Source organism: Streptomyces subrutilus, assembly GCF_008704535.1.
Lineage (GTDB): Bacteria > Actinomycetota > Actinomycetes > Streptomycetales > Streptomycetaceae > Streptomyces > Streptomyces subrutilus.
Map to the genome: position 1 here is coordinate 4,630,001 of NZ_CP023701.1, position 57,671 is coordinate 4,687,671.

General features: G+C 73.6%; 41 protein-coding genes, 2 rRNA genes and 1 other RNA gene (2 of these 44 running past the window's edge). 26 read left to right on the forward strand and 18 right to left on the reverse strand.

All coding sequences use genetic code 11. From position 1 onward, the window contains the following. Positions 1 to 1,657 (forward strand): 23S ribosomal RNA (locus CP968_RS20345) (it extends 1,468 nt beyond the left edge of the window). A 76-nt stretch (positions 1,658 to 1,733) separates the two neighbouring features. After that, positions 1,734 to 1,850 (forward strand): 5S ribosomal RNA (gene rrf / locus CP968_RS20350). A gap of 110 nt (positions 1,851 to 1,960) precedes the next feature. On the opposite strand, the gene CP968_RS20355 is transcribed toward rrf, so the two are convergent. The 5 genes from CP968_RS20355 to CP968_RS20375 all read right to left on the reverse strand — a co-directional run bounded on the left by CP968_RS20355 (position 1,961) and on the right by CP968_RS20375 (position 7,619). Continuing rightward, positions 1,961 to 3,271, reverse strand: a complete 1,311-nt coding sequence (locus CP968_RS20355) for a DUF58 domain-containing protein (protein ID WP_150519364.1) — start codon at positions 3,269 to 3,271, stop codon at positions 1,961 to 1,963. Next, positions 3,271 to 4,257: an AAA family ATPase gene (locus CP968_RS20360; RefSeq protein WP_150519365.1), complete on the reverse strand. Its 987-nt coding sequence runs from the start codon at positions 4,255 to 4,257 to the stop codon at positions 3,271 to 3,273. Before CP968_RS20360 ends, CP968_RS20355 begins: the two co-directional genes overlap by 1 nt. After that, positions 4,254 to 5,429, reverse strand: a complete 1,176-nt coding sequence (locus CP968_RS20365) for a DUF4350 domain-containing protein (protein ID WP_150519366.1) — start codon at positions 5,427 to 5,429, stop codon at positions 4,254 to 4,256. Before CP968_RS20365 ends, CP968_RS20360 begins: the two co-directional genes overlap by 4 nt. Positions 5,430 to 5,635: 206 nt before the next feature. Continuing rightward, on the reverse strand, positions 5,636 to 6,316 hold the full coding sequence (locus CP968_RS20370; protein WP_150519367.1) for a DUF4129 domain-containing protein: 681 nt from the start codon (positions 6,314 to 6,316) through the stop codon (positions 5,636 to 5,638). A 7-nt stretch (positions 6,317 to 6,323) separates the two neighbouring features. Further along, positions 6,324 to 7,619 (reverse strand): DUF7847 domain-containing protein, encoded by a 1,296-nt coding sequence (locus CP968_RS20375; RefSeq protein WP_150519368.1) that lies wholly within the window; start codon positions 7,617 to 7,619, stop codon positions 6,324 to 6,326. Between the two features lie 234 nt (positions 7,620 to 7,853). Between CP968_RS20375 and mtrA the strand changes: the two genes are divergently transcribed. The 6 genes from mtrA to CP968_RS20405 all read left to right on the forward strand — a co-directional run bounded on the left by mtrA (position 7,854) and on the right by CP968_RS20405 (position 15,266). Beyond that, the gene (mtrA, locus tag CP968_RS20380) at positions 7,854 to 8,543 is read left to right on the forward strand and encodes a two-component system response regulator MtrA (protein WP_189828951.1); all 690 of its coding nucleotides are present in this window, start codon (positions 7,854 to 7,856) and stop codon (positions 8,541 to 8,543) included. An 88-nt stretch (positions 8,544 to 8,631) separates the two neighbouring features. Next, positions 8,632 to 10,488, forward strand: coding sequence for an MtrAB system histidine kinase MtrB (mtrB, locus tag CP968_RS20385; RefSeq protein WP_150522023.1), 1,857 nt, complete (start codon positions 8,632 to 8,634; stop codon positions 10,486 to 10,488). Further along, positions 10,478 to 12,424 (forward strand): LpqB family beta-propeller domain-containing protein, encoded by a 1,947-nt coding sequence (locus CP968_RS20390; protein WP_150519369.1) that lies wholly within the window; start codon positions 10,478 to 10,480, stop codon positions 12,422 to 12,424. The genes mtrB and CP968_RS20390 overlap by 11 nt, the downstream gene beginning before the upstream one ends. A gap of 121 nt (positions 12,425 to 12,545) precedes the next feature. Further along, positions 12,546 to 13,292, forward strand: coding sequence for a ComF family protein (locus CP968_RS20395; RefSeq protein WP_150519370.1), 747 nt, complete (start codon positions 12,546 to 12,548; stop codon positions 13,290 to 13,292). Between the two features lie 345 nt (positions 13,293 to 13,637). Then, on the forward strand, positions 13,638 to 14,333 hold the full coding sequence (hpf, locus tag CP968_RS20400) for a ribosome hibernation-promoting factor, HPF/YfiA family (RefSeq protein ID WP_373304085.1): 696 nt from the start codon (positions 13,638 to 13,640) through the stop codon (positions 14,331 to 14,333). Positions 14,334 to 14,525: 192 nt separating this feature from the next. Continuing rightward, complete coding sequence (locus CP968_RS20405; RefSeq protein ID WP_150519372.1) at positions 14,526 to 15,266, forward strand: response regulator; 741 nt, start codon at positions 14,526 to 14,528, stop codon at positions 15,264 to 15,266. Between the two features lie 53 nt (positions 15,267 to 15,319). Here the strand turns inward: CP968_RS20405 and CP968_RS20410 are convergent, their stop codons facing one another. Further along, positions 15,320 to 16,501: a winged helix-turn-helix domain-containing protein gene (locus CP968_RS20410; RefSeq protein WP_150519373.1), complete on the reverse strand. Its 1,182-nt coding sequence runs from the start codon at positions 16,499 to 16,501 to the stop codon at positions 15,320 to 15,322. 48 nt (positions 16,502 to 16,549) lie between these two features. Further along, positions 16,550 to 17,128 (reverse strand): GNAT family N-acetyltransferase, encoded by a 579-nt coding sequence (locus tag CP968_RS20415; protein WP_150519374.1) that lies wholly within the window; start codon positions 17,126 to 17,128, stop codon positions 16,550 to 16,552. 227 nt (positions 17,129 to 17,355) lie between these two features. Here CP968_RS20415 and secA point away from each other — a divergent pair, with 227 nt between their 5' ends. Further along, the gene (gene secA / locus CP968_RS20420) at positions 17,356 to 20,154 is read left to right on the forward strand and encodes a preprotein translocase subunit SecA (RefSeq protein ID WP_150519375.1); all 2,799 of its coding nucleotides are present in this window, start codon (positions 17,356 to 17,358) and stop codon (positions 20,152 to 20,154) included. A 71-nt stretch (positions 20,155 to 20,225) separates the two neighbouring features. Here secA and CP968_RS20425 read toward each other — a convergent pair whose 3' ends face one another. After that, positions 20,226 to 20,681 carry an Rv3235 family protein gene (locus CP968_RS20425; RefSeq protein WP_150519376.1) on the reverse strand — a complete coding sequence of 152 codons (456 nt, stop codon included), beginning with the start codon at positions 20,679 to 20,681 and terminating at the stop codon, positions 20,226 to 20,228. 369 nt (positions 20,682 to 21,050) lie between these two features. Here CP968_RS20425 and CP968_RS20430 point away from each other — a divergent pair, with 369 nt between their 5' ends. The 3 genes from CP968_RS20430 to CP968_RS20440 all read left to right on the forward strand — a co-directional run bounded on the left by CP968_RS20430 (position 21,051) and on the right by CP968_RS20440 (position 27,612). Beyond that, positions 21,051 to 21,551 carry a DUF6912 family protein gene (locus CP968_RS20430; protein WP_150519377.1) on the forward strand — a complete coding sequence of 167 codons (501 nt, stop codon included), beginning with the start codon at positions 21,051 to 21,053 and terminating at the stop codon, positions 21,549 to 21,551. A 68-nt stretch (positions 21,552 to 21,619) separates the two neighbouring features. Further along, positions 21,620 to 22,288, forward strand: coding sequence for an HAD family hydrolase (locus CP968_RS20435; RefSeq protein ID WP_150522024.1), 669 nt, complete (start codon positions 21,620 to 21,622; stop codon positions 22,286 to 22,288). A 362-nt stretch (positions 22,289 to 22,650) separates the two neighbouring features. Further along, positions 22,651 to 27,612: an NAD-glutamate dehydrogenase gene (locus CP968_RS20440; protein WP_150519378.1), complete on the forward strand. Its 4,962-nt coding sequence runs from the start codon at positions 22,651 to 22,653 to the stop codon at positions 27,610 to 27,612. 100 nt (positions 27,613 to 27,712) lie between these two features. On the opposite strand, the gene CP968_RS20445 is transcribed toward CP968_RS20440, so the two are convergent. Together CP968_RS20445 and CP968_RS20450 are read right to left on the reverse strand one after the other, a co-directional pair. Continuing rightward, on the reverse strand, positions 27,713 to 28,525 hold the full coding sequence (locus CP968_RS20445) for an ABC transporter ATP-binding protein (RefSeq protein ID WP_150519379.1): 813 nt from the start codon (positions 28,523 to 28,525) through the stop codon (positions 27,713 to 27,715). Further along, a complete protein-coding gene (locus tag CP968_RS20450; RefSeq protein ID WP_150519380.1) occupies positions 28,518 to 29,441 on the reverse strand; it encodes an ABC transporter permease in 924 nt (307 codons plus the stop codon). The genes CP968_RS20445 and CP968_RS20450 overlap by 8 nt, the downstream gene beginning before the upstream one ends. A gap of 137 nt (positions 29,442 to 29,578) precedes the next feature. Between CP968_RS20450 and CP968_RS20455 the strand changes: the two genes are divergently transcribed. Next, on the forward strand, positions 29,579 to 30,193 hold the full coding sequence (locus CP968_RS20455) for a TetR/AcrR family transcriptional regulator (RefSeq protein ID WP_150519381.1): 615 nt from the start codon (positions 29,579 to 29,581) through the stop codon (positions 30,191 to 30,193). Between the two features lie 11 nt (positions 30,194 to 30,204). Here the strand turns inward: CP968_RS20455 and CP968_RS20460 are convergent, their stop codons facing one another. From CP968_RS20460 to CP968_RS20480, 5 genes are all read right to left on the reverse strand, one after another. Further along, positions 30,205 to 32,475: a bifunctional glycosyltransferase/CDP-glycerol:glycerophosphate glycerophosphotransferase gene (locus tag CP968_RS20460; RefSeq protein ID WP_150519382.1), complete on the reverse strand. Its 2,271-nt coding sequence runs from the start codon at positions 32,473 to 32,475 to the stop codon at positions 30,205 to 30,207. A 154-nt stretch (positions 32,476 to 32,629) separates the two neighbouring features. Further along, a complete protein-coding gene (locus CP968_RS20465; protein WP_229886598.1) occupies positions 32,630 to 33,475 on the reverse strand; it encodes a carbohydrate ABC transporter permease in 846 nt (281 codons plus the stop codon). Between the two features lie 284 nt (positions 33,476 to 33,759). Next, on the reverse strand, positions 33,760 to 35,025 hold the full coding sequence (locus CP968_RS20470) for a carbohydrate ABC transporter permease (RefSeq protein WP_229886608.1): 1,266 nt from the start codon (positions 35,023 to 35,025) through the stop codon (positions 33,760 to 33,762). A gap of 73 nt (positions 35,026 to 35,098) precedes the next feature. Beyond that, entirely contained in the window at positions 35,099 to 36,460 is a 1,362-nt protein-coding gene (locus tag CP968_RS20475; protein ID WP_150519384.1) for an ABC transporter substrate-binding protein, read from the reverse strand. Positions 36,461 to 36,557: 97 nt separating this feature from the next. Then, the gene (locus tag CP968_RS20480; protein ID WP_150519385.1) at positions 36,558 to 39,761 is read right to left on the reverse strand and encodes an FHA domain-containing protein; all 3,204 of its coding nucleotides are present in this window, start codon (positions 39,759 to 39,761) and stop codon (positions 36,558 to 36,560) included. A 446-nt stretch (positions 39,762 to 40,207) separates the two neighbouring features. Here CP968_RS20480 and CP968_RS20485 point away from each other — a divergent pair, with 446 nt between their 5' ends. Continuing rightward, positions 40,208 to 41,992 (forward strand): serine/threonine-protein kinase, encoded by a 1,785-nt coding sequence (locus CP968_RS20485; protein WP_150519386.1) that lies wholly within the window; start codon positions 40,208 to 40,210, stop codon positions 41,990 to 41,992. A 160-nt stretch (positions 41,993 to 42,152) separates the two neighbouring features. Continuing rightward, on the forward strand, positions 42,153 to 43,406 hold the full coding sequence (locus CP968_RS20490) for a serine/threonine-protein kinase (protein ID WP_150519387.1): 1,254 nt from the start codon (positions 42,153 to 42,155) through the stop codon (positions 43,404 to 43,406). A 19-nt stretch (positions 43,407 to 43,425) separates the two neighbouring features. Here the strand turns inward: CP968_RS20490 and CP968_RS20495 are convergent, their stop codons facing one another. Then, positions 43,426 to 44,427: an isopenicillin N synthase family dioxygenase gene (locus CP968_RS20495; RefSeq protein ID WP_150519388.1), complete on the reverse strand. Its 1,002-nt coding sequence runs from the start codon at positions 44,425 to 44,427 to the stop codon at positions 43,426 to 43,428. Between the two features lie 317 nt (positions 44,428 to 44,744). On the opposite strand from CP968_RS20495, the gene prfB reads away from it, so the two are divergent. Continuing rightward, the gene (gene prfB, locus CP968_RS20500) at positions 44,745 to 45,854 is read left to right on the forward strand and encodes a peptide chain release factor 2 (protein ID WP_150519389.1); all 1,110 of its coding nucleotides are present in this window, start codon (positions 44,745 to 44,747) and stop codon (positions 45,852 to 45,854) included. A 92-nt stretch (positions 45,855 to 45,946) separates the two neighbouring features. Here prfB and CP968_RS20505 read toward each other — a convergent pair whose 3' ends face one another. Further along, positions 45,947 to 46,138, reverse strand: coding sequence for a hypothetical protein (locus CP968_RS20505; protein ID WP_150519390.1), 192 nt, complete (start codon positions 46,136 to 46,138; stop codon positions 45,947 to 45,949). Between the two features lie 223 nt (positions 46,139 to 46,361). On the opposite strand from CP968_RS20505, the gene ftsE reads away from it, so the two are divergent. From ftsE to ssrA, 5 genes are all read left to right on the forward strand, one after another. Further along, entirely contained in the window at positions 46,362 to 47,051 is a 690-nt protein-coding gene (ftsE, locus tag CP968_RS20510; RefSeq protein ID WP_150519391.1) for a cell division ATP-binding protein FtsE, read from the forward strand. 9 nt (positions 47,052 to 47,060) lie between these two features. Beyond that, positions 47,061 to 48,029 carry a permease-like cell division protein FtsX gene (ftsX, locus tag CP968_RS20515; protein WP_150519392.1) on the forward strand — a complete coding sequence of 323 codons (969 nt, stop codon included), beginning with the start codon at positions 47,061 to 47,063 and terminating at the stop codon, positions 48,027 to 48,029. Between the two features lie 67 nt (positions 48,030 to 48,096). Beyond that, entirely contained in the window at positions 48,097 to 49,284 is a 1,188-nt protein-coding gene (locus CP968_RS20520) for a S41 family peptidase (RefSeq protein ID WP_150519393.1), read from the forward strand. Positions 49,285 to 49,302: 18 nt separating this feature from the next. Continuing rightward, positions 49,303 to 49,788, forward strand: coding sequence for an SsrA-binding protein SmpB (gene smpB / locus CP968_RS20525; RefSeq protein WP_150519394.1), 486 nt, complete (start codon positions 49,303 to 49,305; stop codon positions 49,786 to 49,788). Between the two features lie 105 nt (positions 49,789 to 49,893). Then, positions 49,894 to 50,282, forward strand: a transfer-messenger RNA (tmRNA) gene (gene ssrA, locus CP968_RS20530). Positions 50,283 to 50,329: 47 nt separating this feature from the next. Here ssrA and CP968_RS20535 read toward each other — a convergent pair. Then, a complete protein-coding gene (locus CP968_RS20535) occupies positions 50,330 to 51,625 on the reverse strand; it encodes an MFS transporter (protein WP_373304084.1) in 1,296 nt (431 codons plus the stop codon). An 87-nt stretch (positions 51,626 to 51,712) separates the two neighbouring features. Between CP968_RS20535 and CP968_RS20540 the strand changes: the two genes are divergently transcribed. From CP968_RS20540 to CP968_RS20560, 5 genes are all read left to right on the forward strand, one after another. After that, positions 51,713 to 52,744, forward strand: coding sequence for a LysR family transcriptional regulator (locus tag CP968_RS20540; RefSeq protein ID WP_150519395.1), 1,032 nt, complete (start codon positions 51,713 to 51,715; stop codon positions 52,742 to 52,744). Positions 52,745 to 53,026: 282 nt separating this feature from the next. Further along, the gene (locus CP968_RS20545; RefSeq protein ID WP_150519396.1) at positions 53,027 to 54,208 is read left to right on the forward strand and encodes a uroporphyrinogen-III synthase; all 1,182 of its coding nucleotides are present in this window, start codon (positions 53,027 to 53,029) and stop codon (positions 54,206 to 54,208) included. 9 nt (positions 54,209 to 54,217) lie between these two features. Continuing rightward, the gene (locus CP968_RS20550) at positions 54,218 to 54,772 is read left to right on the forward strand and encodes a GNAT family N-acetyltransferase (RefSeq protein WP_150519397.1); all 555 of its coding nucleotides are present in this window, start codon (positions 54,218 to 54,220) and stop codon (positions 54,770 to 54,772) included. A 94-nt stretch (positions 54,773 to 54,866) separates the two neighbouring features. After that, the gene (locus CP968_RS20555) at positions 54,867 to 55,427 is read left to right on the forward strand and encodes a CGNR zinc finger domain-containing protein (protein WP_150519398.1); all 561 of its coding nucleotides are present in this window, start codon (positions 54,867 to 54,869) and stop codon (positions 55,425 to 55,427) included. 114 nt (positions 55,428 to 55,541) lie between these two features. Next, positions 55,542 to 57,671, forward strand: the 5' portion of a protein-coding gene (locus CP968_RS20560; RefSeq protein ID WP_150519399.1) for a HelD family protein. The gene runs 189 nt beyond the window's last position; the window shows 2,130 of its 2,319 coding nt (coding positions 1–2,130); its start codon is at positions 55,542 to 55,544; its stop codon lies off the right edge, out of view.

The window sequence follows — 57,671 nt, forward strand, 5'->3', positions numbered from 1 at the left end:
TAAGGCGAGGCCGACAGGCGTAGTCGATGGACAACCGGTTGATATTCCGGTACCCGCTTTGAAACGCCCAATATCGAATCCTCTGATGCTAAGGCCGTGAAGCCGTTCCGGACCCTTCGGGGAAAGGAAAGTGGTGGAGCCGCCGATCCAAGGTGGTAGTAGGTAAGCGATGGGGTGACGCAGGAAGGTAGTCCAGCCCGGGCGGTGGTAGTCCCGGGGTAAGGGTGTAGGCCGAGGGGTAGGCAAATCCGTCCCTCATATAAGGCTGAGACCTGATGCCGAGCCGATTGTGGTGAAGTGGATGATCCTATGCTGTCGAGAAAAGCCTCTAGCGAGTTTCATGGCGGCCCGTACCCTAAACCGACTCAGGTGGTCAGGTAGAGAATACCGAGGCGTTCGGGTGAACTATGGTTAAGGAACTCGGCAAAATGCCCCCGTAACTTCGGGAGAAGGGGGGCCATCACTGGTGAGAGGACTTGCTCCTTGAGCTGGGGGTGGCCGCAGAGACCAGCGAGAAGCGACTGTTTACTAAAAACACAGGTCCGTGCGAAGCCGTAAGGCGATGTATACGGACTGACGCCTGCCCGGTGCTGGAACGTTAAGGGGACCGGTTAGTACACTTTCGGGTGTGCGAAGCTGAGAACTTAAGCGCCAGTAAACGGCGGTGGTAACTATAACCATCCTAAGGTAGCGAAATTCCTTGTCGGGTAAGTTCCGACCTGCACGAATGGCGTAACGACTTCTCGACTGTCTCAACCATAGGCCCGGTGAAATTGCACTACGAGTAAAGATGCTCGTTTCGCGCAGCAGGACGGAAAGACCCCGGGACCTTTACTATAGTTTGATATTGGTGTTCGGTTCGGCTTGTGTAGGATAGGTGGGAGACTTTGAAGCAGCCACGCCAGTGGTTGTGGAGTCGCCGTTGAAATACCACTCTGGTCGTGCTGGATGTCTAACCTCGGTCCGTGATCCGGATCAGGGACAGTGTCTGATGGGTAGTTTAACTGGGGCGGTTGCCTCCTAAAGAGTAACGGAGGCGCCCAAAGGTTCCCTCAGCCTGGTTGGCAATCAGGTGTTGAGTGTAAGTGCACAAGGGAGCTTGACTGTGAGACCGACGGGTCGAGCAGGGACGAAAGTCGGGACTAGTGATCCGGCGGTGGCTTGTGGAAGCGCCGTCGCTCAACGGATAAAAGGTACCCCGGGGATAACAGGCTGATCTTCCCCAAGAGTCCATATCGACGGGATGGTTTGGCACCTCGATGTCGGCTCGTCGCATCCTGGGGCTGGAGTCGGTCCCAAGGGTTGGGCTGTTCGCCCATTAAAGCGGTACGCGAGCTGGGTTTAGAACGTCGTGAGACAGTTCGGTCCCTATCCGCTGTGCGCGTAGGAATATTGAGAAGGGCTGTCCCTAGTACGAGAGGACCGGGACGGACGAACCTCTGGTGTGCCAGTTGTCCTGCCAAGGGCATGGCTGGTTGGCTACGTTCGGGAGGGATAACCGCTGAAAGCATCTAAGCGGGAAGCCTGCTTCAAGATGAGTATTCCCACCTCCTTGAGAGGGTAAGGCTCCCAGTAGACGACTGGGTTGATAGGCCAGATGTGGAAGCCCGGTAACGGGTGAAGCTGACTGGTACTAATAGGCCGAGGGCTTGTCCTCAGTTGCTCGCGTCCACTGTGTTAGTTCTGAAATAACGAACGGCTGTGAAAATACCAGCGTTCAAATTTCATAGTGTTTCGGTGGTCATAGCGTTAGGGAAACGCCCGGTTACATTCCGAACCCGGAAGCTAAGCCTTTCAGCGCCGATGGTACTGCAGGGGGGACCCTGTGGGAGAGTAGGACGCCGCCGAACAATCATTGTGGGAAAGCCCCGCACCTTATGGTGCGGGGCTTTTCTGCGTTCCAGGACAGTTTTTCGGGGCCCCGATCGATCGGGGCCCCTTTCGCGCGTTCAGAGGGCGTTCAGAGCCGGCCGGCGGCCTTCAGGGCGAGGTAGACGTCGGCCAGGGCGGGGGCGAGGGTGTCCGGGGTCGCGTCGACGACGTGGACGCCGTACCGGCCGAGCTGGTCGGCCGTGCGGCGGCGCTGGGACCGGGACTGGGTGCCGGCCGCGGCTGCGTAGACCGCGTCCACGTCACCGCGGGAGGCCGTCATCTCCGCGACCTGCGGGTCGGCCACCGAGGCCAGCAGGACCGTGTGGCGCTGTGTGAGGCGCGGGAGCAGCGGGAGCAGGCCCTCTTCGATCGGGGCCGCGTCCAGGCTCGTCAGGAGGACCACCAGGGAGCGGCGCGGGGCACTGCGCAGGACGGTGGAGACGAGACTGCGGGAGTCCGTCTCGACCAGTTCCGGTTCCAGGTCGGCCATCGCGCTCACGAAGGACGGCAGGGTGTCGGCGGCGGACCGGCCCTGGACCCGGGCGCGTATCCGGCGGTCGTGGGCCAGGAGGTCGACGCGGTCGCCGGCCCGCGTGGCCAGGGCGGCCAGGAGGAGGGCCGCGTCCATGGCGGAGTCGAGCCGGGGGGCGTCGCCGACGCGGCCCGCCGAGGTGCGGCCGGTGTCCAGGCAGATCAGGATGTGCCGGTCGCGTTCGGGCCGCCAGGTGCGCACGGCCACCCTGTTCTGGCGGGCCGTGGCCCGCCAGTCGATGGAGCGGGTGTCGTCTCCGGGGACGTAGTCGCGCAGGCTGTCGAACTCGGTGCCCTCGCCGCGGGTGAGCACGCTCGTACGGCCGTCGAGTTCGCGCAGGCGCGCGAGACGGGAGGGGAGGTGCTTGCGGCTGGTGAACGGGGGGAGGACCCGTACCGTCCAGGGGACCGTGTGGGTGCCCTGGCGGGCGAGCAGGCCGAGCGGCCCGTACGAGCGGATCGTGACGCGGTCCGCACGGCGGTCGCCGCGCCGGGTGGGGAGCAGGCGGGTGGTCAGCCGGCGGCGTTCGCCGGGCGGGACCACCACGTCGTGGCGTGAGGCGGCCGGTTCCGTGCCCGGGAGCCAGCTGCTCGGGGGCCAGGCGTCGCGGACGCGGGCGCGCAGCGGGCGGCCGCTCGGGTTGGTGAGGGTGAGGTGGACCTCGGCCGGTTCGCCGAGGCGTACCGAGGTGTCTCCGGACCGGGTCAGCCCGAGGGCGCGGACCGGCGCCGCGAGGGCGCAGTCCACGGCGCAGGCCAGCGCGAGCGTGCCGTTGACGGCGAGCAGCCCCGTCCAGCCCGGTTCGAGGATGCCGACGGGGAGGCTGCCGAGGGCCGCGAGCAGGGCGGCGCGTCCGGTGAGGGCCATCAGCGCGGGACGGGGACGTGGGAGAGGATCGCCGTGATGACGGCGTCGGCCGTGACCCCCTCCATCTCCGCTTCGGGGCGCAGCTGGACGCGGTGGCGCAGGGTCGGCAGGGCGAGGGCCTTCACGTCGTCGGGGGTGACGTAGTCGCGGCCGGTGAGCCAGGCCCAGGCGCGGGCGGTGGCCAGCAGGGCGGTCGCTCCGCGCGGGGAGACGCCGAGGGTCAGGGACGGCGACTCGCGGGTGGCGCGGCAGACGTCGACGACGTACGCGGCGATCTCCGGGGTGACGGTGACGCGCGTGACGGCCTCGCGGGCGGCGTCCAGCTCCTTCGGGCCGGCGACGCGGCGGATGCCGGCGGCGGCCAGGTCGCGGGGGTCGAAGCCGGCCGCGTGCCGGGTCAGGACGCCGATCTCGTCCTCGCGGGAGGGCAGCGGGACGGTCAGTTTGAGGAGGAAGCGGTCCAGTTGGGCTTCGGGGAGGGGGTACGTGCCCTCGTACTCGACCGGGTTCATGGTGGCGGCGACGAGGAACGGCTCCGGGAGCGGGCGCGGGGTGCCGTCGACGGTGACCTGGCGCTCCTCCATCGCCTCCAGGAGGGAGGACTGGGTCTTGGGGGGCGTCCGGTTGATCTCGTCCGCGAGGAGGAGGTGGGTGAAGACCGGGCCGTTCTGGAAGGAGAACTCGGCGGTGCGCGCGTCGTAGACGAGGGAGCCGGTGACGTCGCTCGGCATCAGGTCGGGGGTGAACTGGACGCGCTTGGTGTCGAGTTCGAGGGAGGCGGCGAGGGCCCGGACCAGGAGGGTCTTCGCGACGCCGGGTACGCCTTCGAGGAGGACGTGGCCGCGGCACAGGAGCGCGACGACGAGACCGGTGACGGCGGAGTCCTGGCCGACCACGGCCTTGCCGATCTCGGTGCGGAGCGCTTCGAGGGAAGCGCGGGCGCTGTCCGCGGTCGTGGTCGCGGGCTCGGTGGCCGGGTACGTCATGACGTACGGACCTCTCTTTCGAGGGCGTCGAGGTGGTCGGCGAGCGCGACGAGGGCCGCGTCGTCGGAGGGGGTGGTGCCGAAGAGGAGGGCGTTCACGTCGCGCGGTCGCGGCTCTGGCCGCTGCTGCGGCTCGGGCGCGGGGGTGAGGCGGGCGGAGACGGCCGGGACCAGGGTCGCGGGGTCGTGGGCCCGGGTGGGCGGGACGCCGAGGAGTGCGGCCAGGCGTTCGCGGGTGGCGGCGCGCAGTACGGTCGCGGCCCGGTCGCGGGCGCCGGCCTTGCGGTAGAGGCGGGCGCGGCCCTCGGTGGCCTCGGAGGCGCGGACGACGACGGGCAGGCGTTCGGTGACGAGGGGGCCGAGGCGCCGGGCGCGCCAGAGGGCGGCGAGGACGCCGGCGACGAGGAGTTGGAGGAGGGCCCAGGACCAGCCGGCCGGGAGCAGCTCGAAGAAGCTCTGCTCCTCGCCGTCGGCGGCGGTCTCCGGGTCGCTGTCGGCGAGGGAGGGCAGGTACCAGACCAGTTCAGGGCGGGAGCCGAGGAGTTGGAGGGCGAGGGAGGCGTTGCCCTGCTCGGCGAGGTGCTCGTTGAGGAGGAACGCCTCGGAGCCGAGGAGGACGGTCTCGCCGGTGCTGCCGGCGCCGGTGGTGCCCGGGGGGAGGACGAGGAGGGTGGGGTGGCCGCCGGCCGGGTAGCAGGCGGTGGCTCCGGGGAGGGTGGCGTAGCTCAGGCCCGAGCCGGTGGCGGCGCGGCCTGCGGAGAGGGCGGCGGGCAGCGCGCAGTCCGGGGCGAGCACGTCGGGACGGGCCTCGCCGGAGGTCCGTACGCCGGGGGCCAGCACGGGCAGGCTCGGGCCGGAGGGGGCCAGGAGGACGGTGCGGCCGCCCGCGAGGTCCGTGGCGGAGCGGAGGGCGCTGAGCCGGCCGGCCCCGAGCCGGTCCGGTGCGGTGACCAGGAGGGTGGTGCCGGGGCCGGCCGCGGCGGCGGCCTCGCGGGCGGTGGTGACGACGCGGGTCGTCACGCCCCGGTCCTGGAGCAGTTCGGCGAGGGCTCGGCTGCCGGAGGGGTCGGCGGAGCGGGGGTCGAGGTAGCCGTGGCGGGTGCCGGCGGTGAGGGCGGCGGTGACGATGCCGCCGGCGAGGAGCACGGCGAGGACGGCGAGGAACTTCCGCACGCGACGGTTCCGCTCCGCGGGGCTGCGGCGGGGGGCGGCGGTGGCCGCCGGTGCTGCTGCGGTCGCCGGCGGAGCGCCGGGAGTCGGGGCCGAGGGGGGTACGGGGGTCCCCCACCGGGGCGGCGTGGCCGGGGTCGGGTTCAGGTTCGGGGGCGTGGGGGTACCCGGGTCCGGGGCGTCGGGGGTTGCGTCCGGGGTGGGGGCCGTCACGGGGTGGGGCCCGTCAGGAGCGGTGTGGTGCGGGTCAGGGTGTGGTCCAGGGCGCTCAGGCGGGCGTAGGCGTCGGCGTCGGCGGTGCGGCCGCCGTAGGTGACGTCGTCGAAGGTGCGGGCGGCGGCGCGCAGGTCCGCGGCGTGCCGGGGGAGGGCGGCGGACGCCTCGGTCGCGGCCTCGTCGGCGGTGCGGCCGGGGCGGGGGTCGAGCAGGGCGCGTTCCTCCAGGGAGCGGACGACCGCGCGCATCCGCTCCTGGACGGCCTCGGTCCAGCGGCCGGCGGCGGCGTGGGCCCCGGCGGCCGTGCGGTGGTCCGCGGCGCTGCGGACGCCGTCGTGGAAGAGGGTGCCGGCGCCCGCGGGGGCCCGGCGGGGGGAGCCGAGCCGCCACCACAGGGCGGCCCCGGCCAGGACGACGACCACGAGGATGACGACGAGGCCGAGCGCGCCGCCGGGGGAGGCCCCGGCGGCCGCGGAGAACAGGTCGTCGAGCCACTCCAGTGCCTTGCGCAGGGCACGGGTCAGCAGGCCCGGGTCGTTCTCGTGGTACATCGGCTTGGCCAGTTCGCGCTCGGCCGCCTCGCGGGCGGCGTCGCGCGGTGTCGTCACCGGTGGTGCGTCCGCGCCCGGCCGGAGCGCCGCGGCGCGCGTGATGAGGCCCCCCGTGCTCACCATCGGCGGATCAGCCTCCGGCCGTGCCGTTGCCGTAGTTCTCGACGCCGGCCGCCCGGGCGAGTTCCAGGTCGAGGGCCTCGCGCCGGATGCGCTGGTCCACGTAGAGCAGGACGGTGACGCCCGACTGCATCGGCATGGTGATCGACTGCGCGACGACCAGGCCGACGGCGGAGAGGATGAGCGCGCCCCAGGTGACGGCGGCGGTGCCGTCCTCCAGACCGGACATGCCGCCGCCGAAGGCGAAGACGCCGATGAGCGTGAGCGGCCAGACGATGATCATCGAGACCATGCCGGTGATCAGCACGGTGAGCGCCGAGATGCCGAAGACGCGCCACCAGGAGCCCTTCACGAGCTTCCAGGAGCGGCCGAAGGCCTTGAAGATGCCGCCCTTCTCCAGCATGAGGGCCGGGGAGGCGAGGCTGAAGGAGGTCCAGAGCCAGACGGCCACCACGATCCACAGGAGCATGCCGATCAGGGCCACGCCGATGCTCTGCGAGAGGATCGCGGGCACCACCATGACGGCCGCGAGCAGCGCGAGGCCGATGCCCAGCAGCACGGTCAGGCCGATCAGGCGCAGCAGCTGGGGGCGGGCGTCGCGCCAGGCCTCCGCGACGGAGGAGCCGTGGCCGAGGATGGCCCGACTGAAGATCATCGTGAGCATGGCGGTGACCACGACCGTCGCGAGGAACTCGACGAACTTGGTCGCCACCGTCACCGACAGCCCGCTGCCGATGCTGTTGATCAGCTCCTCCGCGTCGGGCGTCCGGTTCGGGTCGAACGTCGCCAGGTCCGCCAGCAGCAGTTTCTGTACGAGCACGCTGATCATCTGGACGACCGTGGCCACGACCAGGGTGATCGGGAGGACCGAGCGCCAGTGGGTGCGCATGGTGGAGACCGCGCCGTCGAGGATCTCGCCGAGGCCGAGCGGGCGCAGCGGGATCACGCCGGGCTTGGCGGCCGGGGGCTTGCCCCACTGGCCGGGGCCGCCCGGGTAGCCGTACTGGCCGGCGTAGGGGGCGCCCTGCTGAGCCGGGTACGGGGCGCCCTGGGGTGCGCCCGGCCGGTCGCCCTGGTCGTACGATCCCCAGCCCTGGCCCTGCTCCCGGCCCGGCTGCGGGGCTCCGGGGGGCTGCTGCGGGGCGGGGGCGGGTGCGCCGTCGGCCGGGTTCGACCACTGGCCGGGCGGGGGCTGCTGCGCGGACCACTTCGGGTCGGCGGCGGCCGGCCGGTCGGCGGGTGCCCCCTGCGGCTCGCCGTCGGACGGGGAGGGTCCGGGCGTAGCCCAGCCCGGAGAGTCGTTCATCGTCGCTCCTTCACGTGCACCTGCTGGGGCGGGGGCGCTGGTCGCTGCCATCGTGCCACGTGGGATCACCGAACGGACCGGCCGTCCCCCTTGATCTCCGGCAGCCCGTACCTTCAATTGTCACCCGGATCCGGGGCAGACTGGTCGACCTGATCACCACGCAGGTCCGAGGGGCGATTTCCAGCCCTTTTGGCTGTGGGACAGCTCACCGCCAGGTAACGATTAGCTAATGGGATGATGTCAACCATGAAGGGACGCGTCCTTGTCGTCGACGACGACACCGCGCTGGCCGAGATGCTCGGCATTGTGCTGCGTGGAGAAGGTTTTGAGCCGTCGTTCGTAGCGGACGGTGACAAGGCACTTGCTGCCTTCCGGGAGGCGAAGCCGGACCTGGTGCTGCTGGACCTCATGCTGCCCGGACGGGACGGCATAGAGGTGTGCCGGCTCATCCGGGCCGAGTCCGGCGTGCCGATCGTCATGCTCACCGCCAAGAGCGACACCGTGGACGTGGTCGTGGGCCTGGAGTCCGGGGCCGACGACTACATCGTGAAGCCGTTCAAGCCGAAGGAGCTGGTGGCCCGCATCCGGGCCCGCCTGCGCCGGTCGGAGGAGCCCGCGCCCGAGCAGCTGGCCATCGGTGACCTGGTCATCGACGTGGCCGGGCACTCGGTCAAGCGGGAGGGCGCCTCGATCGCCCTGACCCCGCTGGAGTTCGACCTGCTGGTCGCGCTCGCCCGCAAGCCCTGGCAGGTGTTCACCCGCGAGGTGTTGCTGGAGCAGGTCTGGGGCTACCGGCACGCGGCGGACACCCGGCTGGTCAACGTGCACGTCCAGCGGCTGCGCTCGAAGGTCGAGAAGGACCCCGAGCGCCCCGAGATCGTCGTGACGGTCCGCGGTGTCGGATACAAGGCCGGACCGAGCTGACGTGCAGCCCGGCACGGACCGGGGCGCCTCCCGCCCGGGGCGCCTGCGGGGCGGCCGGCTGCTCCGGGACGGAGCGCCCGGCGGAGCCCTGCTGCGGCTGTGCGTACGCCTCGTACGCCGGCCGCTGCTCCCGGCTGTGCGGCTGTGGCGGCGCAACATCCAGCTGCGGGTGGTCGCGGCCACCCTGCTGATGTCACTGGCCGTGGTCCTCGCGCTCGGGTTCGTCGTCATCGCCCAGGTGAGCAAGGGCCTCCTCGACGCCAAGGAGGAGGCCGCGCAGAGCCAGGCCGCGGGAGGCTTCGCGGTCGCACAGGAGAAGGCCAACGCCCCGGCGGCGGTGGACGGGCCCGACGCCACCGACAACAAGGTCGGCCTCGACGCCAGCACCTGGATGAACTCCCTGGTCAAGCAGCTGGCCAGCGGCGGCCAGACCGCCTTCGAGGTGGTCGCCCTCGGCGCGGGCACCGGGGACCCGGCGCCGCCCGGCGGCGCCCAGGGCGTCCGCGGCGCCCGCGCCTCGGGCAACGTGGACCCGACCGCGAGCGTGCCGCTGGAGCTGCGCCGGGCCGTCAACCACGCCACGGGCACCTTCAAGACCTTCTCCGAGATCCGGTACACCGCCGGGGCCGGCGACAAGGCGCCCGAGCCCGCGCTGGTCGTGGGCAAGCGGCTCACCGACATCAAGGGCGATCCGTACGACCTGTACTACCTCTTCCCGCTCACCCAGGAGGAGGAGTCCCTCAACCTGGTCAAGAGCACCATCGCCACCGCCGGCCTGTTCGTCGTGGTGCTGCTCAGCGCCATCGCCTGGCTCGTCGTGCGGCAGATCGTGACCCCCGTCCGGATGGCCGCCGGGATCGCCGAGCGGCTCTCCGCGGGACGGCTCCAGGAGCGGATGAAGGTCACCGGCGAGGACGACATCGCCCGGCTGGGCGAGGCCTTCAACAAGATGGCCCAGAACCTCCAGAACAAGATCCAGCAGCTGGAGGAGCTCTCCCGGATGCAGCGCCGGTTCGTCTCGGACGTCTCGCACGAGCTGCGGACCCCGCTGACGACCGTGCGGATGGCCGCCGACGTCATCCACGACGCCCGCGTCGACTTCGACCCGGTCACCGCGCGCTCCGCCGAACTCCTCGCCGGACAGCTCGACCGTTTCGAGTCGCTCCTCGCCGACCTGCTGGAGATCAGCCGCTTCGACGCCGGGGCCGCCGCCCTGGAGGCCGAGCCCATCGACCTGCGGGACGTCGTGCGCCGCGTCATCGACGGGGCCGAGCCGCTCGCCGAGCACAAGGGCAGCCGCATCCGCGTCCTCGGCGACACCCAGCCCGTGATCGCCGAGGCCGACGCCCGTCGGGTGGAGCGGGTGCTGCGCAACCTCGTCGTCAACGCCGTCGAGCACGGCGAGGGCCGCGACGTGGTGGTCCGGCTCGCCTCGGCGGGCGGGGCCGTGTCCGTGGCCGTACGGGACTACGGGGTCGGGCTCAAGCCCGGCGAGGCCACCCGCGTCTTCAACCGCTTCTGGCGGGCCGACCCGGCCCGGGCGCGCACCACCGGCGGTACGGGCCTGGGCCTGTCCATCGCCGTCGAGGACGCCCGGCTGCACGGCGGCTGGCTCCAGGCCTGGGGCGAGCCGGGCGGCGGATCTCAGTTCCGCCTGACCCTGCCGCGCACCGCCGACGAGCCGCTGCGGGGCTCGCCGATCCCGCTGGAGCCGGAGGACTCGCGGGCCAACCGGGCCCGGGCCGCCGCCGACGCCGCCGCGGCCGGTGCGGACGGGCGGCAGCAGGCCGAGGGGCCCGACCGGTCGCCGATACCGCCGCGGTCGCCGGTCGCCGGCGCGCAGAACGTACCGGCCGACCCGACGGCCCTGCCGGGCAACGGGTCCCGGGTGGTGGCCCGGCCCGCCGAGCAGGCAGCACAGGAGGATCGAACCGATGGACGCTGAGCCGGGGCCCGGGCCGGGGCACGAGGGGCCGCGGGCCGGAGCCGGGGTGCGGGCCGGCGCGGGGGGTGCGCCGGAGCGCGCGGCCGCCGCAGGCGCCCCCGGGCGCCGGCGTACGCGGACGCGGGCGCTGCGCGCGTGCGCGCTGGGCGCGGCCGGGCTGCTGCTGGCCGGGTGCGCCTCGATGCCCGACCACGGCGAGATCCGCGCGGTGCGCGGCTCGCAGGGCGTCGACTCGCAGGTCCGGGTGTTCGGCGTGCCGCCCGCGGACAAGGCCAGCCCGGCCGACATCGTCGACGGCTTCCTGGAGGCACTGACCGGCGACGACCCGCAGCTGGAGACGGCCCGCAAGTACCTCACCGAGGACGCGGCCAAGAGCTGGAAACCGGGCTCGGCGGTCACCGTGCTCTCCGCGGGCCTCGACCGCTTCCCCGTGCAGGGCGAGAAGAACTCGGACCAGGCCCGCTGGAAGGTGGCCGGCAAGAAGCTCGCGACGGTCGACGAGCGCAGCGCGTACCAGCCGGAGACCGGCGGGGCGCAGTACGAGGAGTTCCTCCAGCTCGTCCAGGTCGACAAGCAGTGGCGGATCGCGACGCCGCCGCGCAGCCTGGTGCTCAGCGACTCCGACTTCCAGCGCATGTACATGCCCGTCAGCAAGTACTACTTCGCGGGCGGCACCCTGGTGGCCGACCCGGTCTACGTGCGTCAGCGCAGCGACCCCGACTCGCGGATGGACCCGACCACCCAGACCGTGCAGTCGCTGCTCGCCGGCCCGTCCAAGTGGCTCGGACCGGTCGTGGAGTCCAGCTTCCCGACCGGCACCGAGCTGCGCGAGGGCACCAAGTCCCTTTCCTACGACGGTCAGAACACGCTGCGCGTGCCGCTCAACGCCAAGGCCGACAACGTCGCCCAGCCGCAGTGCCAGAAGATGGCCACCCAACTCCTCTACACCGTCAAGGACCTGACGGCGTCCCGGCCCGAACGGGTCGAACTGCTGCGCTCCGACGGCAAGACCTCGATGTGCGCGGTCAGCGAGGTCGCCGCGGCCGACCTCGCCAACCGGCCCCCGACGCCGGGTTTCCAGTACTACGTGGACGCCGAGAGCCGGCTCGTGCGGATGAAGCTCGACGTCACCAACGACGAACAGCAGTACCGGCCGGAGGCGGTGCCGGGGCCGCTGGCCACGGCGCCCGGCTTCAAGGTCGGCTCCGCGGCCGTCTCGCACGGCGAGCGGCGCGCCGCCGTCGTCTCGGAGGACGGCCACGGGCTGTACGTGGTGCCGCTGACCGGGTCCGGTGCGATGCCGCCGCCGGTGCTGGTGGGCCGGGGTGCCAAGCCGAACCTGCTGACGACGCCCAGCTGGGACGCGGCCGGTGACCTGTGGGTCGCCGACCAGGACCCGGCCAACGCGGGGCTGTGGCGGGTGCCCGGGGGGACCGGGGCGCCGCAGAGGGTGGAGGTGTCCGGGCTCGACGGGCGGCGGATCACCTCGCTGAAGATCTCCCCGGACGGGGTGCGGATCGCGCTGCTCCTCCTGGAGCCCGGCGGCCGCAAGAACCTGTGGGTCGGCCGGGTCGAGCGGCCGGCCGGCAAGGGCGACGCCTCGGCGGTGTCCGTGCGCGAGCTGCGCCCGGCCGCCCCGCAGATGGCGGACGTGACGGCGATGAGCTGGGCGCCGCGGGGCCGGCTGCTGGTGGTGGGCCGCGAGAGCGGCGGCGTCGACCAGGCCCGCTACATGCTGGCGGACGGCTCGATGGTGGCCGCGAGCCTGCCCGGGGCCACCGAGCTGGTGGCGGTGGCGGTCGCGGTCTCGGAGGACGAGGACAAGCCGAAGCCGGTGCTCGCGTACTCGCAGGAGGACGGGATCGTCTGGCTGCCGCCGGGGGCGCAGTGGCGCACGGCGGCGGCGGGCGGCCGCGGACCGGCCTACCCGGGCTGAGCGGCGGCCGCGCCGCCGACGGGCCGGCCCCGCGCGGGGCCGGGCCGGGCTCCGGTGCGGCCCGTTCCGGGGTTGTCCACAGGGGTGGCGGGTGCGGGGCGGGCTCCGGCAGGGTGGGGTGATGCGGGAGTGGTGGCGTGAGCTCGCCGGGTTGGTCCTGCCGGTCGACTGCGCGGGCTGCGGGGCCGCGCGGACGCTGCTGTGCGGCCGGTGCCTGGAGGCGCTGAGCGGGGCCGCGGCGGGGCCGGTACGGCCCTGGCCGCGCCCGGCGGGGCTGCCGGTGGTGCACGCCGCCGCCGGGTACGAGGGGGGCGTACGGGAGGTGCTGCTGGCGCACAAGGAGCGCGGGGCGCTGCCGCTGGCGGGGGCGCTCGGGGCGGCGCTGGCGGCGGCGGTCCGGGCGGGCGGGCGCGGGGCGCGGGACGGGCCGGGGGAGCTGGCCCTGGTGCCGGTCCCGTCGGCGCGGCGGCAGGTCCGGGCGCGCGGGCACGACCCGGCGCGCAGGATCGCCCTGGCGGCCGCGGCGCGGCTGCGGCGGGCCGGGGTGCCGGCGCGCGTGGCGCCCGTACTGGCGCTGCGGCGCGCGGTGGCGGACCAGGCGGCCCTGGGGGCCCGGGAGCGCCGGGAGAACCTCGCCGGGGCCCTCGCGGTGTGCCGGGACGGGCCGCGCCTGACGGCCGGGGCCTCGATCGTGCTCGTGGACGACCTGATCACCACGGGGGCCACGCTGGCGGAGGCGGCGCGGGCGGTACGGGCCGCGGGGCTGGTGGAGGGGGTCGGCTTGAGGGCGGCGGTGGTGGCCGCACCGGCCGGTTCCTTCGATCGCAACCGGTCGGCGACTCGTACAGACCAAAAATCTTGCGAATAGATTTGGAACTGCGGGGGAAGGCGCATCGTTGCAGGTAGTAAGAGTGAACAGTCACCTGAACGGAGGTACGTTCCGGTAGCGGGTGCCGACAACCGTCATAGAGAGATATGTTCGGTTGTGAGGAAATGGCGAGCCTTGGGCCCCACGCATCGGATCGCACGTTTCGGAATGCTTCGTGTCAGGAGGCTGTCTCTCGACTCCGAAGTCGGTGGGGTGTAGATCTTGCCGATGGGGGAGGAGGAGGTGAAAGTCGCCAAGTCCGAGGCTCCGGTGTTCACCGGAGTCTGGTGCGAAAGGGAGACGCTTCGCCCCGTGGGGCGGAGTCATCCGGGAACGGAGTTCTGCGTGGACATCGTCGTCAAGGGCCGCAAGACCGAGGTGCCCGACCGGTTCCGCAAGCACGTGGCCGAGAAGCTGAATCCGGAGCGGATCCAGAGGCTCGACGCCAAGGTGATCAGCTTGGACGTCGAGGTGTCCAAGGAGCACAACCCGCGGCAGGCCGACCGTTCCGACCGCGTGGAGATCACTCTGCACTCGCGGGGCCCGGTGATCCGTGCCGAGGCCGCGGCAGCCGACCCGTACGCGGCGCTGGACCTCGCTCAGGACAAGCTGGAGGCCCGGCTGCGCAAGCAGCACGACAAGCGCAACACCCGCCGCGGCAGCGGGCGCATTTCGGCCGCGGAGGTCGCCGACGTGGTGCCGGACGCCGCCACCCTGAACGGCAACGGCGAGCCCGTCGGCGAGGAACGGACGGACGGGGTTCCGACCACCCGGATCGGATCGCTGGAAGTGCAGGGCGAAGGCCCGCTGATCGTCCGCGAGAAGACCCACTCGGCGTCGCCGATGTCGCTGGACCAGGCTCTCTACGAGATGGAGCTGGTCGGCCACGACTTCTACCTGTTCGTCGACTCCGACTCCAAGATGCCGAGCGTCGTCTACCGGCGTCACGCCTACGACTACGGCATCATCCACCTGAACCCCGACGGTGCTTCGAGCTCGGACGAGCCGGGTGCGGGCGCCGGCGGTGCGCTGGGCGGCTGAGCCCACTCCTTCGTCTGCCCCCGCGGGCCGCTCACGGCGGCCGGCGGGGGCAGACGTATGACGGGTATGCGCCACCCGGCCACCGTTGGCTCACCGCGGCGCGGTGCGGGCATGGAATCATGGCGGGCAGCCAACCGGCGTCGGACCGCACCGGGTTGGCCCAGCAGCTCGGCACATGCAGGGGGAGGAACGATGGCGGACAGCTTCGGGCCGGGGCGCGGCGACGACGGCGCGGGCTGCCGTGGGTCGGACGAGGCCGCCGAGCCGGCCCGCGAACCCATCCGGGTGCTGGTCGTCGACGACCACGCCCTCTTCCGGCGCGGGCTGGAGATCGTCCTCGCGCAGGAGGAGGACATCCAGGTCGTCGGCGAGGCCGGGGACGGGGCCGAGGCCGTGGACAAGGCGGCCGACCTGCTGCCGGACATCGTGCTGATGGACGTGCGGATGCCCCGGCGCGGCGGGATCGAGGCGTGCACCTCCATCAAGGAGGTGGCTCCCTCCGCGAAGATCATCATGCTGACGATCAGCGACGAGGAGGCCGACCTCTACGACGCGATCAAGGCGGGCGCGACGGGCTACCTCCTGAAGGAGATCTCGACGGACGAGGTGGCCACCGCCATCCGCGCGGTCGCGGACGGACAGTCGCAGATCAGCCCGTCGATGGCGTCGAAGCTGCTGACCGAGTTCAAGTCGATGATCCAGCGCACCGACGAGCGCCGGCTGGTGCCGGCGCCGCGGCTGACGGACCGGGAGCTGGAGGTCCTCAAGCTGGTGGCCACCGGTATGAACAACCGGGACATCGCCAAGGAGTTGTTCATCTCCGAGAACACGGTGAAGAACCACGTCCGCAACATCCTGGAGAAGCTGCAGCTGCACTCCAGGATGGAGGCCGTGGTCTACGCGATGCGCGAGAAGATCCTCGAAATCCGCTAGCCCCGGGCCTCAGCCCTCAGCCCTCAGGCCCCGGCGTCCGGGACCGCCGCGTGCTAGGGGCGGCGCGCGGCGAGTTCGGCCGTGACGGCCGCCGCCTGCGCCGGGGAGGCGGCGCGCTCGACGCGCACGTCCTCGCACCCCACCCACCGCGCGGCCTCCCACAGGGCCTCGGCCATGGCGCCGGCCGCCGCGGGGCTCTCCAGCGAGAGCTGCCGGGCGACCAGGGTGGCGCCCTCGCGGCCCGGGTCGACGCGGCCCCGCAGCAGCCCGCCGGCGAGCAGCGGCATCGCGAAGTACCCGTGGATCCGCTTGGGCTTGGGGACGTACGCCTCCAGCCGGTGCGTGAAGCCGAAGACCCGCTCGGTGCGCGGGCGGTCCCAGACCAGGGAGTCGAACGGGGAGAGCAGCGTGGTGCGGTGGCGGCCGCGGGGGACCGTCGCGAGCGCCGCCGGGTCGGCCCAGGCGGGCTTCGCCCAGCCCTCGACCTCGACCGGGACCAGCCCGGAGTCCGCGATCACCGCGTCCACCTGGTCGCCCCTGAGCCGGTGGTAGTCCGCGAGGTCCGCGCGGGTGCCGACGCCCAGCGACCGCCCGGCCAGGGCCACCAGCCGGCGCGTGCACTCCCGGTCGTCGAGGTCGTCGTGGAGCAGGGCGTCGGGGACGGCCCGCTCGGGCAGGTCGTAGACCCTCTTCCAGCCGCGCCGCCGGCCGCACACCACCTCGCCGGTGTCGAGCAGCCACTCCACCGCGATCTTGGTCTCGGACCACTCGAACCACTCGCCGCCGTTCTTGGCGCCGCCCAGCTCCGTCGAGGTCAACGGGCCGTCGGCGCGCAGCCGGTCCAGGACCGCCCGGGTGGAGCGCTCCTTGTCCCGGAGGATGTGCCAGCGGTGTCCGCGGGCCCGCCGGGCACGGCGCCGGAAGGCGAAATGCGGCCATTCCTCGATCGGCAGGATGCAGGCCGCGTGCGACCAGTACTCGAAGGCGTGCCGGTCGCTCCAGTACGCCTCCTCCACCGCGGAGCGGCCCACCGCGCCCAGCCGGGCGTACGGGACCAGCTCGTGCGAGCGGGCCAGGACGGAGATGGTGTCCAGCTGTACGGCGCCCAGGTGCCGCAGCACCCCGCGGACCCCGCCGCGCCGGTCGGGCGCCCCGAGGAACCCCTGGGCGCGCAGGGCGATCCTGCGGGCCTCGGCTGCGGACAGGGACTCGGTCGGCGGCGGCAGGCTCGTCATGGTCCGCAGCCTAGGGCGCCCCGCCGACAGCACGGGACCCGGTCCGGGTCACGCGTCGGCCGGCCGGGGCAGGTAGGGCAGGGCGGAGGGCAGGCCGAGGTCCTCGGGCAGCAGGCCGCCGATCCAGCAGTCGCGGGCCGTGCCCTTGACGAGCAGGGCCGCCCGCAGGGTGCCCTCGAAGCGGAAGCCGGCCTTGGCGGCGACGGCGCGGGAGCCCTCGTTGCCGACCTCGGCGCGCCACTCCAGCCGTGCGGCGTGCAGCGCGGTGAAGGCCCAGCGGGCCACCGCCTCCACCGCCTCGGTCATGTAGCCGAAGCCGCGGTGCTCCCGGACCGTCCAGTAGCCGATCTCGTAGCCGCCCGCGCCGCGGACGTGCACGCTGACGGCAGCGACCAGCGGGCCGACCGGGCCGAGCCGGACACCGAAGCCGTAGCCGGTGTCCTCGCGCCAGCCCTCGGGGACCAGCTCGGCCACGAAGCTCCGCGCGTGCTCGCGCTCGTACGGGGAGGGGACCATCGTCCAGCGCTGGATGTCGGGGTCCTGCGCGGCCGCGTACACCTCGTCCTCGTCGGCCGGGCCGAAGGGTCGCAGGGCGAGGCGGTCGGTGGTCAGTGTGGTGGGCTCCATGGGGGGATTCTCACGGCCCCGGGCCACCGGAACGAAACGGATTTCGCACGGGGCGGCACCTTGGGGCCGCCTCGTACGTTGTCATTCCGGGCACCCGTGCCCTGCGGATACGGCGGACCTCCCGGCGCGACCACGTCCTCGCTTACGATGGCCGTTGCGGTGGGGCCCACCTGCCGTGCCCGTGCATGTACAGTGCCCAGGCCCGACCGGCAAGGAGACAAACCTCGGTGTCCGTCTTCAACAAGCTCATGCGTGCAGGCGAAGGCAAGATCCTGCGCAAACTGCACCGCATCGCGGACCAGGTCAACTCCATCGAAGAGGACTTCGTCAACCTCTCCGACGCCGAGTTGCGTGCTCTCACCGACGAGTACAAGCAGCGCTTCCAGGACGGCGAGAGCCTGGACGACCTGCTCCCCGAGGCCTTCGCGACCGTACGCGAGGCCGGCAAGCGGGTCCTCGGCCAGCGCCACTACGACGTCCAGATCATGGGCGGCGCCGCGCTGCACCTCGGCTACGTCGCCGAGATGAAGACCGGTGAGGGCAAGACCCTCGTCGGCACGCTGCCCGCGTACCTGAACGCGCTGTCGGGCAAGGGCGTCCACCTGATCACGGTGAACGACTACCTCGCCGAGCGCGACTCCGAGCTGATGGGCCGGGTGCACAAGTTCCTCGGCCTGGAGGTCGGCTGCATCCTGGCGAACATGTCGCCCGCGCAGCGCCGCGCCCAGTACGGCTGCGACATCACCTACGGCACGAACAACGAGTTCGGCTTCGACTACCTGCGCGACAACATGGCGTGGTCCCAGGAGGAGCTGGTCCAGCGCGGCCACAACTTCGCCGTGGTCGACGAGGTCGACTCCATCCTCGTCGACGAGGCCCGCACCCCGCTGATCATCTCGGGCCCGGCCGACCAGGCCACGAAGTGGTACGGCGACTTCGCGAAGCTGGTGACGCGCCTGACCAAGGGCGAGCCCGGCCAGCCGCTGAAGGGCATCGAGGAGACCGGCGACTACGAGGTCGACGAGAAGAAGCGCACCGTCGCCATCCACGAGACCGGCGTCGCCAAGGTCGAGGACTGGCTCGGCATCGAGAACCTCTACGAGTCGGTGAACACCCCGCTCGTCGGCTACCTCAACAACGCCATCAAGGCGAAGGAACTGTTCAAGAAGGACAAGGACTACGTCGTCATCGACGGCGAAGTCATGATCGTCGACGAGCACACGGGCCGCATCCTGGCCGGCCGCCGCTACAACGAGGGCATGCACCAGGCGATCGAGGCGAAGGAGGGGGTGGACATCAAGGACGAGAACCAGACCCTCGCCACGATCACCCTGCAGAACTTCTTCCGCCTCTACTCGAAGCTGTCGGGCATGACCGGTACGGCCATGACCGAGGCCGCCGAGTTCCACCAGATCTACAAGCTCGGCGTGGTCCCGATCCCGACCAACCGCGACATGGTCCGCAAGGACCAGCCGGACCTGATCTACCGGACCGAGGTCGCGAAGTTCGCCGCCGTCGTCGACGACATCGCGGAGAAGCACGAGAAGGGCCAGCCGATCCTCGTCGGTACGACGTCGGTCGAGAAGTCCGAGTACCTCTCCCAGCAGCTGTCCAAGCGCGGCATCCCGCACGAGGTGCTCAACGCCAAGCAGCACGACCGGGAGGCGACGATCGTCGCCCAGGCCGGCCGCCGCGGCGCCGTCACCGTCGCCACGAACATGGCCGGCCGCGGTACCGACATCAAGCTCGGCGGCAACCCGGACGACCTGGCCGAGGCCGAGCTGCGCCAGCAGGGCCTGGACCCGGAGGAGCACATCGAGGAGTGGGCGCAGGCCCTGCCCTCCGCGCTCACCCGGGCCGAAGCGGCCGTGAAGGCGGAGTTCGAGGAGGTCAAGGACCTCGGCGGGCTGTACGTGCTGGGGACCGAGCGCCACGAGTCGCGCCGCATCGACAACCAGCTGCGCGGCCGCTCCGGCCGTCAGGGCGACCCGGGCGAGTCCCGTTTCTACCTGTCGCTCGGCGACGACCTGATGCGGCTGTTCAAGGCGCAGATGGTCGAGCGCGTCATGGCCATGGCCAACGTGCCGGACGACGTGCCGATCGAGAACAAGATGGTGACGCGCGCCATCGCGTCGGCCCAGTCGCAGGTCGAGACCCAGAACTTCGAGACGCGCAAGAACGTCCTGAAGTACGACGAGGTGCTCAGCCGGCAGCGCGAGGTCATCTACAGCGAGCGCCGCCGCGTCCTGGAGGGCGAGGACCTGCAGGAGCAGGTGCGCCACATGATGGACGACACGATCGACGCCTACATCGCGGCCGAGACGGTCGAGGGCTTCGCCGAGGAGTGGGACCTCGACCGGCTGTGGGGCGCCTTCAAGCAGCTCTACCCGATCAAGGTCACCGTGGACGAGCTGGAGGAGGCCGCGGGCGACCGCGCGGGCATCACCGCCGAGTTCATCGCGGAGTCCGTCAAGGACGACATCCACGAGCAGTACGAGGCCCGCGAGGCCACGCTCGGCTCCGACATCATGCGCGAGCTGGAGCGGCGCGTGGTGCTGTCGGTGCTGGACCGCAAGTGGCGCGAGCACCTGTACGAGATGGACTACCTGCAGGAGGGCATCGGCCTGCGGGCGATGGCCCAGAAGGACCCGCTGGTCGAATACCAGCGCGAGGGCTTCGACATGTTCAACGCCATGCAGGACGGCATCAAGGAGGAGTCCGTCGGCTACCTGTTCAACCTGGAGGTCCAGGTCGAGCAGCAGGTCGAGGAGGTCCCGGTGCAGGACGCGGGGCCGTCGCTGACGAAGGAGCCGGGCGCCGCGCGCCCGGAGATCCGGGCGAAGGGGCTGGACGCCCCGCAGCGGCCGGACCGGCTGCACTTCTCGGCGCCGACCGTGGACGGCGAGGGCGGCGTGATCGAGGGCGACTTCGAGAACGAGGGCGCCTCCGTCGACGGGGACGGCCTGACCCGGGCCGAGCGGCGCAAGGCGCAGAAGACGTCGGGCGGCCGCCGCCGCAAGAAGTAGCCCCGTAGCGGGGGTTGAGCGCCGGCCGGGGCCGGGCACCGTACGCGGTGTCCGGCCCCGGCCGCGTCGGTTCACGGCCGGGGGCCGCGGATCTCGACGGCCGCGCAGCGCCAGCGCAGGTCCGGGCCCTGTTCGAGGCGGAAGGCCATCGCGGTCAGCCGGTCGCCGGTGGCGATGCGGGCGAAGGCCTCGATGACGCCCGGCCCCGGGGTGAAGCGGCCGCACTGGCGGACGACCGGGCTGGGCCGGCCGGCCGCCGGGTCGGTGGGCGCGAGGCCGACGAGCTGCTGGTAGGCCGGGCCGACGGTGTGGCCGAGCAGCGAGTGGACCGGGCGGCGGCCGCTGACCACGGCCAGCAGGCGTTCGGCGAACCAGTGGTGGGGGCCCTGGCGCGGGGTCCGCGGCGGTGCGCCGCCGGGCCGGCGCGGGTCGCGGCGGCCCGCGGGGCGGGTGCGGGACGGGCCGGCGGGCCGGCGGCGGCCGCCGTCGTTGCCGGTCGTGCCGTCGCGCGTCGTGGTGGTGTCCATCGCGATCTGCCCCCGTACGGGCCGGGCCCGGAGCGTACCGAGCGGTAACGTGATGGTGATCTTCTACGGCCGCCGGACACGCTCCGCAACCGCGCCCGGCCCCCGCCCCGGCCCCCGGCCCGGTTCACCTATCCGAGTGCGCGGCCCCCGGGCGGGCGCCGACCCGCCGCCGACCCCGCGGCGGACCGCGGAGCGGGGTGGACGGCCCCCGGGTCCGCGGCGCCGCCCCGAAGGGGGACCGGGCCGTCACCCGGGCGGACCGGCGGCGGAGCTGAGCCCGCCGCCCGGGCGGACCGGTACGGGGGCGGGCGCCGGCCGGGGCTCCGGTCGTATCCTGGGGGCGTTTCCGACTACCGAAAGCAGCCGGCCATGCGCGTGTACGTCCCCCTCACCCTCCCCGGGCTCGCCGAGGCGCACAAGGCGGGCGAGCTGGGCCCCGCCCCGCTGCGCGCGTACGCCGTCACCCCCGGGCTCCGCGAGTGGTACGTGTCGGACGACATCGAGGAGCTGGAGTACGCGGCCCTCGGCCGGGCCGCCGCCGCCTCGCTGCGGCTGCTCGCCGCCGACCCGGACGCGCCCCGCCGCCGCGTCGTCCTCGCCCTCGACGTCGCGGACGAAGCGGCCACCGCCACCCCCGGCATCGACGAGGCCACCCTCGGCCAGGTCGCCCTCGCCGACGCCGTACGGCTCGCCGTGGCCGCCGCGGTGCACGTCGACGCCGACGACGCCCGCGAGGACGTCGAGGCGGCCGCGGCGGCCCTCGCCGCGGCCGATGCCGGGGACGACGACGCCCGCTTCACCGTGGACGGCGCCGAGGACCACGAGCTGCTGTGGTTCGGGGTGCAGGAGATCGAGGGGCTGCTGAAGTGACGGCCGCGACCCCGGACACCGCGAGCATCCCGGACGCCGCAGAGGCCGCAGACGCCGCGGCCCCCGCCGTGTCCTCCCGTCCGACGCACCTCGTGTGGGACTGGAACGGCACGCTGCTGCACGACATCGACGCCGTCATGGCCGCCACGAACGCCTCCTTCGCCGAGCTCGGCTTCCCGCCGATCACCCTGGCCACCTACCGCGACACCTACGTCGTGCCCGTGCCCCGCTTCTACGAGCGGCTCATGGGCCGGATGCCCACCGAGGCGGAGTGGCTCGTCATGGACGACGCCTTCCACCGGCACTACTGGGCCGCCGCCGAGGGCGCCGGACTCGCCGAAGGGGCCGCGGAGCTGCTCCAGGACTGGGTGCGGGCCGGGCTGACGCAGTCCCTGCTGTCCCTCGCGCCGCACGAGAAGCTCGTCCCGCTGGTGCGGTCGCACGGGATCGACCGGCACTTCCTGCGCGTGGACGGGCGGATCGGTCCCTCGCACACCAGCAAGGCCGTACATCTCGTACGCCACCTGGCCGCCCTGGACGGGACGGGCGTCACCGCCGCGCGTACGGTCCTCATCGGTGACGCCGTGGACGACGCCCTCGCGGCCGCCCACGTGGGCGCCCGGGCCGTGCTCTACACGGGCGGTTCGCACAGCCGCAGCAGTCTGGAATCAGCCGGTGTCCCCGTCGTGGACACGCTGGCGGACGCCGTACGGACAGCTCGCGAGCTGGCCGGATAGCGACGGGCACGCGCAGCGCGCCACGTCGCTGTCCAGAGTGTCAAAGTTCCACCCCCGGATTTGTACACATACAGCTCATGACGGGTCGGGGGTGGGTGGGGATAGCCTTGTACCCGTGATCAGCGCGATAGTCCGCGGGGGCGCCGAAGCCCCCGGACCCAGCCCGGCGCACTACGGTGCCCGGGCCATCGCTGGTCCCCGCCGCCGGGATTCGGCGATCATGGCTGAAACCATCCCGGTCGGCTCTCTCGACGACATAGCGTCGATCTCGTTTACGGACGGACATCCCGCCCCATCGCGGCGCTGTGTCATTCCTTCCTTCACCTACGTCACGCAATGGCGCGCGACAGGAGCCAGAGGACATGCAGACCAAGCTGGACGAAGCAAAGGCCGAGCTGCTCACGAGGGCGGCCCGGGTAGCTGAGAACAGCCCGGCCGGGGGGCTACTTCCGACTGGGTCCGAGCAGGGAGCGGACCGGGACACCGTTCTCGCCTACCTCCAGCGCTACTACCTGCACACCGCCCCCGAGGACCTCTTGGACCGGGATCCGGTCGACGTGTTCGGGGCCGCGCTCTCGCACTACCGGCTCGCCGAGAACCGGCCGCAGGGCACCGCCAACGTGCGCGTGCACACCCCCACGGTCGAGGAGAACGGCTGGACCTCCAGCCACTCGGTCGTCGAGGTGGTCACCGACGACATGCCGTTCCTCGTCGACTCGGTGACCAACGAGCTGTCCCGCCAGAGCCGCGGCATCCACGTCGTGATCCACCCGCAGGTCGTCGTCCGCCGCGACGTCACCGGCCGGCTCATCGAGATCCTCGGCCCCGACTGCGACGCCCACGGCCCCCGCACCGCGCGCCCCCACGACTCGCTCGTCGAGTCCTGGATCCACGTCGAGATCGACCGCGAGACCGACCGCGCCGACCTCAAGCAGATCACCGGCGACCTGCTGCGCGTCCTGTCCGACGTGCGCGAGTCCGTCGAGGACTGGGAGAAGATGCGCGACGCCGCGCTGCGCATCGCCGAAGAGCTCCCGAACGAGCCCACCGCGCCCGACCTGCGCGAGTTCGAGCTCGAAGAGGCCCGCGAGCTGCTGCGCTGGCTCGCCGACGACCACTTCACCTTCCTCGGCTACCGCGAGTACGACCTGGTCGACGCCGACTCCCTGACCGCCGTGCCCGGCACCGGTCTCGGCATCCTGCGCTCCGACCCGCTGCACAGCGACAAGGAGGACGGCCACCCCGTCTCGCCCTCCTTCAACCGGCTGCCGGCCGACGCCCGCGCCAAGGCCCGCGAGCACCGCCTGCTGGTGCTGACCAAGGCCAACAGCCGCTCGACCGTGCACCGCCCGTCCTACCTCGACTACGTCGGCGTCAAGAAGTTCGACGCCGACGGCAACGTGGTGGGCGAGCGCCGCTTCCTCGGCCTGTTCTCCTCCGCCGCGTACACCGAGTCCGTGCGCCGCGTCCCGGTCATCCGCCGCAAGGTGGTCGAGGTCCTCGACGGCGCCGGCTTCGCCCCGAGCAGCCACGACGGCCGCGACCTGCTCCAGATCCTGGAGACCTACCCGCGCGACGAGCTGTTCCAGACCCCCGTCGACCAGCTCCAGGCCATCGTCACCTCCGTCCTGTACCTCCAGGAGCGCCGCCGGCTGCGGCTGTACCTGCGCCAGGACGAGTACGGCCGCTACTACTCGGCCCTCGTCTACCTGCCGCGCGACCGCTACACCACCGGCGTCCGGCTGCGCCTGATCGACATCCTCAAGGAGGAACTCGACGGCAACAGCGTCGACTTCACCGCCTGGAACACCGAGTCGATCCTCTCCCGCATCCACTTCGTCGTCCGCGTCCCGCAGGGCAAGGACCTGCCCGTGCTCACCGACGCCGACGTCGAGCGCATCGAGGGCCGCCTGGTCGACGCCGCCCGCTCCTGGGCCGACGGCTTCGCCGAGGCCCTGGTCGCCGAGCTGGGCGAGGAGCGCGCCGCCGAGCTGCTGCGCCGCTACGGCACCTCCTTCCCCGAGGGCTACAAGGCCGACCACTCGCCGCGTGCGGCCGTCGCCGACCTCTGCCACCTGGAGCGGCTCTCCGCCAGCGACCGCGAGTTCGCGCTCTCGCTGTACGAGCCGGTCGGCGCGGGCCCCGGCGAACGCCGGTTCAAGATCTACCGCACCGGCGAGCAGGTCTCGCTCTCCGCGGTCCTGCCGGTGCTCCAGCGCCTGGGCGTCGAGGTCACCGACGAGCGCCCGTACGAGCTGCGCCGCTCCGACCGGGTCAGCGCCTGGATCTACGACTTCGGCCTGCGGATGCCCCTGTCCGCCCAGAACGGCGACGCCTACCTCGGCGACGACGCCCGCGAGCGGTTCCAGGACGCCTTCGCCGCGGTCTGGCAGGGCGACGCGGAGAACGACAACTTCAACACTCTGGTGCTCGGCGCCGGGCTGACCTGGCGGCAGGCCGTCGTCCTGCGCGCGTACGCCAAGTACCTGCGCCAGGCCGGCTCCACCTTCAGCCAGGACTACATGGAGGACACCCTCCGCACCAACGTCCACACCACCCGGCTGCTGGTCTCCCTCTTCGAGGCCCGGATGTCGCCCGCCCGGCAGACCGCCGGCAGCGAGCTCGTCGACGCCATGCTGGAGGAGCTGGACGGGGCCCTGGACCAGGTCGCGTCGCTCGACGAGGACCGCATCCTGCGCGCCTTCCTCACTCTCATCAAGGCCACCCTGCGCACCAACTTCTTCCAGCTCAACGACGCGGGCGAGCAGCACGCCTACGTGTCGATGAAGTTCGACCCGCAGGCCATCCCGGACCTCCCGGCGCCCCGCCCGGCCTTCGAGATCTGGGTGTACTCGCCGCGCGTCGAAGGCGTCCACCTGCGCTTCGGCAAGGTCGCCCGCGGCGGTCTGCGCTGGTCCGACCGGCGCGAGGACTTCCGTACGGAGATCCTCGGCCTGGTCAAGGCGCAGATGGTCAAGAACACCGTCATCGTGCCGGTCGGCGCCAAGGGCGGCTTCGTCGCCAAGAACCTGCCCGACCCGTCGGTGGACCGCGACGCCTGGCTCGCCGAGGGCATCGCCTCGTACAAGATCTTCATCTCGGCGCTGCTCGACATCACCGACAACATGGTCGCCGGCGAGGTCGTGCCGCCGACCGGCGTGGTGCGCCACGACGAGGACGACACCTACCTCGTCGTCGCCGCCGACAAGGGCACCGCGACCTTCTCCGACATCGCCAACGGGGTCGCGGAGGCGTACGGGTTCTGGCTCGGTGACGCCTTCGCCTCGGGCGGCTCGGCCGGCTACGACCACAAGGGCATGGGCATCACCGCCCGCGGCGCGTGGGAGTCCGTCAAGCGGCACTTCCGCGAGCTGGGCCACGACACCCAGACCGAGGACTTCACGGTCGTCGGCGTCGGCGACATGTCCGGCGACGTCTTCGGCAACGGCATGCTGCTCTCCGAGCACATCCGTCTGGTCGCCGCCTTCGACCACCGGCACATCTTCATCGACCCGAACCCGGACGCGGCCACCTCGTACGCGGAGCGCCGGCGCCTGTTCGACCTGCCGCGCTCCTCGTGGGCCGACTACGACACCGCGCTGCTCTCGGCGGGCGGCGGCGTCCACCCGCGCACCGCGAAGGCCATCCCGGTCAACGCGCAGGTCCGCGCGGCCCTCGGGATCGAGGCGGGCGTCACCAAGATGACCCCGGCCGACCTGATGCGGGCCATCCTGCGCTCGCCGGTGGACCTGCTGTGGAACGGCGGCATCGGCACGTACGTCAAGGCGACCTCCGAGACCCACGCGGACGTCGGCGACAAGGCCAACGACGCCATCCGCGTCGACGGCTCCGACGTGCGGGCCCGCGTCATCGGCGAGGGCGGCAACCTGGGCCTGACCCAGCTCGGCCGCATCGAGTTCGCCCGGACCGGGGCCGGCGGCGAGGGCGGCAAGATCAACACCGACGCCATCGACAACAGCGCCGGCGTGGACACCTCCGACCACGAGGTGAACATCAAGATCCTGCTGAACTCGGTGGTCACCGACGGGGACATGACCGTCAAGCAGCGCAACAAGCTGCTCGCCGCGATGACCGACGAGGTCGGCGGCCTGGTGCTGCGCAACAACTACGCGCAGAACACCGCCCTGGCCAACGGAGCCGCCCAGGCCCCCAGCCTCCTCCACGCCCAGCAGCGCTTCATGCGCCGCCTGGAGTCGGAGGGCCTGCTCAACCGCGAGCTGGAGTTCCTGCCCGCCGACCGGCAGATCCGCGAACTGCTCGGCAACGGCAAGGGCCTGACCCAGCCGGAGCTGGCCGTCCTGTTCGCCTACACCAAGATCACGGTGGCGGACGAGCTGATCGCGACCGGTCTGCCGGACGACCCGTACCTGCGGCGCCTGCTCTTCGCGTACTTCCCGGCGCCCCTGCGCGAGCAGTTCCCCGAGCAGGTCGAGGCGCACGCGCTGCGCCGGGAGATCACCACGACGATCCTGGTCAACGACACCGTCAACACCGGCGGCACGACCTTCCTGCACCGGCTGCGGGAGGAGACCGGGGCGTCCACGGAGGAGATCGTGCGCGCGCAGCTCGCGGCCCGCGAGATCTTCGGCCTGGCCGGGGTGTGGGAGGCGGTCGAGGACCTCGACAACAAGGTCGCGGCCAGCGTCCAGACCCGGATCCGGCTGCACTCGCGGCGGCTGGTCGAGCGCGGTACGCGCTGGCTGCTGAACAACCGGCCGCAGCCGCTGGAGATCACCGAGACGATCGAGTTCTTCGGCGAGCGGGTCGGGAACCTCTGGGCCGAGCTGCCGAAGCTGGTGCGCGGCGCCGACCTGGACTGGTACCGGTCGATCATGGACGAGCTGGTCGGCGAGGGCGTGCCGGAGGAACTGGCGGCCAAGGTGGCCGGCTTCTCCTCGGCCTTCCCGACGCTCGACATCGTCGCCATCGCGGACCGCACCGGTGTGGCCCCGCTGGACGTCGCCGAGGTGTACTACGACCTCGCCGACCGTCTCGACATCACCCAGCTGATGGACCGGATCATCGAACTCCCGCGGTCCGACCGCTGGCAGTCGATGGCCCGCGCCTCCATCCGCGAGGACCTGTTCGCGGCGCACGCGGCGCTGACCGCCGACGTGCTGACGGTGGGCAACGGCAGCTCGACCCCCGAGGAGCGCTTCCGGGCGTGGGAGGAGCGGAACGCGGCGATCATCGGGCGGGCCCGGACCACCCTGGACGAGATCCGGGGCTCGGACGACTTCGACCTGGCCAACCTGTCGGTGGCCATGCGGACGATGCGCTCGCTGCTGCGCACGCACAGCTAGGCCGTCCCTCCCGGATCGTGCCGGGGGACGCCGACGGGCCGGGCCCGGGACCATGTTGGTCCCGGGCCCGGCCCGTCGGCGCAGCAGGGGGTGCGGCGGGTCAGGAGCGGGTGAAGCGCTCGTAGGCGGCGCACACCTCGTCGGAGGGCCCGTCCATCCGCAGGACGCCCGATTCCAGCCAGATCGCGCGGTCGCAGGTCTCGCGGACGGTGTTGATGCCGTGGCTGACGAGGAAGACGGTGCCGGCGTGCCGGCGCAGCTCCTCGATGCGGGCCTTGCTGCGCCGCTGGAAGGCGGCGTCGCCGGTGGCCAGGGCCTCGTCGATCATCAGGACGTCGTGGTCCTTGGCCGCGGCGATGGAGAACCGCAGCCGGGCCCCCATGCCGGAGGAGTAGGTCCGCATGGGCAGGGAGATGAAGTCGCCCTTCTCGTTGATGCCGGAGAAGTCGACGATGTCCTGGTAGCGCTCCTTGATCTGCTCGCGGGTCATGCCCATGGCGAGGCCGCCGAGGATCACGTTGCGCTCGCCGGTCAGGTCGTTCATCAGCGCGGCGTTGACGCCGAGCAGCGAGGGCTGGCCGTGCGAGAAGATGGCGCCCGCGGCGACGGGCTGCAGCCCGGCGATGGCGGCCAGCAGGGTGGACTTGCCGGAGCCGTTGGAGCCGATGAGGCCGATGGCCTCGCCCTTGTACGCGGTGAAGCTGACGCCCTTGACGGCGTGCACCTCGCGGGCGGCGGGGGCGGCCTTGCGGGAGAAGAGCCGGTTCAGGGCGGCGGTGGCGCCGCCCTTGCGGCCGGCGCTGCCCTGGACCCGGTAGACGACGTGGACGTCGTGGGCGATGACGGTGGGCACGCGGGTCCCGGGGACCGGCGGTGCGGGGGTGGTGCGGGTGCGCGTCGAGGTGTCAGCCACGTCCGTACTCCTCCTCTGCCTTCCAGAAGTAGATGAAGCCTCCGACGCCGGCGAGCAGTGCCCAGCCGAGGGCCACCAGCCACACGTGGGGCGGCAGCGAGGCGGCGGAGAAGCTGTCGATGAGCGCGAAGCGCATGAGGTCGATGTAGACGGCGGCCGGGTTGAGCTTCAGGGCCAGGGTCACCCAGTGCGGCAGGTGGTCGTTCTTGAGCATCTGGTCGATGGACCACATGACGCCCGAGGAGTACATCCAGGTGCGCAGGACGAACGGCATCAGCTGGCTGACGTCGGGGTTCTTGCTGCCGATGCGCGCCATGACCATCGCGACGCCGGCCGCGAAGACCGCCATCAGCAGGAGGGTCGGCACGGCCAGCAGCCAGGCGAAGGAGGGCGTCTGGCCGAAGACCAGCAGCAGGATGACCAGCGCCGCCATGGTGACCAGCAGTTGCTGGAAGAGCTGGACGACGGTGGAGATGGGCAGGCTGGCCCGCGGGAAGTGCAGGGCGCGCACCAGGCCGCGGTTGCTGTGCACCGCGCGGGTGCCGGCGTTGATGGAGCTGCCGATGAAGTCCCACACGAAGACGCCCGTGATCAGGAACGGCAGGTAGTCGGGCACGCCGTGGCTGGCCTTCATCACCATGCCGAAGATGAAGTAGTAGACGGCCGCGTTCAGCAGCGGCGTCACCAGGTGCCAGACCTGGCCGAGCTTCTCCGTGCTGTACTGCGCCTGCATGCGGGCGGTGGCGTACGCGGTGACGAAGTGGCGCCGGCCCCACAGCTCCGCGACGTAGCGGGGGAGGGTGGGCCGGGCGCCGCTGAGGGTCAGGCCGTGCTCGGCCGCGAGCCGGGAGAGTTCCGGCGGGACGGGCCGGGCCGCGGCGGCTGCCGCGGTCGAGGGTGCGGTCACGGTGGTCACAGGCAGGTCGCTTTCGACGGGGCCAGGGCGTCGCTGGCGATGGGACGGGTCCGTATCGTCGCTACGGTGAGATTAGGTCCCGAAGCGTCGGAACGCAACCGTATCGTCGTGACGAGGCGCGCGGTTATGCTCTCCGTATGACCTCCGACCCCGCCGCCACCCCCGCCCGCCGCGCGCCCGCCGGAGCCGCCGTCCTGCGCGAGGACGTCACCGAGGCGATCCGGGAGGCGGTGGTCGAGGAACTGGCCGCGGTCGGCTTCGCCCGGATGTCCATCGAGGGCATCGCCCGGCGGGCCGGCGTCGGCAAGACCGCCGTCTACCGGCGCTGGAAGTCCAAGCTGCACCTGGTGCTCGACCTCGTGGCCGCCTTCGCCGTGGACGGCCTGCCGGTGCCCGCCACCGGCTCCCTGTACGGGGACGTCCGCGCCCTGCTGGAGGTCATGACGCACGTGCTGCGCCACCCGGTGGCCTCCGCCGTCATCCCCGACCTGCTGGTCGAGGCCGCGCGCAACCCGGAGATCGCCGACGCGGTGCGCGGGGCGCTGCTCGACGGCCAGCGGCGGATGGCCGAGGGGATCGTCTCGGAGGCCGTCGACCGCGGCGAGCTGCCGGAGGGGACCTGCCCGGACCGGGCGCTGGACCTGGCGATCGGGCCGCTGTACTGGCGGCAGGTGGTGGTCCGCGACGCCGTCCCGAAGGACTACCTGGACGCCCTGGCCCGCTCGGTGGTGGCCGGCCTGCGCGCGGCCTGACGGCGTACGGGTCAGAAGGAGAAGCGGCCCGCCGTCAGGTGTGCGAGGGTCGCCTCCGGGGCCGCGGACGGCGCCGGAGGCGCGGGCCGCCGCTCCTGGAGCGGGACGACCGCCGGGAGCGGCTCCGCCTGGCCGAGGAAGACCCGGCGCACCACCCGCTCCGCCGCGTGCCCGTCGTCGTGCGTGCAGAACCGGCTCCGGAACGCCGCCCGCAGCTGCGCCGAGCGCGACCCCTGCCAGTGGCCCGTCGCGAAGATGTCCACCAGCTCGTCCTCGGTCCGGGCGATCGCCCCCGGCGGACACGACCGCAGGTCGAAGTAGGTGCCCCGGGCCGCCTCGTACGCCTCCCGGTCCTCCGCGTGGATCACGATCGGCCGGTCCAGCACCGCGTAGTCGAACATCAGCGACGAGTAGTCCGTGACGAGCGCGTCCGAGGCCAGGCACAGCTCCTCGACCGACGGGTGCGCCGACACGTCGATCAGCCGGGGGTGCGCCTCGGCCGCCGCCGGCCCCGCGCCCGCGTACGTCAGGTGCGTGCGCACCAGCAGCGTGAACCGCGGCCCGAGGTCCCGCAGCACCCGCTCGAAGTCCAGGTGGTCCGGTCGGCTGCGCCGGTAGTCGCGGTGCGTCGGCGCGTACAGGACCGCGGTGGAGCCCGGCGCCACGCCCAGCCGCTCGCGCAGCGCCAGCACCTGCGCCCGGCCGGCCCGGTGGAAGACGTCGTTGCGCGGGTAGCCGTACTCCAGCGTCGTGTACGAGGAGGGCACGGCCCGCTCCCACACCAGCGTCGAGTGCCGGTTCGCCGACAGCAGGTAGTCCCACTGGTCGGCGCCGCGCAGCAGCCCCGTGAAGTCCGCCGTCGGGGTGGCGGCCGGCCGGTCCTGGAGGTCGAGGCCGACCCGCTTGAGCGGCGTGCCGTGCTGGGTCTGCACCAGGATCTGGCCCGGCCGCTTGACCAGGGCCCGGTCGAAGTTGACGTTCGTCACCAGGTACGTCGCCCGGGCCAGGGCCGTCCAGTACGCCGCCGAGCCCGGCCGCAGCGCCACCGTCCGCCGGGGCAGCCCCGCCGCGTGCTCCGGGCCGCAGATCCACGCCGTCCGCATCCGGGGCGCCAGCTCCCGCAGCTTCGCCTCGATCGCCGCCGGGTTGCAGGCGTAGCCCCCGTGCCAGTACGCCGAGAAGACCGCCAGCTCCGGGCGGAGCGGCAGCAGCCGCTGCACCCGGTAGTGCAGCCGCAGCCGGGCCTCGTCCAGACCGCGCCCCAGCCCGGCGCCCCCGCGCCCGGCGGCCCGCGCGGCCCGGCGCAGCGCCGACAGCAGCCCGTACGCGCGCCGCGCGCCCAGCCGCATCAGCACGTGCCGGACCCGGTCGGTCCGCGACACCGCGGGCAGCGCGCCCCCGCCGCCCGCGGCCCGGTGGCGGCGCAGCAGGGCCGAGGCCCGGGCGAAGAACTCGGCCCGGCTCGCGCGCGGGAGGCGGCGCGGGTCGGCGTACAGGGCGCAGAGGTGCTCCGCCATCCGCCGGTGCACCGCCGGCCGCCAGCGCTCCAGCTCGGGGCGGCCGGAGAGGTAGCCGAAGACCCGGTCGTACTGGTCGAGGACGTCGAGGTGACGGCGGGTGGCGGTGGTCGGGAGCGAGCCGGTCCGGCGCTGGCGGGAGTGGACGCAGACCCGGTCCAGGACGGCGACGGACTCGGCGGCCAGCAGCGCCGGGTAGGTCCAGGAGGTGTCCTCGTAGAAGCCCGTCGGGAACTCCAGGCCCTCGCGCTCCACGTACTCGCGCCGGTACGCCTTGTTCCACACCACCATCGGCATGCCGAGCAGCGCCGGCCGGTCGGCGAGCCGGAAGCTGGCCGGGCCCTCCTGCGACAGGCGGCCCGCCGGGCGGGCGCGGACCGGCCCGCCCGTCCAGAAGGTCCGCGCGTGGTCGTAGACCAGGACGTCGGGCGAGCCGGCGGCCTTCAGCCGGTCGGTGACGGCCCGCAGGGCGCCCGGGGTGAGGGCGTCGTCCCCGTCGAGGAAGACCAGGTAGTCGCCGGCGGCCCGGGCCAGGCCCGCGTTGCGGGCCGGGCCGGGACCCAGGTTGTGCGCCAGGTGCACGGCGGTGACCCGCGGGTCCCGGGCCGCGTACGCGTCGATGATCGAACCGCAGGCGTCCGGGGACGCGTCGTCCACCGCGATCAGTTCCAGATCCGGGTACGACTGCGTCAGGACCGAGTCCAGGGCCTCCTGGAGGTACGCCTGGACCTGGTACGCGGGCACGATGACGCTGAACCGGGGCACGGCACATCCAGGGGTCGACGGGCGGGCGTACGGCCCGGAAACCCCCGGTGCGGCGATCGGGTTACGCGGGGTGCGGCATTCGGGTCACGGGGCGGTGAGCGTCGACGCCGCAGGTCGGCGCCGTGATCCGGTGCCGCCGGCCGTGCCGGGGAGGTCACTTGACGGCGCCGGCCATCACCCCCGTCACGAACTGCCTCTGGAAGGCGAAGAAGACGACGAGCGGCACCACCATCGACAGGAACGCGCCCGGGGCCAGTACGTCGATGTTGTTGCCGAACTGCCGCACCTGCTGCTGGAGCGCGACCGTCACCGGCGGGTGCGCCGAGTCCGCGAAGACCAGCGCGACGAGCATGTCGTTCCACACCCACAGGAACTGGAAGATGCCGAGCGAGGCGATGGCCGGCCCGCCCAGCGGCAGCACCACCCGCGCGAACAGCCGCAGTTCGCCCGCACCGTCCAACCGGGCCGCCTCCAGCAGCTCGCGCGGGATCTCCGCGAAGAAGTTGCGCAGCAGGAACACCGCGAAGGGCAGCCCGAAGGCGGTGTGGAACAGCACGACGCCCGCGGTCGTCTCGAACAGGCCGATGGAACCGAAGAGTTCGGACACCGGGATCAGCGCCACCTGCACCGGGACCACGAGCAGCCCCACGACGACGAGGAACAGCCAGTCCCGGCCGGGGAACTCCAGCCAGGCGAAGGCGTATCCGGCGAAGGAACCGAGGACCACCACGAGCAGCGTCGCCGGCACCGCGATGGCCACCGTGTTCAGCAGGGAGCCGGTGATCGTGTCGTTGGCCAGCAGCCGCTCGTAGTTGTCCACCGTCAGCCGGGACGGCGCCGTCAGCGCCTCCCACCAGCCGCCCTTGCTCAGATCGGTGGGGGACAGGAAGGAGGAGACGAGCAGCCCGAGGGTGGGCAGCAGCCAGAAGAGCGCCGCCGCGACCAGGAAGAGGCGCAGCGCCCCGCCCGAGAGCCGGGCCACCAGGCCGCGCGCGGCCACCCCGCCGGCCCCCGCCCGCCGCCGTACCGCGACCGGCGCGGGCCGTGCCGTGGCCGAGGCCCGCCCGGGACCCGCCCCCGCGACCCTCTCAGAGCCCTCCCCGGGAGACTTCCCGAGGGGGCCGCCCTGCGCCCGTCCGCCCTGCGCCCGTCCGCTCTGTGCCGGGCCGTCCTGTGCCGGGCCGCCCTGTGCGGGTACGGCCGAGGCGCGGGCGGGCGGACGGGGCGGTTCGTGGGCCGGCGGGCCGGGCGGCGCCGCCGGGTCCGGTGTCGGCTCGGTCCCGCTCATCGGGCCCCCTCCTTCCGCAGCCTGCGGATGTTCACCAGCATCACCGGAACCACCAGCACCAGCAGCAGCACCGCGATGGCGCTGCCGAGCCCCGGATCGGCGTCCGTCCCGAAGGACGTGCGGTACAGCTGGAGCGCCAGGACGTTCGCGTCGTCCTGGACCGCCCCCGGAGCGATCACGAACACCAGGTCGAAGATCTTCATCACGTTGATGACCAGCGTGACCAGCACCACCGCCAGCACCGGCCCCAGCAGCGGCACCGTGATCCGCCGGAACACCTGCCACTCGTTGGCCCCGTCCACCCGCGCCGCCTCCAGCAGCTCGCGCGGCACGGCCGCCAGTCCGGCCCCGATCAGCACCATCGCGAAGCCCGCCCACATCCACACGTACGCCCCGATGACCGCCGGGGTCACCAGCGCCGGGCCCAGCCACTGGACGCCCGCGTAGGCCTCCTGGAAGTTCGACGCGGGCAGCCGCAACCGCGCGCCGTCCGCGTTCGCGGGCAGCACGAAGACGCCGTCGGCTCCCGAGGTCGCCGACGCCACCACCCTGCCGTCCCGGACCGCCTCCACCCGCATACCGGAGAACGCCGACTCGGCCGGGTCCACCGCGTTCGTGCTGCCGCCCCCGCCCCGCGTGAAGTCCTGCCAGACGGTCCCGGTCACCCGGTCCGGCGCCGCGGTAGCCGCCTTCGCCGTACGGGTCCCCGCCGGCAGGGCCTCGGGGGCCACGCCGACCAGCGGCAGCAGCACCGGGGTGCCCGCCCGCACCGGATCACGGGTCACGAACGCGCCCCCGCCCGCGTCCACCAGCGGAGAGTCCCGGCCCGGACGCGCCTTGGGGAAGGCCGAGGACTGCGCGAAGGTGTCGTGCACCCCGACCCAGACCGCGTTGGCGACGCCCCGGTCGGGATCGTGGTCGTACACCAGCCGGAAGATGATGCCCGCCGCCAGCATCGAGATGGCCATCGGCATGAAGACCAGCAGCTTGAACGCCGTTCCCCAGCGCACCCGTTCGGTGAGCACCGCGAAGATCAGACCGAGGGCGGTGGCCGTCGTCGGTGCCAGCACCACCCACACCGCGGTGTTCTTCAGCGCGGTGCGGATGGTCGCGTCGCTCAGGATCTCCCGGTAGTTGTCGCCGCCGACGAACGCGGATCCGGAGCGGTCGAAGAAGCTGCGGTAGACCGAGTAGCCGATCGGGTGCACGACGAGCGCGCCGAGCAGCACCAGCGCCGGCAGCAGGAACGCCGCCGCGACCAGACGCCGGCGCCGCGCCTCGGCGGACCGGGCCGTCCCGCGCGGGGCGGTGGGGGTGACCGTGGCCGCCACCGGATCAGTTCCCGTACGCCTTGGCCGCGTCGGCCTCCAGTTTCGCCTGCGCCCCCGCCACGTCCGACGGGTTCGCCAGGAAGTCCTGGAGCGCCTTCCACTCGCCCGCGCCCGGCGTCCCGCCGAAGGCCGCCGGAGCCTGGTCCGACATGTCGAAGCGGAAGTCGTCACCCGCCGCGATCAGCGCCTTCGCGATGCCCCGCTGGATGTCGTTGGGGTAGGCCGCCGGATCCACCGCCTTGTTCGGCGAGACGAAACCGCCCGCCCGGGCCTGGATCTCGGCCGCGTCCGGCGAGGCCAGGAAGGTCAGCAGCGCCTGCGCGCCCTTCGACGGCTTCAGCGCCACCGCCACGTCACCGCCCGAGACCACCGGAGCCTTCGCGCCGACGGCCGGGAAGGGGAACACCAGCGCGTCGGTGCCCACCTTCGCCTCCGTCTGCGCGATGTTCACCGCCACGAAGTCGCCCTCGAAGACCATCGCGGCCGCCGGCCGGTCCCCGCCCGTGAAGGTCTGCGTCACCGACTTGGGGAACTCGGTGGACAGGGCCCCGCTCGCCCCGCCCGCCAGGAAGTCCTTGCGCCCGAACAGCTCGCCCAGGGTGGTCAGCGCCTGCTTGACGCTGTCGTCCGTCCACTTGATCCGGTGCTTCGCCAACTGGTCGTACTTCTCCGGGCCCGCCTGGGAGAGGTAGACGTTCTCGAACCAGTCGGTGAGGGTCCACCCGTCCGCGCCGGCCACCGACACCGCGGGCGTCCCGGAGGCGGACAGCGTGTCGGCCGCCGTCACCAGCTCCTTCCAGGTCGACGGCGGCTTGACGCCCGCCGCCTCGAAGGCCTTCGCGTTGTACCAGATCAGCGACTTGTTGGCGGCCTTGTAGTACACCCCGTACTGGGTGCCCTCGACCGCGCCCAGCGCCTTCCAGCCCGCCGAGTAGTTCTTGTCGAGCTGGGCCTGCGCCTCGGGGCCCACCGGCTGCGCCCACTTGTTCTGCACCGCCGAGACCAGCGCGCCGACCTGCGGGAGCAGCGCCACGTCCGGCGGAGCGCCGCCCGCGATCTTCGAACCGAGGAAGGTGACGATCGGGTCCTGCGCCGGGACGAACGTGACGGCCGCCCCCGTCCGCTTCTCGAACTCCTTGAGGACCTTGGTGAAGTTCTCCTGCTCCGGGCCCGTCCAGACCGCCGCGACCTCCAGCCTCTCGCCGGTCAGCCGCGGCAGTTCCACCCGCGGTGCGGCCTGGCCCGTGCCGCCCTGGGGAGGGTCCTTCTCGTCGCCGCCGCCCCCGCACGCGGTGAGCGCCAGCGCGCCCGCCGCGGCCAGCGCCGCCCAGCCCGACGTCGTACGGCTCGTTCCGCGCCTGTGCATGGTGCTGCCCCCGATGCCCGTGGTGTGTCCCGGACCACAAGGTCTACGCCGACCCGCCCGCCCCCGCAATACCGCGTCGCGGGGCCGGAGTCGGCCGTCAGGGGGCCGGCGGGAACAGCACGGGCGTGGCGGAGACCAGGTGCGAGGCCCGGTCCAGGGCACTGGCCAGCAGCGCGAGGTCGGTCGGCCCGTTGCCCAGCTCGCGCACCGGACGCCGGGCCGGCGGATCGCCCATCCGCTCCCACTCCACCGGCACCACAGTGGGCCTCAGGGTCGCCGTCCGGGGAATGCGCCCGGTGACCCGGCCCGCCTGGAACGGGACCGTCCGCCCGTCCGCGTACCGCAACAGCCCGCGGCCCGGCCCCGGTTGGTCCGGCGCGTCGAGCTCCACCCGCAGTGTCGTGAGCCGGGCCAGCCCCGTCTCGGCCGTGCGGTCGGGGCGGGCGCTGGTGGCCACCAGGTGCACGCCGAGCCGGGCCCCCTCACGGGCCACCGCCTCCAGCGCGCGGACCACCGATCCGGCGGCCGGGCGGCCCGTACTGCCGAGGCCCGGCGCCACCAGCGCGTCGAGGTCGTCCACCAGCACCACCAGCCGCGGCAGCGGACTCGGGCCGGGCGGCCCGTTCCGCAGGGCGGCGGCGCGCAGCCGCAACGTGCCCGTGCGCGGCGGGTCCGCCTCCCCGTGCACCTCGCCGGGGGACGGCCGGCGGGGGGAGACCAGCCGGCCCGAGACCTCGCGGCGGGCGTGCCACTCGGCGAACGGCACCCCCTCCAGCAGCTCCGAACGCCGCTTCAGCTCCGCGCCCAGCGCCTGCGCGAACTCCCGCATGCGCAACGGATCCGAGGCCACCAGGTGCGCCGCCGCGTGCGGCAGCTCGGTACAGGGCAGCAGCCCGTCACCGCGCTCCCCGCCGGCCCCGTCGAGCAGGACCAGGCCCAGCAGGTCGGGCCGGGCGGCCGCGGCCAGCGAGGCGGCCACCGAACGCAGCAGCTCGGTGCGCCCGCTCCCGGCCGGCCCCTCGATCAGCAGGTGCGGGCCGTCGTGGACCAGCTCGGCCCCGACGGGACCGCGCCGCCCGCCGCCCAGCACGACCTCGACCAGGCCGCCCTGGCCCTGGCCCAGGTCGGTGGCCTCGGCCCAACGGGCCATCAGCGAGGCCGGGGTGGCCCGCGCCAGCCCCAGCTCGTCCAGCAGCCGCGCGGTCGCGGGCAGGGTGGCCGAGGCCGGACGGTAGGAGTCGGCGGCCGCGGCCGCGCCCGCACCGTCGGCGCGCAGCGGGGCCAGGGCGCGGGCGAACCGCTCGGCCCAGGCGGCGGAGACGGCGTCGACGGTGGCGGTGTCGCCGGTCGGCGCCGGTCTGCCGCCGTCGACCGCGAAGGTCCGTACGGCCGTGGCCACGTCGCCGCTGAGCAGGGCCACGGCCCCGCAGTCACGGAACGCGGGGGTGGCCGAGCAGGCCGCCTCGAAGGTCTCGGTGACCGGTGAGGCGGCCGTGGCGGGCGGGGCCTCGGCGAGCGCGAGCACGTGGATGCCGGCGGCCGGGCCGTGCGAGGCCAGCCGGCCGGTGACGTCCCGCAGCCCGCCCGCGCCCGGATCGCCGTCCAGGACGAGGACCGTGTACGGCCCGGCGTAGGCGCGGGCGGCCTCCCGGACCCGCTCGGGGTCGGCGGCGGCCCAGTGCGCACCGAGCGGGCCGTCGTCCAGCCGCCGGGTCAGCTCGCCGGTCCGGGCGAGGGCCTGGTCGCGGTCGTAGGCGAGGAGCAGGCGGCAGTCCTGGCCGTGCGCGGGGCGCACGTGCGGCAGCCAGCCCAGCCAGCCCCAGTCGCGCCGCCGCTCGGCGAGCGGCCGCGCCCGGTCGGTGGCGACGAGCACGATCTCCAGCTGCCCCGGGGCGTGCAGGGCGGCCAGCTGCGCCACCACGCTGCGCGCCACGCCGGCCAGCCGGGCCCGCGGCCCGGCGAGGCCCAGCCCGCCGACGCCGCGCAGGGCCACCCGGCTGCCCGCGCCGAGTCCGACCTCCAGCACCGCGCGGTGGCCGGGGGTGCGGGACCACAGCCGCTCGGTGGGACCGAGCGCGGCCAGCAGCAGCGCGGCCGGGTCGTCGGGGTCGGGTGCGGCGCAGACGACGGCCGAGGCCTCCGGCCCGGCCGGTTCCCCGGCGTCCTCCTCGCCCCGAACCCACTTGCGGGCCCAGGCCCCCAGACCGCGCCGCCGTCCGGCCGCGCCCGCGGCGGTCCCGGAGCCGTCGCGGGCGGAGGCCGGCGCTCCGGCCTCCCCGCGGACCCCGGCGGACCCGGACGGGTCGGCGTACCCGCCGTGCGAGGGCGGCGCCGCGTGCCCGCCGTGCGCCGAGGGCGGTGCGTACCCGCCGTGTGCGGAGGGCGCCGCGTATCCGCCGTGTGCGGGTGGCGCCGCGTATCCGCCGTGTGCGGACGGCTCGGCGTACCCGCCGTGCGCGGGCGCCCCGGTCCGGCCGTGGCCGCCGGCGGGCCCGGCCTGCGCCGGCTGTCCGTGCCCGGTTGCTCCGGGGTGCCCGGCCGCGGCGGCCGGTGCGCGGAGGGGGGAGTCCGCCGACCGGGCCGCCGGTAGGGAGGCCGGGGCCGGGCCGTCGGACGGGCCGCCCGGCCGGGGAAGGTGCGACGCGGTCGGGGACACGGCGCGGCCCGGTACGGCGAGGTGGCCCTCCAGGTCGGGCGTCACCGGGAGCGGGGCCGCGCCCGTGGCCGCCAGGCGCAGGGTGGACTCGCCGACCCGCAGCAGGGCGCCGGGCGGCAGGGCGATCTGCTGGGGGCCCACCGGGGCGCCGTCCAGGGTGGTGCCGTTCGTCGAGGTCAGGTCGGCCACCGCCACCCGCCCGTCCCGCAGCACCGACACCGCGCAGTGCAGCCGGGACACGTCGGGATCGTCCAGCGGGACGTCGGCGTCGGCGGAGCGGCCCACCCGGATCAGGCCGCTGTGCAGCAGGTGCACCCCGCCCGCGTCGGGCCCGGCCACCACGTGCAGCTGGGGCGCGGCGAGGTCCTCTTCGGGGAGCACGTCCGGCACCGGCGCGTTCAGCGCCAGGACCGCCCCGTCCACCAGCGGCGGCTCGCCCAGCACCCGCCGCTGGAGGTCCAGCCGCTCGGCGCCGGCGTACAGCACCACCGTGCCCCCGGTGTCGGGCCCGCCGACGGTCGCCGCGAGCCCGGAGGCGACGGCGGCCAGCGCGGTGCCCAGGGGAGCGGTGACGAGCACGTCACAGCTCGCGGGGGCGGTCTGGTGGCCGCTGCGCGACCCAAGGACGGTCAGCCGGATCTGCATCGCCGTCAGCGGTCCCTTCTGCGCGGTGCGCGGTGCGTGCGCCCGGCAGGGGAAGGGCGGGACTGGCCGCCCGATCGCCCCCGCCCGGCACGGACGCGTCGTCCGGTCAGGTCTGCCGGAAGGGCGGGGCTCCCGTCCCGAGCCGTTCCGTACGGGTGCATCCTCGCACCTGTCACCGACAACACGCCCGGCACCCGGCAACAAATGATCTTGAACGATCACCGCCCGGTCGGGGCCGTGGCCGGATATCGACGGGGAGCCGGGGAAAGCCGGGGAAAATCGCCTCCGGCATACCCCGCAAACATCACCCTTCGTACATATGTACGGCAACCAACCTCCGTCGGCCCGCGTCTTCCCTGGGGACACCCCCTAGAGTGGGCCGGAAAAAACTTCGACGGACGACGCCGGCGGGAACGCCGGCACGACGACAGCAGGGAGCGCGAGACGTGCGGCCAGTCGGCAGCAAGTACCTGCTCGAGGAGCCGCTCGGGCGCGGCGCCACGGGCACCGTCTGGCGCGCCCGCCAGCGGGAGGCCGCCGGCGCGGAGGCGGCGGTCGCCGGCCACCCCGGCGAGACCGTGGCCATCAAGGTCCTCAAGGAGGAGCTGGCCCACGACCCGGACATCGTCATGCGCTTCCTGCGCGAGCGCTCGGTCCTGCTGCGGCTCACCCACCCCAACATCGTCCGCACCCGCGACCTCGTCGTCGAGGGCGACCTGCTCGCCCTGGTCATGGACCTGATCGAGGGCCCGGACCTGCACCGGTACCTCCGTGAGAACGGCCCCTTCACCCCCGTCGCCGCGAGCCTGCTGACCGCCCAGATCGCGGACGCGCTCGCGGCCAGCCACGCCGACGGCGTGGTCCATCGGGACCTGAAACCCGCCAACGTGCTGCTCGACGAGCGCGGCGGCCAGATGAAGCCGATGCTGACCGACTTCGGCATCGCCCGCCTGGCCGACTCCCCGGGCCTGACCCGCACCCACGAGTTCGTCGGGACCCCGGCCTACGTCGCCCCCGAGTCGGCCGAGGGTCGCCCGCAGACCTCCGCGGTGGACATCTACGGCGCGGGCATCCTGCTCTACGAACTGCTCACCGGCCGCCCGCCGTTCGCCGGCGGCACCGCCCTCGAAGTCCTCCACCGCCACCTCAGCGAGGAGCCCCAGCGCCCCTCGACCCTGCCCGAGCCGCTGTGGACCGTCATCGAGCGGTGCCTGCGCAAGGAGCCGACCGAGCGCCCCAGCGCCGAGAGCCTGGCCCGCGGCCTGCGCGTGGTCGCCGCGGGCATCGGCGTGCACTCCGCGCCCTCCGAGGTGGAGGCGGCGCTCGGCGTCGGCGCGCTGCTCGCGCCCGACCCCTCGCCCGCGCCGGTCCCCGTCACCCCCGGGGCCGCGGACCCCACCCAGGTGCTGCCCGGCGGTGCCGGCACGCCCCTGGGCGGGTACGACCCGAACGGCATGACCAGCGTCCTCCCGCCCGTCGGGGCCGCCGACGCCACCTCCGTACTGCCGCACACGGGCGGTCCGGGGGGCGCCCCGGGCGCCGACCCGACCTCCGTCATGCCCCCGGTGCAGCGGCCGGACCAGCCGCACCCGTGGGAGTCGCAGATGCGCGCCGCCCGCGACCGCAACGAGCAGACCCAGATGCAGTACCTCGACCCCGCCGAGGACCCGCTGCGCCGCCGGCCGCAGCGGCAGGCGCCGCCGCCCCCGCAGCAGCGGCCCCAGGGGCAACAGCCCCCGCAGCAGTACCGGCAGGCGCCCCCGCCCCAGCAGTACCAGCAGCCGCCGCAGCACCAGCAGTACGCCCCCCCGCCGCCGCAGCACTACCAGCCGCAGCAGCAACAGCAGCGCCAGCCGCAGCAGTACCAGCCGCCGCAGCAGCCCCAGCAGCAGCCCCAGCAGCAGCCCCAGTACCGCCAGCCGCAGGGTCCGCCGCAGCAGCAGCCCCCGCAGGGCCCGCCGCCGCAGCAGCGCCCCCCGCGCGAACCCCGGCGCCGCAGCGCCAACCCGGTGCACATCCCCGGACTCGGCTGCCTCAAGGGCTGCCTGGTCATGATCCTGCTGTTCTTCGTGGCGGGCTGGCTGGTCTGGGAGCTGACCCCGCTCCAGGAGTGGGTCGGCACCGGCCGCGGCTGGTGGGACCAGCTGTGGACCTGGGGCACCGAGGCCGCCGACTGGATCGGGTCCGTCGGTGGCGGCGGCGGTGGCACCGGGGGCCCCTCCCAGCCCTGAAGCGGGGTCCCGTAGCGCCGAGTTCGTGGATTTGTCGACTTCTGCGGGGTGATTTCGCCCGCAGAAGTGAAGGTCGCCGCGAATCGGGCCCCCTACTGGCCGTCAAGGCCGACCCGGCCGCGTAGCTTTGGTGCGTAGGCCAGCCGCTGAGGGAGCAGTCGTGGCACGGAAGATCGGCAGCCGGTACACCGCGCACCAGATTCTGGGGCGCGGCAGCGCGGGCACGGTGTGGCTGGGCGAGGGGCCTGACGGGCCCGTCGCCGTCAAACTGCTGCGCGAGGACCTCGCGTCCGACCAGGAGCTGGTCGGACGGTTCGTCCAGGAGCGCAGCGCGCTGCTCGGCCTGGAGCACCCCCACGTCGTCTCCGTCCGCGACCTCGTCGTCGACGGCAACGACCTCGCCCTCGTCATGGACCTCGTCCGGGGCACGGACCTGCGCACCCGGCTGGACCGCGAGCGGCGGCTCGCCCCCGAGGCGGCCGTGGCGATCGTCGCGGACGTGGCCGACGCGCTGGCCGCGGCCCACGCGGCCGGGGTCGTGCACCGGGACGTCAAGCCCGAGAACGTGCTGCTCGACATGCAGGGCCCGCTGGGCCCGGGCGGGGCGCACCCGGCGCTGCTGACCGACTTCGGCGTGGCCAAGCTGATCGACTCCCCGCGCCGGGTCTCCGGGGGCCGGACCACCGCCCCGAGCACCCGCATCATCGGCACCCCCGACTACCTGGCCCCCGAGATCGTCGAGGGCCTGCCCCCGCGGGCCGCCGTCGACATCTACGCGCTGGCCACGGTCCTGTACGAGCTGCTGGCCGGGTTCACCCCCTTCGGCGGCGGGCACCCGGGCGCGGTGCTGCGCCGGCACGTCACCGAGACGGTGGTCCCGCTGCCCGGGATCCCCGAGGAGCTGTGGCAGCTGGTCGTGCAGTGCCTGGCCAAGGCCCCGGCGTCGCGGCTGCGGGCCTCGGAGCTGTCGGCCCGTCTGCGGGACCTGCTGCCGATGCTGGCCGGAATCCCGCCGCTCGACGTGGACGAGCCGGACGACGCCGAACCGGAGCCCGGCCCGGCCCAGGAGCCGGCCGCCGAGCCGGTGCGCCGCCGGGGCGTGGTCCCGCTGGTGCCCGGCTCGGCCACCGACTCCAACCGGGACACGCACACCTCGATGCGGGTGCCGGGGCCGGACGAGCTGGCGGGCGGCGCACTGGGCACCGCCCGGGTGCCGCGCCCGGCCGGCGGCCACCGGCCTGGCTCGGCCCGCCACCGCGCCGAGGCGGCGCGCAAGCGCCGGCTCGTGCTGTCCGCGTCGGCGCTGGCGCTGGCGGCGGCGGTGGGCGTGGGCACGTGGTTCGCCGTCTCGGGCGGCGAGGAGGCCGCGCCGCCGCAGGACGGCAAGCACTCCACCGGCCCGCGCACCCCGTAGCGGCGGGCCGGACCGCGTCCTACGCCGCCAGCAGCTCCGGGTGCCAGCGCCGGGCCACCCGGGGGTGGGCGCGGACCCAGCCCTTGAGCTCGTTGCGGCCGTACTGCGCGTGCAGCGGGTTGCGGGCGTCGTGCGCGATCCCGGGCGCCGAGCGCAGGTAGTCGCCCGGGACCGTCTCCACGACCGCGTCCAGCCGCGGGTTGTAGAAGAACGGCACCGAGTAGCGCTCCACCGACCCCCTCGGGCTGACCACCCGGTGGTCCGTCGCCGTCAGGTACCCCTCGGTCGCTATCTCCAGCAGCTCTCCCAGGTTCACCACGAACGCCCCGGGCAGCGGCGGCACGTCCACGAAGGCACCGTCCCGGACCACCTGGAGGCCGCCCACCGCGTCCTGCAGCAGCAGCGTCAGGAAGCCGTAGTCCTTGTGCGCGCCCACGCCCTGGTCCGCGCCGGTGGGGGCGGACCCGGGGTAGCGGATCAGCTTGGTGTGCAGGTGGGGGCGGTCCGCGAAGGCCGCGTCGAAGAAGTCGGGCGGGGCGCCGATGGAGGCCAGCAGCTCCCGCAGCAGGCGGTGGGCCACCGCGGCGAGCCGCGTCTGCCACTCCAGGACCGCCGTGCGCAGTTCGGGGAGCGCGGCGGGCCACTGGTTGGGGCCCTCCAGCCAGAGGTACGCCGGATCGCCCGGCTCCGGCGTGCGCGCGGGGCGCTCGGCGCCCACGTCCAGCTGGTCGCGCCAGTCGGACGCCCCGCCCGTCAGCTCGTGGCCGATGCGGGTGTAGCCGCGGAAGTGGGGGGAGTTCAGATTGCTCACGGCCAGCCGGTCGGCTTCCGGGAGCGCGAAGAAGGCCCTGGTCAGTTCGAGGATGCGGGCGGTCTCGGCGGTGGTGACGCCGTGTCCGGTCAGGTGCAGGAACCCGCTGTCCCGGGCGGCGGCGTGCAGCCGCTCCAGGAAGGAGGCCCGCAGGGCCGGGTCGTCGGCCTCGGAGAGGTCCAGGACGGGAAGGGAGTGCGCGGACGGCATGACGGCTCCGTTTCGGATGTCACGGGGTCCTGGTCCCCGGGGGTGGCGGGGGCCGCGGAGAGAGGGGAGGGCCGCCGGCAGGGGTGGCGCCGGGGCCGCCGGTCCGCGGACAGGACCGAAGTCGGATCGGGGTGGATCAGGCTCGGGGGCGGTCCGGCGGCCGACAGCTCGTGGTCGTGACGCGCATGTGGTCCACATGGCGGCGCTTGACGAGGAGGACGGTCATGCCGTGAGCGTACGCCCGTGCGACCCGCCCCCGGTACGGGTGATCCGGCCTGCCCGGACGGCCTCCTCCGCGGACCGGCTACGCTGGACCCGTGGCAGTCGTCGATGTTTCCGAAGAGCTGAAGTCCCTCTCCTCGACCATGGGGTCGATCGAGGCCGTCCTGGACCTCGACAAGCTGAGGGCAGATATCGCCGTGCTGGAGGAGCAGGCCGCCGCGCCGTCCCTGTGGGACGACCCGGAAGCCGCCCAGAAGATCACGAGCAAGCTGTCCCACCTCCAGGCCGAGGTCCGCAAGACCGAGACCCTGCGCGGGCGCATCGACGACCTCGCGGTCCTCTTCGAGCTGGCCCAGGAGATGGACGACGCGGACACCCTCGCCGAGGCCGAGACCGAGCTCGTCTCCGTCCGCAAGGCCCTGGACGAGATGGAGGTCCGCACCCTCCTGTCCGGCGAGTACGCCGAGCGCGAGGCGCTGGTCAACATCCGTGCCGAGGCCGGCGGCGTCGACGCCTCCGACTTCGCCGAGCGCCTCCAGCGCATGTACCTGCGCTGGGCCGAGCGCCACGGCTACGCCACCGAGATCTACGAGACCTCGTACGCGGAGGAGGCCGGCATCAAGTCGACCACCTTCGTCGTCAAGGCGCCCTACGCCTACGGCACCCTCTCGGTCGAGCAGGGCACGCACCGCCTGGTGCGCATCTCCCCCTTCGACAACCAGGGCCGCCGCCAGACCTCCTTCGCGGGCGTCGAGGTGCTCCCCGTCGTCGAGTCCAGCGACCACGTCGACATCGACGAGGGCGAGCTGCGCATCGACGTCTACCGCGCCTCCGGCCCCGGCGGCCAGGGCGTCAACACCACCGACTCGGCCGTGCGCATCACGCACATCCCGACCGGCATCGTCGTCTCCTGCCAGAACGAGCGCTCGCAGATCCAGAACAAGGCCAGCGCCATGAACGTCCTCCAGGCCAAGCTGCTGGAGCGGCGCCGCCAGGAGGAGCAGGCCAGGATGGACGCCCTCAAGGACGGCGGCAGCTCCTGGGGCAACCAGATGCGCTCGTACGTCCTGCACCCGTACCAGATGGTCAAGGACCTGCGCACGGAGTTCGAGGTCGGCAACCCGCAGGCGGTCCTCGACGGCGAGATCGACGGATTCCTGGAGGCCGGCATCCGCTGGCGCAAGCAGCAGGAGCAGACCGCGTAGCTCCCCGCACGCACACGGAAGGGCCCGGACACCAGGGGTGTCCGGGCCCTTGCGTTGCGCGCGGCCGCCGGGCCGCGCCGTGCTCGTCACGCCTACGCGGCGTGCTGCGCCACCAGGGCCAGGGCGGCCACCAGGACCACCATCAGGGCGATGAGCGCCACGGGGTTCAGGCCGGAGAAGGGGCCCTCCTGCTGGAGGCGCTCCCGGTTCGCCCGGCACACAGGGCAGCGGCCCTGGCTGACGGGTGCCGCGCAGTTCGCGCACACGAGCCGGTCATATGTCATGCGCTCCTCCTCTCATCCCCTCGTACAACGCCACGGGGAACCGGACCGTTCCCCCTCCCACTGTGCCAGCTCCGCCGGCATTCGGCGCGGCCCCTCCGGGCAATCGCGGTCCGCACCCGCCCCCGCCAGGGGATAAAGCGGACAAGTCCGGAGGCCGGGTCCCCACCCCGCGCCCGGTCGCGTATGGTCACGCTCACCTACTCCCGGCGACCGTGGTGCACCCGTGATCCGATTCGACAGTGTCTCCAAGTCCTACCCGAAGCAGAACCGCCCCGCACTCAGAGATGTGTCCCTGGACATCGCCAAGGGCGAGTTCGTCTTCCTCGTCGGCTCCTCCGGCTCCGGCAAGTCCACCTTCCTGCGGCTGATCCTGCGCGAGGAGCGGGCGAGCCACGGCCAGGTGCACGTCCTGGGCAAGGACCTCGCCAAGCTCTCCAACTGGAAGGTCCCGCAGATGCGGCGCCAGCTGGGGACCGTCTTCCAGGACTTCCGCCTCCTCCCGAACAAGACGGTGGCCGAGAACGTGGCCTTCGCCCAGGAGGTCATCGGCAAGCCCCGGGGCGAGATCCGCAAGGCCGTCCCGCAGGTCCTGGAGCTCGTCGGCCTCGGCGGCAAGGAGGCCCGGATGCCCGGCGAGCTGTCCGGCGGCGAGCAGCAGCGCGTGGCCATCGCCCGCGCCTTCGTCAACCGGCCGGCCCTGCTGATCGCGGACGAGCCCACCGGCAACCTCGACCCGCAGACCTCCGTCGGCATCATGAAGCTGCTGGACCGGATCAACCGGACCGGCACCACCGTGATCATGGCGACGCACGACCAGCAGATCGTCGACCAGATGCGCAAGCGCGTCATCGAACTCGAACAGGGCCGTCTCGTACGCGACCAGTCGCGCGGCGTCTACGGCTACCAGCACTGAAAGGACGCCATGCGCGCCCAGTTCGTCATGTCGGAGATCGGCGTCGGCCTCCGTCGCAATCTCACCATGACCTTCGCGGTCATCATCTCCGTGGCCCTGTCGCTGGCCCTGTTCGGAGGCTCCCTGCTCATGCGCGAGCAGGTGAGCAGCATGAAGGGCTACTGGTACGACAAGGCCAACGTCTCGATCTACCTCTGCAACAAGCAGGACGCGGCCGAGGCCAGCGAGCCCGCCGCCAAGCCGGACGGCTCGGCCTCCCAGGCCTCCGGCGTCGCCACCTGCCGCAAGGGCGCGGTGACGGCCGAGCAGAAGAAGCAGATCGAGACCGAGCTCAAGCAGATGGACCTGGTCAAGTCCGTCGCCTACGAGTCGGCCGACGAGGCCTACAAGCACTACCAGGAGCAGTACGGCCACACCGCGCTGGCCTCCTCGATCACCCCGGACCAGATGCAGGAGTCCTACCGGGTCAAGCTGAAGAACCCGGAGAAGTACAAGGTGGTCACCTCCGCCTTCGCCGGCCGCGACGGCATCTACACCGTCGACGACCAGCGCAAGGAGATCGACGACCTCTTCCGCATCCTCAACTACCTGAACTTCGCCGCCCTCGGCATCATGCTGGTCATGCTGGTCGTGGCGCTGCTGCTGATCGTCAACACCGTGCGCGTCTCGGCGTTCAGCCGCAGGCGGGAGACCGGCATCATGCGGCTCGTGGGCGCCTCCAGCTTCTACATCCAGGTCCCCTTCATCATGGAGGCGGCCGTCGCCGGCCTGATCGGCGCGCTCTTCGCCTGCGCCATGCTGGTCTCCGGCCAGTACTTCGTGATCGACCACGGCGTCGGCCTGCGCGACAAGATCCAGCTCATCGACTTCATGGGCTGGAGCTCGGTCCTCGGCAAGCTCCCGTACGTCCTGTTCATCGGACTGCTGATGCCCTCCATGGCGGCCTTCGTCGCCCTGCGCAAGTACCTGAAGGTGTGACGAGCGCCCCGTGAGCCGTACGGTCAACCCTCCGTGACGGCGCGGGGCTTGTCCTAGACTCGGCGCCATGCAGGGTCTGCCCGCCTTCTGTCTCCGGCCCCGCGACACGCGTCGCGGGGCCGTCCTGACGTTGGCCTTCCTCGCGGCCGTCACCACCGCCGCGAGCACCGGCTGCTGGGACCGCGAGGAGGCCGCGGAGCCGGCCGCCCCGGTCGCCCGCGGCGGCGGCCCCGGCCCGGCGGCCGCGCGCGCGAGCGGCACCGCCGACCGGGAGGCCGTGGCCCGGGCCGTCGCCGAGGCCGTCGCCGAAGGGAAGTCCGGGAAGAAGGCCGCCCAGGAGGTCGTCAGCCGCAGCGGCGACCGCTGGGGCACCGTCTACGACCGCGGCGAGTACGCGGCCTTCGCCGAGGGCCTCGACGGCCGCTGGACCGGCGTCGGCCTGTGGGCGCGGCGCGAGCCGGACGGCGCGATCGACGTGGACCGGGTCGAGCCCGGCGGCCCCGCCGCCCGGGCCGGGCTGCGCGCCGGGGACCGGCTGCTGAGCGTCGACGGGCACGGCGTGACCGGCCTGGCCGTGCCGGACGTCGTCTCCCTGCTGCGCGGCGCCTCCGGCACCCCCGTCGTCCTGGGCCTGAGCCGGGCCGGCGCCGATCTCACCGAGACCGTGCGCCGCGAGGAGCTGCGCACCGAGCCGGTGACGGCGGTCCGGCGCCCGGACGGCACCACCGTCGTCAAGGTGGCCTCCTTCACCCGCGGCTCCGGCGAGCTGGTCAGGGCCGCCGTCCGCGCGGCCCCGCCGGGCGCGGGCATCCTGCTGGACCTGCGCGGCAACCCGGGCGGGCTGGTCGCCGAGGCGGTCGCCGCGGCCTCCGCCTTCCTCGACGGCGGGCTGGTGGCGACGTACGACGTACGGGGCGAGCAGCGCGCCCTGTACGCGGCCCCGGGCGGCGACACGGCCCGGCCGCTGGTGGCCCTGGTCGACGGCGGCACGATGAGCGCCGCCGAGCTGCTGACGGGGGCCCTCCAGGACCGCGGCCGGGCGGTGGCGGTGGGCAGCCGCACCTTCGGCAAGGGTTCGGTGCAGATGCCGACCGCGCTCCCGGACGGTTCGGTGGCCGAGCTGACCGTGGGCACGTACCGCACTCCGGCGGGCCGCAGCCTCGACGGCACCGGCATCACCCCGGACCTGGCGGCGGGCGACGGGGCCGAGGAACGGGCCGCGGCGGTAATGGGTGGCCTCGGGGTGGGTCCGTAGTGCGAAAATGACCGCACTATGGCTAAGGAAAAAGGGCGCAAGCTGATCGCGCAGAACAAGAAGGCGCGGCACGACTACACGATCGTCGACACCTACGAGTGCGGGATCGTGCTCACCGGGACCGAGGTCAAGTCCCTGCGCCAGGGGCGGGCCTCGCTGGTCGACGGGTTCGTGACGATGGAGAGCCGCGAGGCGTGGCTCTACAACGTGCACGTGCCGGAGTACAGCCAGGGCACCTGGACCAACCACAGCGCCCGGCGCAAGCGCAAGCTCCTCATGCACCGCGAGGAGATCGACAAGCTGGAGTCGAAGGCGTCGGAGTCGGGCCACACGATCGTGCCGCTGTCCCTGTACTTCAAGGACGGCCGGGCGAAGGTGGAGATCGCGCTGGCGAAGGGCAAGAAGGAGTACGACAAGCGGCAGACCCTCCGCGAGAAGCAGGACACCCGCGAGACCAACCGCGCCATCTCGGCGATCCGGCGCAAGCAGCGGGGTACGGTTTAATCTCCTGGCACGCGGTGGTCCACTTCGCGTACCATGGCGTCAGCACCACGCGCTGAACGGTGGAGCTGCTCGAAGCAGTACACAACTGAACAGCGTGTCAAGCATGGGGATGATCGGTTTCGACAGCGGATGTCGATGCAGGGGAAGCGAGCCGAGGAAGCGGCAATGATCTCGCTAACCACATGTCGCAAACAATAATCGCCAACTCCAAGAGCGATAACTCCCGCTTCACCCTCGCTGCCTAATAACAGTGAGCTGAAGCCTCTGTGAGGAGCGTCAGCCCGGAAGTGGTCCCGGTCCGGATCCTGGCGTCAACTAGGGATCTAAACCTCTAACCCCGGTCACGGGGGCTGGAGGGAAACCAAACAGTGACTGAGCCCGTCGGAGACTTGTCCGTGTGATCTCCGGGGCTGAGAAAAGCGCAGCGGACTGCGCTCGGAGAAGCCCTGCTTCTGCACCGTTGGACGCGGGTTCGATTCCCGCCATCTCCACCACCCCATGTGGGCACAGGCCCCGCGGCCTCGACGCTGCGGGGCCTTTGTCATGCCCGGACGCGCGCGGCCGCCGCGGCGGGCAGGGACAGGGCCGCGGCGGCGGCCGGGAGCAGGTACGCCGTGGTCGTGCCCAGGTGGTCGACCGCGAGGCCGGCGGTGGCCGAGCCGGCGGCGATGCCCGTCATGATCGCGGTCACCGCGAGGGTCATCCCCTCGTTGAGGCGGCCCCCGGGGGTGAGCGCGTGGACCCGGGACATCGCGGTGACCATCGTCGGGGCCGTGGCCATGCCGGCCAGCAGCAGGGCCCCCGCGAGGGCGGCCAGCGAGCCCGTCGCGGCCGCCGCCCAGGGCAGCGCCATGCACGCGGCCATGGCCGACAGGCACAGGGGCAGGCCGCGCGGGCGCAGGGTGCCGTAGACCAGCCCGGCCGCGCAGGCGCCGGCCGCCTGGAGGGCCAGGACCGGGCCGGAGGCGGCGCCCAGGCCGTACGCGTCGAGGTGGGCGATGGAGGTGACCTCCATCGAGCCGAAGACCGCGCCCAGGGCCAGGAAGAGGAGCAGCAGCGGCCCCAGCGCGCGCAGCGGGGAGCGGGAGCCGCGCGGGGGCACCGCGGACGGCGGGGGCTCCGTGGCGCGCTGCGCGGCGAAGACGAGTATTCCGGTCAGGAGCAGGACCGCGGCGGTGAGGGTGCCCGCCTCGGGGAAGACGGCGGTGCACAGGAGGGCCGCCAGGACCGGGCCGAGCATGAAGCACAGCTCGTCGGCGGCCTGCTCGAAGGACATCGCCGTGTGGTGCGCGGCGGGGGAGCCGTGCAGCAGGTGGGTCCAGCGGGCCCGGGACATGCCGCCGGTGTTGGGGGTGGTGGCGGTGGCCGCGTACGAGGCGAAGAGGGTCCAGGCGGGCGCACCGGAGCGCACGCACGCGACGAGGGACAGGGAGCCGAGGACGGCGATCGCCGCGGCCGGTACGGCGATCCGGGCCTGGCCGTACCGGTCGACCAGCCGGGCCGTCCAGGGCGCCACCAGAGCCGTGGCGGCCACGCCGGTGGCGGTGACAGCGCCGGCCAGGGCGTACGAACCGCGCTGCCCGGCGATCATCATCACCGCGCTGATCCCGAACATGCCCATGGGGAGCCGGGCGAGCAGGTTCCCCGCCGTGAAGGCCCGGGTGCCGGGGAGCGCGAACAGCCGGCGGTAGGGGCCGTGCGGGCGGGCCCGGCGGCCGGGCGCCGGGGCGGCGATGACCAGGGTGCCGCCGGTCACCGCCATCCGGGGCATCGTCCGGGGCGTGGTGGTGCCGTGCGTGGTGCCGCACGTGATGGCGGGGGTGGGGGCGGTGGGCATGGGAACAGCCTCGGGCCGGGTCCCGGCCGCGGTCCAACACCTGTGCGCGGGCCATTGACCGCTCCCTGTTGTTAGTCTCCGCGGGTGATGCCCCGTGATGTGGACCCCCGCCTGCTCCGCGGGTTCGTCGCCGCCGCCGAAGAGCTGCACTTCACCCGCGCCGCCGCCCGCCTCTACGTGGCCCAGCAGGCCCTCAGCCGGGACGTGCGCCGCCTGGAACGGGCCCTGGACGCGAGCCTGTTCGTCCGGACCACCCGGCAGGTCGCGCTGACCCCCGAGGGGGAGCTCCTGCTGCCGCTGGCCCGGCGGGTGCTGCGCGCGCACGAGGAGCTCGCCTCCGCCTTCGGCGCCGGGGCCGGGCCGCGCGTGCTCCTCGTCGACGTCAACACCGACGGGCCCGGCACCGGGCGCACCGTCCTGGAGCGCGCCCGCGACCTCGCCCCGGACTGCGAGCTGATGGCCCGCTTCGAGAGCGGGCTCACCCACGCCGCCGCCGAGATCACGGCCGGCCGGCTGGACGTCTCCTTCGGGTACGCCGACGGCCTCGACCCGGCGCAGGCCGCCCGCCTCGACCGGTGCCCGGTCCGGTACGAGCCGCTGGCCGTGCTGCTGCCGCGGGGCCACCGGCTGGCCGGGTGCGGGGCCGTACCGCTGGACGGGCTGGCAGGGGAGGCGGTGTACGCGGGCGCCGGGAACCCGCGGACCCGGGAGTGGACCGGGCTGGCCAGCGAGCTGTTCGCCGGCCGGGGGATCGCGGTGGCGCCACCCGCGCCGGTCGCGATGGGCAAGGAGGAGTTCGGGCGGGTGATGGCCAAGACCCGCAACCCGGTGCTGGTCTCGGTGGACTTCCCCGACATGCCGGGCAGCGTGAAGCGGCCGCTGACCGGGCCCGTCCCGCTGTCGCCGCTGTCCATGGTGTGGCGCAGAGGCTTCGAGCACCCCGGCCTGGACGCCCTGCGCACGGCCGCCGCGGCCCTGGCCGCCGAGCACGGGTGGCTCACCGCGCCGCCCGGCGGCTGGATTCCCGAGTCCTGCCGCCGGACCGGTGCCTGGGCCGCCGGGTCCCGGGGCGGCGCCGACGGCGCTGGCGGCGCGATCCCGGAGGTGCCCGGCCGGTGACGGGCGGGTGGTGACGGGCGGCCGGTGGGCGGCGGGCCACCCCGGCCCGGCGGTCCCGCGGCCGACGCGGGCGCGCTCGCGCGGCCGGGCGGTATACCTTCGCCGCCCCGCCGGTCCGGAGGCCGGGTGGCGGCAACGCCCCGGCCGCGCGGCGGTTAACGGGCCCGAAACGCGGCGGAACCGGGCCGGACACGCCGTGTTGGCAGGCTCTGCCCCTCCGGCTCGGGCTCCGGATCCCCCTGCCGCCGCCCGCGCCACCGGACCCCGGGCGAGGCAGGTCACATGCGCGACGACAGGCAGCACCACGGCCCCGGGCCCCTCGCGGGCTTCACCGTCGCGGTCACCGCCGCGCGGGCCGACGAGCTGATCGCCCTGCTGCGCGGCCGCGGGGCCGCCGTGGTGCACGCCCCCGCGCCGCGGACCGCACCCCCCGCCGAGGACGCCGAACTGCGCGCCGCCACCCAGCGGTTGATCCGCCGGCCCCCCGACACGGCCGTCGTCACCGGCGGCGCCGGATGGCGTGCCTGGACCGGCGCCGCCGACGCGTGGGGGATCGGCGCCGCGCTGCGCGAGCGGCTGCGGCACGCCGAACTGCTCGCGCACGGACCGGAGGCCGGGGCCGCCGTCCGGGCGGCCGGACTCGCCGCGCGGCCGTTCCCGCAGGCGCCGTCGCCCGCCGCGCTGCGGGACCGGCTGGTGGCGGCCGGGATGGCCGGGCGCCGGGTCGCGCTCCTGCTGCACGGTGATCCGCCGCCCGGCCTGCCCGAGGCCCTGCGGGCCGCCGGGGCCGAGGTGGTGGCCGTACCGGTCCACCGGTGGCCGGCCCCGGCCGGCCTCGCGCCGTTCGACCGGCTGCTCGACGCGGTGGCCGCCGGCGGGGTGGACGCGCTCGCCCTCACCTCGCCGTCGGCGGCGGCCGCCCTGCCGGCGCGGGCCGCGGAGCGCGGGATGAGGGAGGCCGTGCTGGCCGCGCTGCGCGGCGGCGTGCTCGCCGCCTGCACGGGTCCCGGGACGGCGCCGGCGCTGCGGGCGCACGGACTGGACCCGGCGGAGCCGCAGCGGCCCGGGGCGGGCCCGCTGGTGGGACTCCTGTGCCGGGAACTGCCCGGCCGGGCACGGGTGCTGCCGGTGGCCGGGCGCCGCCTGGAGGTGCGCGGCCACGCTGTGCTCCTCGACGCCGAACTGCGCCCCGTGCAGCCGGCCCCCATGGCCCTGCTGCGCGCGCTGGCCCGGCGGCCGGGCCGGGTCGTCTCGCGGGCCGACCTGCTGCGGGCACTGCCGGGGGCCGGGCGGGACGAGCACGCGGTGGAGAGCGCGGTGGCCCGGCTGCGGGCGGCGCTGGGGGCGCCGGAGCTGATCCGGACCGTCGTCAAACGCGGGTACGGGCTGTCGCTGGACGCGGGCGCGGCCGGGGACCCCCCGCGGCCGGACCCGGTCCGGGCGCCGGGCCGGGGTGTCGGCTAGCGTGCCCGGATGATCATTGACGGAGTGGGGATGCGCGGGCTGGAGCCCGGGGACGCCGCCGGACTGGCCCACGCGCTGGCCCGCAACCGGGCGTACATGGCCCCCTTCGAGCCGTACCGGTCCGCCCGCTTCTACACCGAGGCGGGCCAGCGGGACCGCGTCGAGGGCATGCTCGCCGACCGCGACGCGGGCCGCGCCCGCCCGTACGTGCTCGTCGAGGCGGCCACGGGCCGGCCCGTCGGGGCGATCAACCTCGGCGCGATCACGCTCGGCCCGCTGTGCAGCGGCGGCATCGGCTACTGGGTCGCCGAGGCCTGGAACGGCAGGGGACTGGCCACCGCCGCGCTGGAGGAGGTCTGCCGGATCGCCCGCGACGACGTCGGCCTGCACCGGGTCGAGGCGGGGACGCTCGTCGACAACCTGGCCTCGCAGCGGGTCCTGGCCAAGGCCGGCTTCGAGCAGTACGGGCTCGCCCCGAACTACCTCCACGTCAACGGCGCCTGGCGCGACCACCGCCTCTTCCAGCGGCTGCTGCACGCGGACCCGCCGCCGCCCGCCGACTGATCCCGGCGCGGCGCGGGGGGTTCCGCCGCGCCCGGCCCGCGGGCACTCTGGGAGCGGCGGCGGGCGGGGTTCCGGCGAGCGAGGCGGTGACGGCATGTGGTTCGACTCCGGGAGGATCTGCCTGGACCTGGCGGCCACCTCCGCACCCCGCGAGGGGCTCCGCGACGGCGACGGGCTGCGGCTGTGGCTCGCCGGCGCCGGACTGGTGCCCGACCGGACGCCGCTGGCCCGGGTGGACCCCGACTGGGCGGCCGCCTTCCGGGCGCTGCGCGGGGACGTGGAGGCGCTGGTACGGGCGGAACTGGACGGAGCCGATCCGCGGGAGCCGGCGCTCTCCCGGGTCAACGCGCTGGCCGCCGGACCACCCCCGGGACTCTGCGCGGTGCGGGACCACGAAGGCCGGCTCGTACGGGAGTTGTGCGGCGGCGTCGACTGCGGGGCGCTGCTCGCCGCCGTGGCCCGGGACGCCGTCGAGCTGCTGACCGACCCCGGCGACCGGGACCGGCTGCGGATCTGCGCGGGCGCGGGCTGCACCCGCGTCTACCTGGACACCTCCCGCGGCCGCCGGCGCCGCTGGTGCTCCAGCGAGCGGTGCGGCAACCGGGAGCGCGTCGCCCGGCACCGCCGGCGGGCCCTGGCGGCCGGGGCCGGATAGCCGGCGGCCGCCCGGGGAGCCGTCCCGAAGGTCCGGTTCCGGAACGGGCATGCGGACAGGGCCCGGATTCGCGTACGGTTGACGGTCGCCCATGCACGTCAGAAGGGGGCCTTGGTGGCCGCGCAGAATGCCGCTGTCGACAGCACGGCGGATTCCGTCCGCGATCGGGAGATCGCGGTCGAGCAGACGCATCTCGACCGGGTGTACCGACGCCTAGAGGAGAAGATCCACGAGGCCGAGTTCCTGATGAACGACGCCGCCAAGCGGGGCCAGGTCGGCACGCCCGGCGCCCTCGCCGAGCGCGACGCGCAGGTCTTCCGGGCCGGTATCCACCTGAACCGGTTGAACAACGAGTTCGAGGACTTCCTCTTCGGCCGTGTCGACCTGGTGCTCGGCAAGGACGGTGAGCGCGGGCCGGACGGCGCGTACACCTCCGTCGAGCCGGCCGAGGACGCGATCCGCGAGGACCTCACGGCCGACATCGCCGAGACTCTGCACATCGGCCGCATCGGGGTCCTCGACTCCGACTACGCGCCGCTGGTCATCGACTGGCGCGCGCCGGCCGCCGCGCCGTTCTACCGTTCCACGCCCAAGGAGCCCGGCCGCGTGGTGCGCCGCCGCGTCATCCGCTCCAAGGGCCGCAAGGTGCTCGGCGTCGAGGACGACCTGATGCGCCCGGAGATCACCGCCTCGCTGGACGGGCGGGAGCTGCCCGTCATCGGCGACGGCGCCCTGATGGCCGCCCTCGGGCGGGCCCGTACGCACTCCATGCGGGACATCGTCTCCTCCATCCAGGCCGAACAGGACCTGGTCATCCGCGCCCCCGCCGCGTCCGTGGCCGAGGTCGCGGGCGGGCCGGGCACCGGCAAGACGGCCGTCGCCCTGCACCGCGCCGCCTACCTGCTCTACCAGGACCGGCGCCGCTACTCCGGCGGCATCCTGATCGTCTCCCCGACCCCGCTGCTGGTCGCGTACACCGAGGGCGTGCTGCCCTCCCTCGGCGAGGAGGGACAGGTCGCCATCCGGGCGCTCGGCTCCCTGGTCGACGGCGCCGAGGCGACCACGTACGACGAACCGGCCGTGGCCCGGATCAAGGGCTCCTCGCGGATGCTCAAGGTGCTCCGCAAGGCCGTCCGCGGGGCCCTGGAGCTCGGCGGCCCCGCCGGCGCGGCCCCCGACCGGCTGCGGGTGGTCGCCTTCGGGCGCCGCCAGGAGCTGGAGGCGCCCGAACTCGACCGCATCCGGCAGAACGTGCTCTCCGGCACCGCCCCCGTCAACCTGTTGCGCCCGCGCGCCCGCAAGCTGCTGCTGGACGCGCTCTACGCGAAGTCCGGCGGCTCCGGGCGGCACAGCGACCCGGAGCTGGCCGCCGAGCTGCGCTCCGCCTTCGACGAGGACATCTCCACCGAGGACGCGTTCACCGGCTTCCTCGACGCCTGGTGGCCCGAGCTGACCCCGCGCGCCGTGCTCGCCGCGATGGCCGACGAGCGCCGCCTCGGCCGCTGGTCGCGCCGGGACCTGAACCCGCGCGAGGTCCGCCGGCTGGCCCGCTCGCTGCGCCGCACCGGCCCCGACGGCAAGGGTCCGCTGTCGGTGCACGACGTGGCGCTGCTGGACGAGCTGCACCTGCTGCTCGGCGCTCCGGCCCGGCCCAGGCGGCGGCGGGAGATGGATCCGCTGGACCAGCTGAGCGGGCTGGAGGAGCTGATGCCGACCCGCGAGGAGACGCAGTGGGAGCGGGCCGAGCGGCTCGCGGCGGAGCGCACCGAGTACGCGCACGTCATCGTCGACGAGGCCCAGGACCTGACGCCGATGCAGTGGCGGATGGTGGGCCGCCGCGGCCGGCACGGCACCTGGACGGTCGTCGGCGACCCGGCGCAGTCCTCCTGGACCGACCAGGAGGAGGCCGCCGCCGCGCGCGACGAGGCGCTGGGCTCGCGGCCGCGCCGGCGGTTCACGCTCACCGTGAACTACCGCAACCCGGCCGAGGTCGCCGAAGTGGCCTCCCGGGTGCTGCGCCTGGCCATGCCCGGCATGGAGCCGCCGACGGCGGTGCGCTCGACCGGTCTGCGGCCGCGATTCACGGCGGCGGCGGGGGACCTGGGCGCGGCGGTCCGCGCGGAGGCCCGGCGGCTGCTGGAGCAGGTGGACGGCACGGTCGGCGTGGTCGTGGCCATGGACCGGCGCGCGGAGGCCGCGGGCTGGCTCGCGGACCTGGGCGAGCGGGCGGTGGCGCTGGGCAGC

What these genes read in the sequence shown, in the direction of transcription:
- CP968_RS20555 (WP_150519398.1), top strand. Translation starts at nt 54,867, where the DNA reads ATGTGGTTCGACTCCGGGAGGATCTGCCTGGACCTGGCGGCCACCTCC.
- CP968_RS20390 (WP_150519369.1), top strand. Translation starts at nt 10,478, where the DNA reads ATGGACGCTGAGCCGGGGCCCGGGCCGGGGCACGAGGGGCCGCGGGCC.
- CP968_RS20520 (WP_150519393.1), top strand. Translation starts at nt 48,097, where the DNA reads ATGCAGGGTCTGCCCGCCTTCTGTCTCCGGCCCCGCGACACGCGTCGC.
- CP968_RS20355 (WP_150519364.1), bottom strand. Translation starts at nt 3,271, where the DNA reads ATGGCCCTCACCGGACGCGCCGCCCTGCTCGCGGCCCTCGGCAGCCTC.
- CP968_RS20475 (WP_150519384.1), bottom strand. Translation starts at nt 36,460, where the DNA reads ATGCACAGGCGCGGAACGAGCCGTACGACGTCGGGCTGGGCGGCGCTG.
- CP968_RS20505 (WP_150519390.1), bottom strand. Translation starts at nt 46,138, where the DNA reads ATGACATATGACCGGCTCGTGTGCGCGAACTGCGCGGCACCCGTCAGC.
- ftsX (WP_150519392.1), top strand. Translation starts at nt 47,061, where the DNA reads ATGCGCGCCCAGTTCGTCATGTCGGAGATCGGCGTCGGCCTCCGTCGC.
- mtrA (WP_189828951.1), top strand. Translation starts at nt 7,854, where the DNA reads ATGATGTCAACCATGAAGGGACGCGTCCTTGTCGTCGACGACGACACC.
- CP968_RS20430 (WP_150519377.1), top strand. Translation starts at nt 21,051, where the DNA reads ATGCGCGTGTACGTCCCCCTCACCCTCCCCGGGCTCGCCGAGGCGCAC.
- CP968_RS20405 (WP_150519372.1), top strand. Translation starts at nt 14,526, where the DNA reads ATGGCGGACAGCTTCGGGCCGGGGCGCGGCGACGACGGCGCGGGCTGC.
- CP968_RS20410 (WP_150519373.1), bottom strand. Translation starts at nt 16,501, where the DNA reads ATGACGAGCCTGCCGCCGCCGACCGAGTCCCTGTCCGCAGCCGAGGCC.
- CP968_RS20395 (WP_150519370.1), top strand. Translation starts at nt 12,546, where the DNA reads ATGCGGGAGTGGTGGCGTGAGCTCGCCGGGTTGGTCCTGCCGGTCGAC.
- CP968_RS20535 (WP_373304084.1), bottom strand. Translation starts at nt 51,625, where the DNA reads ATGCCCACCGCCCCCACCCCCGCCATCACGTGCGGCACCACGCACGGC.
- CP968_RS20370 (WP_150519367.1), bottom strand. Translation starts at nt 6,316, where the DNA reads ATGGTGAGCACGGGGGGCCTCATCACGCGCGCCGCGGCGCTCCGGCCG.
- CP968_RS20360 (WP_150519365.1), bottom strand. Translation starts at nt 4,257, where the DNA reads ATGACGTACCCGGCCACCGAGCCCGCGACCACGACCGCGGACAGCGCC.
- CP968_RS20440 (WP_150519378.1), top strand. Translation starts at nt 22,651, where the DNA reads ATGCAGACCAAGCTGGACGAAGCAAAGGCCGAGCTGCTCACGAGGGCG.
- CP968_RS20425 (WP_150519376.1), bottom strand. Translation starts at nt 20,681, where the DNA reads ATGGACACCACCACGACGCGCGACGGCACGACCGGCAACGACGGCGGC.
- smpB (WP_150519394.1), top strand. Translation starts at nt 49,303, where the DNA reads ATGGCTAAGGAAAAAGGGCGCAAGCTGATCGCGCAGAACAAGAAGGCG.
- CP968_RS20540 (WP_150519395.1), top strand. Translation starts at nt 51,713, where the DNA reads ATGCCCCGTGATGTGGACCCCCGCCTGCTCCGCGGGTTCGTCGCCGCC.
- CP968_RS20495 (WP_150519388.1), bottom strand. Translation starts at nt 44,427, where the DNA reads ATGCCGTCCGCGCACTCCCTTCCCGTCCTGGACCTCTCCGAGGCCGAC.
- CP968_RS20455 (WP_150519381.1), top strand. Translation starts at nt 29,579, where the DNA reads ATGACCTCCGACCCCGCCGCCACCCCCGCCCGCCGCGCGCCCGCCGGA.
- CP968_RS20415 (WP_150519374.1), bottom strand. Translation starts at nt 17,128, where the DNA reads ATGGAGCCCACCACACTGACCACCGACCGCCTCGCCCTGCGACCCTTC.
- CP968_RS20545 (WP_150519396.1), top strand. Translation starts at nt 53,027, where the DNA reads ATGCGCGACGACAGGCAGCACCACGGCCCCGGGCCCCTCGCGGGCTTC.
- CP968_RS20375 (WP_150519368.1), bottom strand. Translation starts at nt 7,619, where the DNA reads ATGAACGACTCTCCGGGCTGGGCTACGCCCGGACCCTCCCCGTCCGAC.
- CP968_RS20550 (WP_150519397.1), top strand. Translation starts at nt 54,218, where the DNA reads ATGATCATTGACGGAGTGGGGATGCGCGGGCTGGAGCCCGGGGACGCC.
- CP968_RS20480 (WP_150519385.1), bottom strand. Translation starts at nt 39,761, where the DNA reads ATGCAGATCCGGCTGACCGTCCTTGGGTCGCGCAGCGGCCACCAGACC.